The 57,671-nt window shown below is 56.9% G+C and carries 50 protein-coding genes and 1 pseudogene; 37 read left to right on the top strand and 14 right to left on the bottom strand.

From position 1 onward, the window contains the following. Window positions 1–114 precede the first annotated feature (114 nt). The 3 genes from IM314_RS12340 to IM314_RS12330 all read left to right on the top strand — a co-directional run bounded on the left by IM314_RS12340 (window position 115) and on the right by IM314_RS12330 (window position 1,631). On the top strand, window positions 115–390 hold the full coding sequence (locus tag IM314_RS12340; RefSeq protein WP_193358918.1) for a YcgL domain-containing protein: 276 nt from the start codon (window positions 115–117) through the stop codon (window positions 388–390). A 47-nt stretch (window positions 391–437) separates the two neighbouring features. Beyond that, window positions 438–1,097: a fumarylacetoacetate hydrolase family protein gene (locus IM314_RS12335; RefSeq protein ID WP_028013519.1), complete on the top strand. Its 660-nt coding sequence runs from the start codon at window positions 438–440 to the stop codon at window positions 1,095–1,097. Window positions 1,098–1,190: 93 nt separating this feature from the next. Continuing rightward, the gene (locus IM314_RS12330; RefSeq protein WP_041909501.1) at window positions 1,191–1,631 is read left to right on the top strand and encodes a YcgN family cysteine cluster protein; all 441 of its coding nucleotides are present in this window, start codon (window positions 1,191–1,193) and stop codon (window positions 1,629–1,631) included. A gap of 33 nt (window positions 1,632–1,664) precedes the next feature. Here the strand turns inward: IM314_RS12330 and dsbB are convergent, their stop codons facing one another. Both dsbB and nhaB read right to left on the bottom strand, forming a co-directional pair. Beyond that, on the bottom strand, window positions 1,665–2,195 hold the full coding sequence (dsbB, locus tag IM314_RS12325; RefSeq protein WP_028013517.1) for a disulfide bond formation protein DsbB: 531 nt from the start codon (window positions 2,193–2,195) through the stop codon (window positions 1,665–1,667). A gap of 46 nt (window positions 2,196–2,241) precedes the next feature. Continuing rightward, window positions 2,242–3,780: a sodium/proton antiporter NhaB gene (gene nhaB / locus IM314_RS12320; protein WP_028013516.1), complete on the bottom strand. Its 1,539-nt coding sequence runs from the start codon at window positions 3,778–3,780 to the stop codon at window positions 2,242–2,244. Between the two features lie 201 nt (window positions 3,781–3,981). Between nhaB and fadR the strand changes: the two genes are divergently transcribed. Next, the gene (gene fadR / locus IM314_RS12315) at window positions 3,982–4,701 is read left to right on the top strand and encodes a fatty acid metabolism transcriptional regulator FadR (RefSeq protein WP_028013515.1); all 720 of its coding nucleotides are present in this window, start codon (window positions 3,982–3,984) and stop codon (window positions 4,699–4,701) included. 115 nt (window positions 4,702–4,816) lie between these two features. Here fadR and IM314_RS12310 read toward each other — a convergent pair whose 3' ends face one another. Further along, the gene (locus tag IM314_RS12310; RefSeq protein WP_023293929.1) at window positions 4,817–6,349 is read right to left on the bottom strand and encodes a SpoVR family protein; all 1,533 of its coding nucleotides are present in this window, start codon (window positions 6,347–6,349) and stop codon (window positions 4,817–4,819) included. A gap of 320 nt (window positions 6,350–6,669) precedes the next feature. Here IM314_RS12310 and IM314_RS12305 point away from each other — a divergent pair, with 320 nt between their 5' ends. Together IM314_RS12305 and dadX are read left to right on the top strand one after the other, a co-directional pair. Continuing rightward, window positions 6,670–7,968, top strand: coding sequence for a D-amino acid dehydrogenase (locus IM314_RS12305; protein WP_049138818.1), 1,299 nt, complete (start codon window positions 6,670–6,672; stop codon window positions 7,966–7,968). A 9-nt stretch (window positions 7,969–7,977) separates the two neighbouring features. After that, a complete protein-coding gene (gene dadX / locus IM314_RS12300) occupies window positions 7,978–9,048 on the top strand; it encodes a catabolic alanine racemase DadX (protein ID WP_028013513.1) in 1,071 nt (356 codons plus the stop codon). A gap of 46 nt (window positions 9,049–9,094) precedes the next feature. On the opposite strand, the gene IM314_RS12295 is transcribed toward dadX, so the two are convergent. Beyond that, entirely contained in the window at window positions 9,095–10,828 is a 1,734-nt protein-coding gene (locus tag IM314_RS12295; protein ID WP_193358919.1) for a potassium/proton antiporter, read from the bottom strand. 88 nt (window positions 10,829–10,916) lie between these two features. After that, entirely contained in the window at window positions 10,917–11,831 is a 915-nt protein-coding gene (ldcA, locus tag IM314_RS12290; protein WP_028013511.1) for a muramoyltetrapeptide carboxypeptidase, read from the bottom strand. A 106-nt stretch (window positions 11,832–11,937) separates the two neighbouring features. Here ldcA and emtA point away from each other — a divergent pair, with 106 nt between their 5' ends. After that, on the top strand, window positions 11,938–12,549 hold the full coding sequence (gene emtA / locus IM314_RS12285) for a membrane-bound lytic murein transglycosylase EmtA (RefSeq protein WP_041909508.1): 612 nt from the start codon (window positions 11,938–11,940) through the stop codon (window positions 12,547–12,549). A 36-nt stretch (window positions 12,550–12,585) separates the two neighbouring features. Here the strand turns inward: emtA and IM314_RS12280 are convergent, their stop codons facing one another. Next, window positions 12,586–13,317 (bottom strand): flagellar brake protein, encoded by a 732-nt coding sequence (locus tag IM314_RS12280; protein ID WP_045630797.1) that lies wholly within the window; start codon window positions 13,315–13,317, stop codon window positions 12,586–12,588. A gap of 207 nt (window positions 13,318–13,524) precedes the next feature. On the opposite strand from IM314_RS12280, the gene IM314_RS12275 reads away from it, so the two are divergent. Both IM314_RS12275 and IM314_RS12270 read left to right on the top strand, forming a co-directional pair. Beyond that, a complete protein-coding gene (locus IM314_RS12275; RefSeq protein WP_028013508.1) occupies window positions 13,525–13,779 on the top strand; it encodes a GlsB/YeaQ/YmgE family stress response membrane protein in 255 nt (84 codons plus the stop codon). 112 nt (window positions 13,780–13,891) lie between these two features. Beyond that, a complete protein-coding gene (locus IM314_RS12270; protein ID WP_193358920.1) occupies window positions 13,892–15,994 on the top strand; it encodes a TonB-dependent siderophore receptor in 2,103 nt (700 codons plus the stop codon). 60 nt (window positions 15,995–16,054) lie between these two features. On the opposite strand, the gene IM314_RS12265 is transcribed toward IM314_RS12270, so the two are convergent. Together IM314_RS12265 and IM314_RS12260 are read right to left on the bottom strand one after the other, a co-directional pair. Beyond that, window positions 16,055–17,740, bottom strand: coding sequence for an alpha,alpha-trehalase (locus IM314_RS12265; protein ID WP_045630799.1), 1,686 nt, complete (start codon window positions 17,738–17,740; stop codon window positions 16,055–16,057). A gap of 102 nt (window positions 17,741–17,842) precedes the next feature. Continuing rightward, a complete protein-coding gene (locus IM314_RS12260) occupies window positions 17,843–18,799 on the bottom strand; it encodes an AraC family transcriptional regulator (RefSeq protein ID WP_047364871.1) in 957 nt (318 codons plus the stop codon). A 115-nt stretch (window positions 18,800–18,914) separates the two neighbouring features. Between IM314_RS12260 and IM314_RS12255 the strand changes: the two genes are divergently transcribed. After that, window positions 18,915–20,102 (top strand): MFS transporter, encoded by a 1,188-nt coding sequence (locus tag IM314_RS12255; RefSeq protein ID WP_193358921.1) that lies wholly within the window; start codon window positions 18,915–18,917, stop codon window positions 20,100–20,102. Between the two features lie 93 nt (window positions 20,103–20,195). Here IM314_RS12255 and IM314_RS12250 read toward each other — a convergent pair whose 3' ends face one another. The 4 genes from IM314_RS12250 to IM314_RS12235 form a co-directional block, all read right to left on the bottom strand. Next, a complete protein-coding gene (locus tag IM314_RS12250; protein ID WP_193358922.1) occupies window positions 20,196–20,711 on the bottom strand; it encodes a YrhA family protein in 516 nt (171 codons plus the stop codon). A gap of 10 nt (window positions 20,712–20,721) precedes the next feature. After that, window positions 20,722–21,867, bottom strand: coding sequence for an HNH endonuclease signature motif containing protein (locus IM314_RS12245; RefSeq protein ID WP_193358923.1), 1,146 nt, complete (start codon window positions 21,865–21,867; stop codon window positions 20,722–20,724). 480 nt (window positions 21,868–22,347) lie between these two features. After that, entirely contained in the window at window positions 22,348–23,358 is a 1,011-nt protein-coding gene (gene gap, locus IM314_RS12240) for a type I glyceraldehyde-3-phosphate dehydrogenase (RefSeq protein WP_193358924.1), read from the bottom strand. Window positions 23,359–23,436: 78 nt separating this feature from the next. Continuing rightward, window positions 23,437–24,417 (bottom strand): GlxA family transcriptional regulator, encoded by a 981-nt coding sequence (locus tag IM314_RS12235; protein ID WP_193358925.1) that lies wholly within the window; start codon window positions 24,415–24,417, stop codon window positions 23,437–23,439. Between the two features lie 148 nt (window positions 24,418–24,565). Here IM314_RS12235 and IM314_RS12230 point away from each other — a divergent pair, with 148 nt between their 5' ends. Continuing rightward, window positions 24,566–25,537 carry a fatty acid desaturase gene (locus tag IM314_RS12230; protein ID WP_193358926.1) on the top strand — a complete coding sequence of 324 codons (972 nt, stop codon included), beginning with the start codon at window positions 24,566–24,568 and terminating at the stop codon, window positions 25,535–25,537. Next, on the top strand, window positions 25,530–26,288 hold the full coding sequence (locus IM314_RS12225; protein WP_045630804.1) for a phosphate/phosphite/phosphonate ABC transporter substrate-binding protein: 759 nt from the start codon (window positions 25,530–25,532) through the stop codon (window positions 26,286–26,288). Before IM314_RS12230 ends, IM314_RS12225 begins: the two co-directional genes overlap by 8 nt. On the opposite strand, the gene IM314_RS12220 is transcribed toward IM314_RS12225, so the two are convergent. Together IM314_RS12220 and IM314_RS12215 are read right to left on the bottom strand one after the other, a co-directional pair. Continuing rightward, complete coding sequence (locus IM314_RS12220) at window positions 26,267–27,163, bottom strand: LysR family transcriptional regulator (RefSeq protein ID WP_045630805.1); 897 nt, start codon at window positions 27,161–27,163, stop codon at window positions 26,267–26,269. The genes IM314_RS12225 and IM314_RS12220 overlap by 22 nt on opposite strands. A 23-nt stretch (window positions 27,164–27,186) precedes the next feature. Then, on the bottom strand, window positions 27,187–29,475 hold the full coding sequence (locus tag IM314_RS12215; protein WP_193358927.1) for an FdhF/YdeP family oxidoreductase: 2,289 nt from the start codon (window positions 29,473–29,475) through the stop codon (window positions 27,187–27,189). A 1,004-nt stretch (window positions 29,476–30,479) separates the two neighbouring features. Between IM314_RS12215 and IM314_RS12210 the strand changes: the two genes are divergently transcribed. The 25 genes and pseudogenes from IM314_RS12210 to IM314_RS12090 all read left to right on the top strand — a co-directional run. After that, entirely contained in the window at window positions 30,480–30,974 is a 495-nt protein-coding gene (locus IM314_RS12210; RefSeq protein WP_045630807.1) for a hypothetical protein, read from the top strand. Window positions 30,975–30,997: 23 nt separating this feature from the next. Continuing rightward, entirely contained in the window at window positions 30,998–31,501 is a 504-nt protein-coding gene (gene tssJ, locus IM314_RS12205) for a type VI secretion system lipoprotein TssJ (protein ID WP_193358928.1), read from the top strand. A gap of 28 nt (window positions 31,502–31,529) precedes the next feature. Next, entirely contained in the window at window positions 31,530–32,873 is a 1,344-nt protein-coding gene (tssK, locus tag IM314_RS12200) for a type VI secretion system baseplate subunit TssK (protein WP_193358929.1), read from the top strand. A 17-nt stretch (window positions 32,874–32,890) separates the two neighbouring features. Next, the gene (locus IM314_RS12195) at window positions 32,891–34,129 is read left to right on the top strand and encodes a DotU family type VI secretion system protein (protein WP_028013493.1); all 1,239 of its coding nucleotides are present in this window, start codon (window positions 32,891–32,893) and stop codon (window positions 34,127–34,129) included. A gap of 2 nt (window positions 34,130–34,131) precedes the next feature. Continuing rightward, the gene (gene tssM, locus IM314_RS12190; protein ID WP_193358930.1) at window positions 34,132–37,752 is read left to right on the top strand and encodes a type VI secretion system membrane subunit TssM; all 3,621 of its coding nucleotides are present in this window, start codon (window positions 34,132–34,134) and stop codon (window positions 37,750–37,752) included. A gap of 16 nt (window positions 37,753–37,768) precedes the next feature. Continuing rightward, complete coding sequence (gene tagF, locus IM314_RS12185; protein ID WP_028013492.1) at window positions 37,769–38,485, top strand: type VI secretion system-associated protein TagF; 717 nt, start codon at window positions 37,769–37,771, stop codon at window positions 38,483–38,485. A gap of 11 nt (window positions 38,486–38,496) precedes the next feature. Continuing rightward, the gene (gene tssA, locus IM314_RS12180) at window positions 38,497–39,513 is read left to right on the top strand and encodes a type VI secretion system protein TssA (protein ID WP_193358931.1); all 1,017 of its coding nucleotides are present in this window, start codon (window positions 38,497–38,499) and stop codon (window positions 39,511–39,513) included. 75 nt (window positions 39,514–39,588) lie between these two features. Beyond that, a complete protein-coding gene (gene tssB / locus IM314_RS12175) occupies window positions 39,589–40,113 on the top strand; it encodes a type VI secretion system contractile sheath small subunit (protein ID WP_022648413.1) in 525 nt (174 codons plus the stop codon). Between the two features lie 3 nt (window positions 40,114–40,116). After that, window positions 40,117–41,616, top strand: coding sequence for a type VI secretion system contractile sheath large subunit (gene tssC / locus IM314_RS12170; protein ID WP_006810956.1), 1,500 nt, complete (start codon window positions 40,117–40,119; stop codon window positions 41,614–41,616). Between the two features lie 225 nt (window positions 41,617–41,841). Further along, window positions 41,842–42,324: a type VI secretion system tube protein Hcp gene (locus tag IM314_RS12165; RefSeq protein ID WP_008502640.1), complete on the top strand. Its 483-nt coding sequence runs from the start codon at window positions 41,842–41,844 to the stop codon at window positions 42,322–42,324. 58 nt (window positions 42,325–42,382) lie between these two features. Next, window positions 42,383–42,874, top strand: coding sequence for a type VI secretion system amidase effector protein Tae4 (locus IM314_RS12160; RefSeq protein ID WP_193358932.1), 492 nt, complete (start codon window positions 42,383–42,385; stop codon window positions 42,872–42,874). Further along, window positions 42,871–43,224 (top strand): T6SS amidase immunity protein Tai4 family protein, encoded by a 354-nt coding sequence (locus IM314_RS12155; RefSeq protein WP_193358933.1) that lies wholly within the window; start codon window positions 42,871–42,873, stop codon window positions 43,222–43,224. The genes IM314_RS12160 and IM314_RS12155 overlap by 4 nt, the downstream gene beginning before the upstream one ends. A 48-nt stretch (window positions 43,225–43,272) precedes the next feature. Continuing rightward, a pseudogene (locus tag IM314_RS12150) lies at window positions 43,273–44,261 on the top strand (hypothetical protein). Then, window positions 44,255–44,671 carry a hypothetical protein gene (locus IM314_RS12145; protein WP_041909541.1) on the top strand — a complete coding sequence of 139 codons (417 nt, stop codon included), beginning with the start codon at window positions 44,255–44,257 and terminating at the stop codon, window positions 44,669–44,671. Before IM314_RS12150 ends, IM314_RS12145 begins: the two are co-directional and overlap by 7 nt. A gap of 87 nt (window positions 44,672–44,758) precedes the next feature. Beyond that, entirely contained in the window at window positions 44,759–46,519 is a 1,761-nt protein-coding gene (gene tagH, locus IM314_RS12140; protein ID WP_193358934.1) for a type VI secretion system-associated FHA domain protein TagH, read from the top strand. After that, on the top strand, window positions 46,516–47,313 hold the full coding sequence (locus tag IM314_RS12135) for a PP2C family serine/threonine-protein phosphatase (RefSeq protein ID WP_193358935.1): 798 nt from the start codon (window positions 46,516–46,518) through the stop codon (window positions 47,311–47,313). Before tagH ends, IM314_RS12135 begins: the two co-directional genes overlap by 4 nt. 16 nt (window positions 47,314–47,329) lie before the next feature. After that, window positions 47,330–48,328, top strand: coding sequence for a hypothetical protein (locus tag IM314_RS12130; protein ID WP_063437358.1), 999 nt, complete (start codon window positions 47,330–47,332; stop codon window positions 48,326–48,328). A gap of 9 nt (window positions 48,329–48,337) precedes the next feature. Beyond that, window positions 48,338–49,150, top strand: coding sequence for a type VI secretion system accessory protein TagJ (locus IM314_RS12125; protein ID WP_048956574.1), 813 nt, complete (start codon window positions 48,338–48,340; stop codon window positions 49,148–49,150). Beyond that, the gene (tssE, locus tag IM314_RS12120) at window positions 49,143–49,706 is read left to right on the top strand and encodes a type VI secretion system baseplate subunit TssE (protein ID WP_028013485.1); all 564 of its coding nucleotides are present in this window, start codon (window positions 49,143–49,145) and stop codon (window positions 49,704–49,706) included. The genes IM314_RS12125 and tssE overlap by 8 nt, the downstream gene beginning before the upstream one ends. A 2-nt stretch (window positions 49,707–49,708) precedes the next feature. Further along, entirely contained in the window at window positions 49,709–51,580 is a 1,872-nt protein-coding gene (gene tssF, locus IM314_RS12115; RefSeq protein ID WP_193358936.1) for a type VI secretion system baseplate subunit TssF, read from the top strand. Continuing rightward, entirely contained in the window at window positions 51,577–52,617 is a 1,041-nt protein-coding gene (gene tssG, locus IM314_RS12110; RefSeq protein ID WP_193358937.1) for a type VI secretion system baseplate subunit TssG, read from the top strand. Before tssF ends, tssG begins: the two co-directional genes overlap by 4 nt. 35 nt (window positions 52,618–52,652) lie before the next feature. Further along, on the top strand, window positions 52,653–55,268 hold the full coding sequence (tssH, locus tag IM314_RS12105) for a type VI secretion system ATPase TssH (protein WP_193358938.1): 2,616 nt from the start codon (window positions 52,653–52,655) through the stop codon (window positions 55,266–55,268). Window positions 55,269–55,292: 24 nt separating this feature from the next. Further along, window positions 55,293–56,711, top strand: coding sequence for a serine/threonine-protein kinase (locus IM314_RS12100; protein ID WP_041909558.1), 1,419 nt, complete (start codon window positions 55,293–55,295; stop codon window positions 56,709–56,711). A 297-nt stretch (window positions 56,712–57,008) separates the two neighbouring features. Then, entirely contained in the window at window positions 57,009–57,419 is a 411-nt protein-coding gene (locus tag IM314_RS12095; protein WP_227008604.1) for a hypothetical protein, read from the top strand. 64 nt (window positions 57,420–57,483) lie between these two features. Continuing rightward, a partial coding sequence (locus IM314_RS12090) for a hypothetical protein (protein WP_193358939.1) occupies window positions 57,484–57,671 on the top strand: 188 nt, incomplete at its 3' end.

Genomic DNA, 57,671 nt, shown 5'->3' with positions numbered 1-57,671 from the left:
ACTCAATTTGCTATTAACCGCAACCATTCGCTGCGATATTCCGAAGAGTATCAGGCATGTTATAGTCAGGAGTATATTGAGGCAAGCAACCACCCATTAATTCAGAGTAAAAACATGTTTTGTGTGATCTACAGAAGTACAAGCCGTGACCAGACCTATCTTTATGTCGAAAAGAAAGACGATTTTTCACGCGTGCCGGAAGAATTAATGAAGAACTTTGGCCGACCACAGCTGGCGATGCTGCTGCCGCTGGACGGCCGTAAGAAACTGGTGAATGCCGATCTGGAAAAAGTGAAAACGGTATTAGCCGAGCAGGGCTATTATTTACAGCTTCCACCGCCGCCTGAGAATTTATTAAAACAGCACCTCGAGGCGTCCGGGAAAAAATAGCCTCAGCTGTTTTCGGGCATAACACATCAACCGATTAGGGGTCGAGCATGTATCAACATCATAACTGGCAAGGTGCATTACTGGATTATCCCGTCAGCAAAGTGGTCTGCGTGGGCAGCAACTATGCGAAGCATATTCAGGAGATGGGCAGCGCAACCCCAGAAGAGCCGGTCCTGTTTATTAAGCCCGAGACGGCGCTATGCGACATCCGCCAGCCGCTGGCGCTGCCGCAGGGGCTGGGGTCGGTGCATCACGAAGTAGAGCTTGCCGTGCTGATCGGCGCCACGCTGCGCCAGGCTTCCGAAGAGCATGTCGAGAAAGCGATTGCTGGCTACGGCGTGGCGCTGGATCTGACCCTGCGCGACGTGCAGGGCAAAATGAAGAAGGCAGGGCAGCCGTGGGAAAAAGCCAAAGGCTTTGATAACGCATGTCCGATTTCAGGGTTTGTTCCGGTGAATGAATTTACCAACGATCCGCAGGACACTCCGCTCAGCCTGAAGGTTAACGGCGAGATCCGCCAGCAGGGCACCACGGCAGATATGATCCACAAGATCGTGCCGCTGATCGCCTACATGAGCCGTTTCTTCACCCTGAAGCCGGGCGATGTGATCCTCACCGGCACGCCGGAAGGCGTGGGCCCGCTCGCCAGCGGCGATGAGCTTGAGGTCGGTTTTAACGGCCTGTCGCTAAAAACCCGCGTGCTGTAACCGCATCTTGCCGCCTGCAAAGGGCGGCAAAACTTGCAACCACGTGCCAGACTCGTTATAAGGTGCGCTTTCTTTTGACGTGTGGACATCCTGATGAACGACATTCCTTTCTGGCAAAGCAAAACTCTTGACCAAATGACCGACGCGGAGTGGGAATCGTTGTGCGACGGCTGCGGGCAGTGCTGCCTGCACAAGCTGATGGATGAAGACTCCGATGAGATCTATTTCACCAACGTCGCCTGCAGGCAACTGAACATTAAAACCTGCCAGTGCCGCAACTACGAACGCCGCTTCGAGTTCGAGCCGGACTGCATCAAGCTCACCCGTGAAAATCTGCCGACTTTTGAGTGGCTGCCGCACACCTGCGCGTATCGCCTGCTGGCGGAAGGGAAAGAACTGCCGAACTGGCATCCGCTGCTGACGGGCTCAAAAGCGGCGATGCACGGCGAGCGTATCTCGGTACGCCACATTGCGGTGAAGGAGTCCGAGGTACGGGACTGGGAAGATCACATCATGAATCACCCTAATCGGTGATAATAAAAAACCCGCCGTGGCGGGTTTTTGCTTTTACCTTCCAAACAAATCGCGTTTCTTCGGTTTGAATGGCTGAGCAATCAGCACCAGCAGCGCCACGACGAAGTAGGCCACAAAAATGCCCACCAGCCACTGCGGCATCTCCAGCGTCAGGAATTCCCACTGACGTACGGAGCAGTCACCGGATGCGACAAACACCTGCGGAAGCCACTTATCCAGCGGCAGCCAGCTCGGGAAGCGGGCGGCGAAATCACAGGTCATAAACGGTGACGGATGCAGCTGCATCATGGTGTGCTGCCAGGAAAGCTCAATCCCTTTCCAGGCGCTGTACAGCCAGATGGCAATACCCACATAGCGCAACGGCGTTTTTGGGGCAATTGCGCCCACCAGGCCTGCACCCATAATGCCGAACAGCGCGCAGCGCTCGTAGATGCACAGCACGCAGGGCTTGAGTCCCATCACGTGCTGGAACCACAGCGCAACCATTTCCAGCGCAAAGGCGGTCAGGGCCATCAACAACCACGCTCCGCGACCGCGGGAGCACTGGTTTAAAAATCTCAACATAATCATTTCCCTGGAACATGCTTAGAAAGCGCAGTGTAAACGAATTTTAATGCGCCGCAAGTATACCCGCTTGTAGCAGCCATTGCGTACAGGGAACGAGAGTAATTTTGATGCACAGCAAACCAACAACGGTGAGCACCAGCGTGTACGGCAGCGCCATCCAGACCATTCTTCCATAAGAAAGCCGTATGAGCGGTGCCAGCGCCGAGGTCAGCAGGAAGAGAAATGCCGCCTGGCCGTTAGGTGTTGCAACGGAGGGCAGGTTTGTTCCGGTGTTGATGGCCACCGCCAGCAGGTCGAACTGCCCGGTGCTGACGATCCCTTGCTCCATCGCCGCTTTGGCCTCATTGATATACACCGTCCCGACAAAGACGTTATCGGAAATAGAGGACAACAGACCGTTAAAGAGATAGAACAGCGTAAGCTGCGAGTCCGGCGAGGCCTGAAGCACAAACGCGATAATCGGTGCGAAAAGGTGTTGGTCAATAATCACCGCCACGACCGCAAAAAAGACCGCCAGCAGCGCGGTAAACGGCAGGGCTTCGGTAAAGGCTTTACCAATAGCATGTTCGTCCGTTACCCCGCTAAAGGTGGTGGCAAGAATAATGACGGAGAGGCCAATCAACCCGACTTCGGCAAGATGCAACGCCAGCGCGGCGATAAGCCAGATGCCGATGATCCCCTGCGCAATCAGACGCAGCGTCTCCTGGCGCGTACGCTGTTTGCGGCTCTGCTCGTCAAATTTATGCAGTTCTTTGCGGACCGGTTCAGGCAGCTGTGCGCCGTAGCCGAACAGCCTGAATTTTTCGACCAGAATGCAGGTCGCTAACCCGCAGACCAGCACAGGCACGCTGACGGGGGCCATGCGCAGGAAAAACTCGCCAAAATGCCATTCAGCCGCTTTCGCGATGATCAGGTTTTGCGGCTCGCCCACCATGGTCATCACGCCGCCCAGCGCCGTACCGACCCCTGCGTGCATCATCAGGCTGCGCAGAAACGCGCGGAACTGTTCCAGCACGTCGCGGTTATGCGCCTCGACGTGGCTATCGTCCTGTAAATCCTCACTTGGGCGAGAGGAGGCCACGCGGTGATAAATGCCGTAAAATCCGACGGCGACGCTGATCACCACCGCGACAACGGTGAGCGCATCCAGGAAGGCCGACAGAAAGGCGGCGGCAAGGCAAAACGCCAGCGAGAGGATCGTTTTTGACGTAATGCTCAGCAGCAGGCGGGTAAAGATAAACAGCAGCAGCTGTTTCATAAAGTAGATACCGGCCACCATAAAAATGAGCAGCAGGAGCACTTCCAGATTGGAGGCCAGCTCTGCTTTTACATGCTCTGCGGACGTCATGCCGATGACAACGGCTTCAAATGCCAGCAAACCGCCGGGCAGCAGGGGATAACACTTCAGCGCCATGGCCAGGGTGAAAATAAATTCCGCCACCAGCAGCCACCCGGCGATAAACGGATCCACGCTAAAAATGATGGGATTAACGACCAGGAAAACCAGCAGTATCAGTTTGTACCAGTCAGGAGAATGACCTAAAAAATTGCGCCACAGCGCGCGCCCAAAAGAAATTTCCACAACAGACGTCCTTCCCGTTAAGTAATACAAAACATCAGTATACGCAAAAATCGCGGCCCGGAGGCGGATAAGACCGCATTGTAAATTTCACAAAAATGAAACGGCGATCCCTCTTTTCTCACTTTGCCGCGCTACCTGCCGTTGCACGCCTCTGGTATGATGAGTCCAATTTGCAAAAAGCTGTGTAATGGAAATCTCACTATGGTCATTAAGGCGCAGAGCCCGGCGGGTTTCGCGGAAGAGTACATCATTGAAAGCATCTGGAATAATCGTTTCCCTGCGGGGTCCATTCTTCCGGCTGAACGCGAACTCTCTGAACTGATTGGCGTCACTCGCACCACGCTGCGTGAAGTGCTTCAGCGACTGGCGCGTGATGGATGGTTGACGATCCAGCACGGCAAGCCAACAAAGGTAAACAACTTCTGGGAAACCTCGGGGCTAAACATTCTTGAAACGCTGGCGCGCCTCGACCACGAAAGCGTGCCGCAGCTGATTGATAATCTGCTCTCCGTGCGCACCAACATCGCGACTATTTTTATTCGTACCGCTTTCCGTCAGCATCCTGAAGATGCGCTTGCGGTGCTGGCCAGCGCGAATGAAGTTGAAGATCACGCCGACGCCTTTGCCACCCTCGATTACAACGTGTTTCGCGGCCTGGCGTTTGCCTCCGGCAACCCGGTTTACGGCCTGATCCTCAACGGTATGAAAGGGCTCTATACCCGCATTGGTCGTCACTACTTCGCTAACCCTGAAGCCCGCAGTCTGGCGCTGGGCTTCTACCATAAGCTGAGCAAGCTGTGCACCGAAGGCCTGCACGACCAGGTTTATGAAACCGTACGCCGCTACGGCCACGACTCCGGTGAAATCTGGCACCGTATGCAGAAAACGCTGCCGGGCGATTTAGCGATTCAGAGCCGCTGAAATAAAAAACCTCTCGTGTGAGAGGTTTTTTTCGTCGGGTGGCGGCTACGCATTACCCGACCTACGGGTCTTGTAGGCCCGGTAAGCGTAGCGCCACCGGGCAAAAAAGGCTGCACTACAGCGTATTCAACCGCGCCGGGCAGCGTTCCAGCAGCTCCACGCTGCCGTCCTCATTCTGCTGCTCCAGCTGCACGTCAAAGCCCCACAGGCGGTGCACGTGCTTCAGCACCTCTTTACGTCCTTTATCCAGCGGCGCGCGGTTGTGCGGGATATAGCGCAGCGTCAGGGAGCGGTCGCCGCGCAGATCCACGTTCCACACCTGAATATTGGGTTCAAGGTTGCTCAGGTTGTACTGGGAGGAGAGGCGGGAGCGGATCTCCCGGTATCCTTCCTCGTTGTGGATCGCGGAGATCTCCAGATAGTTGTTGCGGTCATCGTCCAGTACGGTGAAGAAGCGGAAATCGCGCATGATCTTCGGCGACATGAACTGGCTGATAAAGCTCTCATCCTTAAAGTCGCGCATCGCAAAATGCAGCGTTTCCAGCCAGTCAGAACCGGCGATATCCGGGAACCAGTACTTGTCCTCTTCCGTTGGCGACTGGCAGATGCGCTTAATATCCTGGAACATCGCAAAGCCCAGCGCATACGGGTTAATCCCGCTGTACCACGGGCTGTTGTAGGGCGGCTGGAACACCACGTTAGTATGGCTGTGGAGGAATTCCATCATGAACCGCTCGGTGACTTTCCCCTCGTCATACAGATGGTTGAGAATGGTGTAGTGCCAGAATGTTGCCCAGCCTTCATTCATCACCTGGGTCTGTTTCTGCGGATAGAAATACTGGCTCACCTTACGCACGATACGCAAAATCTCGCGCTGCCACGGCTCCAGCAGCGGGGCGTTCTTCTCCATAAAATAGAGCAGGTTTTCCTGCGGCTCGGACGGGTAACGACGCGCTTCGGCAATCGTTTTTTCCTCCTCACGCTTCGGCAGGGTGCGCCACAGCATGTTCACCTGGCTCTGCAGATACTCCTCGCGGCTTTTCTGCCGGGCTTTCTCCTCCTGCAGTGAGATTTTCTGCGGGCGTTTATAGCGGTCCACGCCGTAGTTCATCAGCGCATGGCAGGAGTCGAGCAGCTTCTCTACCTCGTCCACGCCGTAGCGCTCTTCGCAGTCGGTAATGTATTTACGCGCGAAGATCAGGTAATCAACGATGGAGCTGGCGTCCGTCCAGCTGCGGAACAGATAGTTATTTTTAAAGAAGGAGTTATGGCCGTAGCAGGCGTGCGCCATCACCAGCGCCTGCATGGTAATGGTGTTCTCTTCCATCAGATAGGCGATACACGGGTTGGAGTTAATGACGATCTCATACGCCAGCCCCTGCTGGCCGTGCTTGTACAGCCGCTCCGTTTCAATGAATTTTTTACCAAACGACCAGTGCGGATAGTTGATCGGCATCCCGACGCTGGAGTAAGCATCCATCATCTGTTCGGAGGTAATCACCTCAATCTGATGGGGATAGGTATCCAGGCGATACAGTTTTGCCACCCGGTCGATTTCGGCGAGGTAGACATCCAGCAGCTCGAAGGTCCAGTCGGGTCCATCGCTCAGACGTGTGTTGTCCTTGTTCAGGGAATCAATAGTAGCCATTAGCGCGCCCTCGTTGTGGGTGCTCTCTCTGTCTGGAGAGCCTCCTTTCAAGCATAGATCAACGTGTTAAAAAGCGTGCTGGCGCAGAAATTTTTTCTTTGCGATTTCCCGTTTTTGATACGGCAAAAAAACGCACCCATCAGAATTTTATGCTGGTTAAAAATAAAGCTCAGCAGGAGATCCCAAATTATCCCTGTCCCCTGATGCTGGGGGATGTGTGAGGTAAGTCACCATAAAAAAGTCGTATGTTGAATAATATTTTCAACTAGGTTATCAATCTGTAATTAGATGATTGTTCTTTTGCTCATAATGGAGTGGCTATGCGTGTTGTCATACTGGGAAGTGGTGTCGTTGGCGTAACCAGCGCCTGGTATTTAAGTCAGGCGGGACATGAGGTTACCGTTATCGATCGTGAATCCGGCCCGGCGCTTGAAACCAGTGCGGCAAATGCCGGTCAAATCTCTCCTGGCTATGCGGCCCCGTGGGCGGCGCCCGGCGTGCCGCTGAAGGCAATCAAATGGATGTTCCAGCGCCACGCGCCGCTGGCCATCAGCCTTGACGGCACGCAGTTCCAGCTGAAGTGGATGTGGCAGATGCTGCGCAATTGCGACACCCGGCACTACATGGAAAACAAAGGGCGCATGGTGCGTCTGGCGGAATACAGCCGTGACTGCCTCAAAGCCCTGCGCGCGTCGACGGGTATCGAGTACGAAGGCCGTCAGGGCGGCACGCTGCAGCTGTTCCGCACCGAGCAACAGTATGAAAACGCCACCCGCGATATCGCCGTGCTGGAAGATGCCGGTGTACCGTATCAACTGCTGGAAGCCAGCCAGCTGGGGCAGGTGGAACCCGCGCTGGCCGAAGTGGCCCACAAGCTGACCGGCGGTCTGCGTCTGCCGAATGACGAAACCGGCGACTGTCAGCTTTTTACCCAGCGGCTGGCGCACATGTGCGAGCAGGCTGGGGTGAAATTCCGCTTTAATACCTCCGTCGACAAGCTGCTGTCGGAAGGCGAAAAAATTTATGGCGTGAAGTGCGGCGACGAGGTGATAAAGGCGGATGCCTACGTGATGGCGTTTGGTTCCTACTCCACCGCCATGCTGAAAGGCATCCTCGATATTCCGGTCTACCCGCTCAAGGGCTACTCATTGACTATCCCGGTGAAAGAGGAGAGCGGGGCGCCCGTATCAACCATCCTGGATGAAACCTACAAAATCGCCATTACCCGCTTCGATAACCGTATTCGCGTCGGCGGTATGGCGGAGATTGTCGGCTTCAACACCGAGCTGCTGCAGCCGCGTCGTGAAACGCTGGAGATGGTGGTGGGCGATCTCTTCCCGCGCGGCGGGTTTGTGGAACAGGCGACGTTCTGGACCGGCCTGCGTCCGATGACCCCGGACGGCACGCCGATCGTGGGCCGCACGCCATACAAAAACCTGTGGACCAATACCGGACACGGCACGCTCGGCTGGACGATGGCCTGCGGCTCGGGCCAGCTGCTGAGCGACCTGATTTCCGGGCGCACGCCGGCAATTCCGTTTGACGATTTAAGTGCTGCACGCTATCAATCAGGATTTACGCCATCGCGTCCTCAGCACCTGCACGGCGCGCATAATTAAGGAGTAGTCATGTCCCGTCCTGTTCTGGCTCAGCTGGATCTGCAGGCCCTGAAGGAAAACCTGCAAATTGTTCGCCGGGCAGCACCTGGTTCGCGCGTCTGGTCAGTCGTCAAGGCAAACGCCTACGGCCACGGTATTGACCGTATATGGAGCGCGCTCGGCGCGACCGACGGTTTTGCGTTACTGAATCTCGAAGAGGCCATCCTGCTGCGCGAGCGCGGCTGGAAAGGGCCTATTCTGCTGCTGGAGGGGTTCTTCCACGCGGACGATCTGCCGCTGCTGGATAAGTATCGCCTGACCACCAGCGTTCACAGCAACTGGCAGATTAAAGCCATTCAGGATGCGAAGCTCCACGCTCCGCTGGATATTTATCTCAAGGTGAACAGCGGCATGAACCGCCTGGGCTTCCAGCCCGAGCGGGTGCATACGGTCTGGCAGCAGCTGCGCGGCCTGAAAAACGTCGGCGAAATGACGCTGATGGCGCACTTTGCCGATGCGGAAAAACCGGACGGCATTGCTGATGCGATGGTCCGCATTGAGCAGGCGGCTGAAGGGCTCGATTGTCCGCGCTCCCTGTCGAACTCGGCGGCGACGCTTTGGCATCCTGAAGCCCACTATAACTGGGTGCGTCCGGGGATCGTTCTGTACGGTGCATCACCCTCAGGCCAGTGGCAGGATATTGCCAACAGCGGCCTGAGGCCGGTCATGACCCTGCGCAGCGAGATCATCGGCGTGCAGACGCTGAAGGCGGGCGACACGGTAGGCTACGGCAGCCGCTTCCGGGCGAAGGGCGAGCAGCGGATTGGCATCGTCGCGGGCGGTTATGCCGACGGCTATCCGCGTATCGCGCCGACCGGCACGCCGGTTTGGGTGGATGGGGTGCGCACGGGCACGGTGGGGACCGTCTCAATGGATATGCTGGCCGTTGACCTGACGCCATGCCCGCAGGCGGGCATCGGTTCACCGGTCGAGCTGTGGGGCAACGAAATCAAAATTGATGACGTGGCGGCCGCGGCGGGAACGGTAGGGTATGAACTGATGTGTGCCCTGGCACCAAGAGTGCCGGTTGTGACGGTGTAACTTGTATCTTTGCCGGGTGACGCGAAGCCGCCACCCGGCAAAAAAACTACTCCGCGTCCTCTTCCATCGGCCTCAAACCGACCTTCCGCACCGCGTTATCTTCTTTTTCTGCCACCGTCCAGATCATCCCGGCAAACTCCACCTGGTCACCCACAACCGGCGCAGCGCCAAGCCGCTGCTGAATGATTTCGCCCAGCGTTTGCGGGTTATCACCGTCTTCTGCACCTTCATCCAGGCCATAAATGCGCGCCACATCCGCAAATTTGGCGCTGGCTTCCAGAATAAAATCGCCGAAGAAACGCTGGTCCAGCGCCACGGGAGGCGACTGGCTGAACAGCTTGCCCAGCGCGGGCAGGTCTCGCTCGCGGCCAATGACGCACAGAATATCCCCTTCGCGCAGGCGGGTGCTGCCGGTCGGGTGCAGCAGGACATTATCGCGGAACAGGGCGGCAATGCGCGTTTCAGTCGGCATGTGCAAATCGCGCAGCGAGGCCCCCACGCACCATTTATCGGCGCTCAGCTGATAGACGAACTGCTCCCACGGGTTTTCCGGGTGAATATCCAGCCCAACGCGGGAGACCGGCCAGCCTACGGGCGGCACCACCACTTTGGCCTTTTTCGCCGCCCACCCGAGCGACGTGCCCTGGAACAGCAGGGAAATCAGCACTACGAAGAACGCCACGTTGAAGAACAGCCGCGCGTTGTCAAGGCCGGCCATCATCGGGAACACCGCAAGGATAATCGGCACCGCGCCGCGCAGGCCGACCCAGCTGATAAAGACGCGCTCGCGCAGGTTAAAGCCGCGAAACGGCAGCAGGCCTGCAAATACGGAGAGCGGACGGGCGAAGAAGATCATCCACGCCGACAGCAGCAGCGCCGGAACGGCGATCGGCAGCAGGTCCGACGGGGTCACCAGCAGGCCCAGCACCAGGAACATGCCGATTTGCGCCAGCCACGCCAGGCCGTCAAAGTTCTGCAAAATAGCATGACGGTTGCGAATAGGGCGGTTGCCCATCAGGAACCCGCAGAGGTAGACGGCGAGAATACCGCTGCCGTCCAGCGCGGTGGTGACGGCAAAAATGAGAATGCCGCCGCTCAGCGCCAGCAGAGGGTAAAGCCCAGAGGGCAGAGAAATGCGGTTGATCGTCTGCTGTAACAGGTATCCCCCCGCCAGGCCGATGACAATCCCCAGCCCGAACTGCTGCAGAATATGCAGGGCAAACATCCAGCTCAGGCCCGTCTCGTGCTGCTGGATCATCTCTATCAGCGTGATGGTCAGGAACACAGCCATCGGATCGTTACTGCCGGATTCAATCTCAAGCGTTGAGCCAACGCGTTCGTTAAGCCCTTTACCCCCAAGCAGGGAAAAGACCGCCGCCGCATCGGTAGAGCCAACGATTGCGCCAATCAGCAAGCCTTCCATCAGATTGAGATTGAAAAGCCATGCGGCCATCATCCCGGTGAGGCCGGAGGTGATCAACACGCCGACGGTCGCCAGCGACAGCGCAGGCCCTAAGGCCACGCGGAAGGAGCTCGCCTGAGTGCGCATCCCGCCGTCGAGCAGGATCACCGCCAGCGCGAGGTTACTCACCATGTAGGCGAAGGGATAGTTATCGAAGGGGATACCGCCGATGCCGTCAACGCCGGCCAGCATGCCGATGGCAAGGAAAATAACAAGAATGGGTATGCCAAGACGCGATGAAAATGAACTTAATAAAATACTGCTGGTTACAAGTACAGAACCCAAAATGAAAAGGCTGATTATCGCTGCGGCATCCAATGTTCTCTTACTCCCACCTCAATGTTAACGCTGTTACTAAAACCCTAACATATTAACAACGGCAACAGCGTTTTATTAAGGGGGTTTTTTATGCTTTTATGACCGGATGACCGCCGATCGTTAACCGACTGCCCGAAACATCATGTGTAAGCGTCGCCTGCGCGCCCAGCGCAAGGGTAACGGTCTGCTGTTCATGGCCAAAATCCAGACCGGTGATAACCGGAATATCCAGCCGCGAGCGGATGAAATCGACCATCGTTTCCAGGGAGTAGCCTGCATCATAGTCATTCGGGGCAGAGCCGCTGAAGCTGCCCAGCACGATCGCGGACTGGCGATCGAGAATACCGGCATGATAAAGCTGCAATAACATACGCTCGACGCGGAACGGATGTTCGTTAATATCCTCCAGCACCAGAATGCCGTCCTTGATTTGCGGCATCCACGGCGTGCCGATGAGCGAGACCAGCATCGCCAGGTTACCGCCCCAGAGCTGGCCCTCACACTCCCAGTGCGGTCCATTGCCCTGCCATTCCACGCTGTAGGTGGGATTGCGCAGCGCGCGCCAGAAATGCTCCACGGTGAACGCGTCCAGTTCCGGCGCGCCGAAGTTACCGGCCAGCATCGGGCCGCTAAACGTGATGACGTTATGCAGCGCCAGAAGACCAAGCTGGATGGCGGTAAAATCGCTGTGGCCGCATATCAGCAGCGGATCCTGCTGCTGGCGCTGTGCCAGGCCCTGCCAGTCAATGCTCTCAAGCAGCCTGCTCGCACCATAGCCGCCGCGCACCGCAAGGACTATTCGGTTTTCGCCCTTCAGGTTCACCAGGCTATTGATATCATTTAACCTCTGCGCTTCTGTTCCGGCAAAACGCTGCTGGCGGCGGGGGATAATTGTCTGATTTTCTACCTGATGGCCGGATTCCAGTAAGCGCTGAACGCCCCGCTGCGCCGCGTCCTGGTTAATACAGTAGCCCGATGGCGCGATGAGATGAAACTGAGACATGGCAATTCCTTGCTGAATGAGAAACTAATTGTCTATATCATGCCGCGTATACTCCGCCTGCTTCAAGGGCGGCGCACCGCGATGACCGGCTATAAGGATAGATGACGTGAAATTGAGATGGTTTGCTTTTTTGATTGTTTTGCTGGCTGGCTGTAGTTCAAAACATGATTATCAAAACCCGCCCTGGAACCCGGAAGTGCCGGTGAAACGGGCCATGCAGTGGATGCCGATCAGTGAACAAGCCGGGAAGGCATGGGGCGTCAGCCCGCGGTTGATCACCGCCATTATTGCGGTGGAGTCCGGTGGCAATCCTACGCTTGTCAGCAAATCCAACGCGGTGGGGCTGATGCAGCTGAAAGCCTCTACGGCGGGGAGAGAGGTCTACCGCTATATGGGCTGGAGCGGCCAGCCGTCGACCAGCGAGCTGAAGAACCCGGAACGCAACATTTCTATGGGGACCGCTTACCTGAGCATTCTGGAACACGGCGTGCTGAAGGGCATTGAGGATCCGGAAGTGATGCAATACGCGCTGGTGGTCTCGTACGTGAACGGCGCCGGGGCGCTGCTCAGAACCTTCTCCTCTGACCGCAAAGAGGCGATTGAGGAGATCAACGACATGGACAAAGATGAGTTCGTCGAGCATGTGGCGAAAAATCATCCGGCACCGCAGGCGCCTCGCTATATCTGGAAAGTACAGAAAGCGATGGATGCCATGTAATGCCGCAAACGGGCGGCGCTCGCTGCCCGACTTTTCCTACAGAACCTTATTCGCACGTTCCCGTGCTTCACGCTCCAGCGAGTAGATAATGCGCTGCAGCTCGCGCTCAGCGCCCGGTCCGACGTTCAGAAAACGGAAGCTCAGACGCGGCGTGGTAATCGTTTCATTTTTGCTGTCCACCACCGTGCGCTCGCTGATGGCAATCAGCTGTGCATCGAAATAAAAGCGGCCCCAGCCCGCCATATCCAGTTCAATTTGCGTGAACCGCATGCCTTCTACCAGACCCTCCGGCTTCGGGGTATCCATCAGCGCGCCCATTCCACCCAGCGACAGGTCAAAGAGACGGAAGCGGATCTCTTTTTTGTCCGGCATTTTAGCCTTACAAAAATAGGCAGGATGAAGCGGGGCGCTGATGCGAAAATATTCACGACGCTGGACAAACCAGAGGTTGCCAGGAAGGGGGGTAACAAAAGCAGGAAGGCCCTGGTACTCGCTCAATTCCAGTCGCGGCAGGACAAATTCCACTTTGGCCCCATGGGTTTCGGCCATGACCACGATATTCTCTGCTTTCAGTGCCGCGCGGTTTTCATACTCCTGGCTGCCCAGGTCAATAACCAGCCTCTCCTGCGAGACGTCAAGGATCTTGCTGATGAACTGATTATTCGACCAGCTGATGCGCAGCGGCACTTCGCCTTTTTGCAGGTCGCGTAATACCCCTAATACAGCCAGCGGATTTTGCTTGAGGAACTGCTCACTGTAATGACTCACGCCGGATGGCTCCTTGATTGATGACAGACTGTCTTAGCGTTATCGGCAATCCACCCTCAAACTTAATACAAACCGGTGAGATTTTTTTACCGTTGTCCGCAGGATAAGTCGGTGAGACGAAACTGGTTTTCCGGTGATGACCTATACTTAAGTTAGCTGTGCAGAAGGTTTTCTGCACATGCGTTTAATCTGCAAGAGGGCATTGCTATGGGTATCATCGCCTGGATTATCTTTGGCCTTATTGCCGGCGCTATCGCAAAACTGATCATGCCGGGAAACGATGGCGGCGGCTTTATTCTGACCTGCGTACTCGGGGTCGTTGGTGCGGTTGTAGGCGGCTGGCTGGCGACGATGTTTGGTTTTGGTGGTGACATCAGTGGTTTCGACATGCACAGTTTCCTGGTCGCTGTCGTGGGAGCCATTGTCGTGCTGGGCATATTCAGATTACTGCGACGAGCATAAAATGACAGAACGGCTCTCTGCGGAGGGCCGTTTTTTTTGCCGCTATATTGATTTGCTAATCTAAATGATAATAATTGTCGTTCCGTATTGCATGTAATCACAAGACGACATTATGAACTCCTCACGTTTTACGTTATGCACCCTGGCGGGTGCCGTCACGCTGGCATTGCAGGTCCAGGCTTTCGCCGAAGAATCAACCATTGTCGTCACGGGCTCAGAGCAGGGCAGCGCGCTGCCGGCCTGGACCAACAGCGCCACCAAATCGGCCGTTGCCGAAAGTAAAACGCCGCAGGTTATCAACACGCTCTCTGCGCCGGAGATCGAAAAGCGTCACGCGAACTCCGTGAATGAAATCCTGCGCTATGCCCCAGGCGTCTCAACCGAGGTGCGGGGGAATACCTCCTATATGAGCGAATACAAAATTCGTGGCTTTACCGTTGATCAGGAGTTTTACAACGGACTGCAGCTACCCTATAACGTCACCGGCAACACCAAGGCGCGCATCGATCCGCTGTTAATAGAGAGCGTCGATATCCTGAAAGGGCCTTCATCGGTGCTTTACGGCGGCGGTTCGCCGGGCGGGCTGGTAAATATTCAAAGCAAAAAGCCGCAGCGGGAAGCCCGAACCGAGGTCGGTTTTAACACCGGGAACCGTAATCTGAAAGAAGGCTACCTCGATTCGACCGGACAAATTGCCGACAGCGACTGGAATTACCGCCTGCTGGGTAAGGCGACGGAGAATGACGATCAGCCGCACACCAGCCGCTATGAAAATTATCTGGTCGCCCCGTCCGTTACATGGCAACCCGACAGTAAAACCCGCCTCACCCTGGATGCGCTGGCGCAAAACTCCCCGAGCCTGACGCCGTCTAACCCGCTGCCGCTCGCTTATCTGCGGTCCAAATATGCCGATCGCCGGGATTACGCCGGAGATGAGTGGAGCGGGTTTAAGCAGCGGCAGTGGATGCTGGGCTACAGCTTCGAACACGAGTTTGACAGCGGCTGGGGCTTTAATCAGAAAGCGCGCTATTTCGACGTCGATACCCACCAGAACAGCGTCTACGCGACGGGAACGGGAAGTGAGGTCTATCAGCTTAACCGCTTTGCCTATACCACCGATGAAGATCTTAAGAGCTTCAACATCGACAACCAGGTGACTAAAACCGTTGCGCTGGGCGAATGGAAACACCATCTGCTGGCCGGGTTTGACTATCAGAGGCTGAACTCCCATTTCCACTACCGCTACGCGTCGACTACGCCGGGCATGGATATGCGTAATCCGGATTATTCGCAAATCCACGAAAGCGCGCTGGGGCTCTACACCGCCCAGAAAAACCGCCTCAGCTATCAGCAGAACGGGTATTACCTGCAGGATCAGGTGGAATTTGGCGGCTTAAATCTGTTGGGCAGCCTGCGCTACGACGATTACCGCTCCGTCACCACCGATTACCTGCAAAATGGCGATAAGGCCTGGGTATCGCAGGATCGCGTTACCAAACGCCTGGGGGCGCTTTACGCCTTCGATAACGGTATTTCGCCGTTTATCAGCTATTCAGAGGGTTTTGCACCGGTCTCGCCGCAGGGGACGCTCACGGCGAAAGACGTCAAGCCAACCACCAGCAAGCAGGTGGAAGGCGGGGTAAAATATCTGCTGGCAGAGTACGCCACGACGTTTACCGCCTCGGTGTTTAACATCCGGCAGAAAAACGTCGTCACCTCCGACCCGGGCTTCCTGAACTACCGTCAGACTGGTGAAGTGGAATCCAAAGGCGCGGAGCTCTCCGCCATCAGCCGCCCGACGGACAACCTGACGCTGATTGCCAACTATGCCTATACCCACGTAATTAATACCGAAGATGATAAATACCAGGGCAAGCGTCCCACTCAGGTGCCGGAAAATGCGTTCAACCTGTGGGGGGACTACACCTTCGAGAGCACGCCGCTGAAGGGGCTGATGCTGGGCGCCGGGGCGCGCTATACCGGGCCGATGGAGATTTCACCGTCTAACGATGCGGGTAAGCTGGGGGGCACTACGCAGTACGATCTGGCGGCGTCGTACCGGATGGGCGAAATTCTGCCTTCGCTGGCGGGGCTGACGCTTAAAGCGAGTATGCAGAACATCACCAATAAAGAGACGCTGACCTGCTACGATGCGACTAACTGCTGGATTGGGCGTGACAGGACGTATCAGCTAGGGGCGAGTTACAGCTTCTAAATCCCTGTGAGTTCAAAATGAAGGCCGGGTAAGGCGTAGCCATCACCCGGCAATACTCCCTTACTGCGCCGAAGCTTTCACCGGCGCAGCCTCATCATTCGCCGCAGGCTGATTTTCCGGCACGCTGTCGCACGGTTTCTCTTTCGGACAAACCAGATCCAGCATTTTCAGCGTCACGCCGTTACTCCAGCCGAACCCATCCTGGAGCGGATATTCACCGCCGCCACCGCCGGTTCCGGTAGAAGAGACATCATACTTCTCCACCAGCTTCTTCTCGCGGTCGTAAGTGTGCTGAACGTTCTTCAGGAAGCGCCAGGTCACGTCCATTGCAACCTTATCCTGCCCATAGTTCTGCAACCCTTCCGTTGCCACCCACTGCAGCGGTGCCCAGCCGTTTGGCGCATCCCACTGCTGACCGCTGTTGATGGTGGTGGTGGTAATACCACCCGGCTTCAACAAGCGCGCGGAAGTGGCCGCGGCCACTTTATCGGCGCGATCCTGTGCCGCCGCCTTCACGTAGAGCGGGAAGAGGGCCGCCGCCGTGAGCTGGTTACGCACCTTCTTACTCTTGAGATCGTAATCGGCGTACCAGCCCTCTTTATCGTTCCACAGGTGGCGCTCAATGGCTTTTTGACGCGCGGTTGCTAATGCCTCGTATTTACTCGCCGCCGCGCTGTCGCCCGCCTCCTGGCCTGCTCGCGCGAGCAGTTTTTCCATTTTAAACATCAGGGCGTTCAGATCGACGGGCACAATGCTGGTGGTGCGGATGGTGCCGAGCTTTTGCGGGTCGTCCATCCAGCGGGAGCTAAAGTCCCAGCCCGAGGCCGCCGCGGAGCGCAAATCGCGGTAGATCTCCGTCGCAGGCCGGTTAGGGTTGCTCTTCGCCGTGGTGATATCGTCAAGCCAGGACTCCGGGCGCGGGGTATCGCGATCGTCCCAGTAGCGGTTGAGTACGGAACCGTCATCGAGCTTCACCACGCGCTGGTTAGCCTGCCCTGGCTGAAGGCTTTCTACACCCTCCATCCAGTAGGTGTACTCTTTTTCCATTTGTGGACGGTATTTTTTCAGCGCGTCTTTGTCATGCGTCGCCAGCAACTCAACCATCAGTGAGAAGAACGGCGGCTGGGAGCGGCTCAGGTAGTAGCTGCGGTTACCGTTGGGGATATGGCCGAAGGTATCAATCTCATACGCAAAGTTATCCACCATATCGCTGATTTTGTCCCAGTGATCGCTCTCCGCCAGGCCCAGCATGGTGAAATAGCTATCCCAGTAGTAGACCTCGCGGAAGCGCCCGCCGGGCACAACGTAAGGTTTCGGTAACGGCAGCAGGGAATCCCATTTGTTACTGGCTTTATCCGTGGTGCGCGTCAGCACAGGCCAGAGGTCGTCAATGTGCTCACGTAAGCTTTGTCCCGCAGGCGGCACATATTTTTCACCTTCCGCAGGCAGCGTGAAGTTCATCTCCACAAAGTGGCGCAGGTCAAAGCTTGTCTGGGTGTGCTGCATCCGGTAATCCGCCAGAATCATCAGCGGGTCGCTTTTGGGAACGGCATCGGCAAAGGTTTTCTGATCGGGAAACAGTTTGGCACTCTGCACGTCGTTAAACAGAGGGCCCAGTAAAATATCGGGTGAAGTTGTCTGGGCGGTGGGGCTATCGTCGGCATATCCCAATGTCGTTACGCCGAGCAGCGCGCCACCTAACGCAAGGGGCAAAAAGGCGGGGCGTAGTGTACGAGGTCTTATCATGAGTTCGTCTCCTGTATTCACTAAACAGCGTGACCGCTGTTGTCAATCACCTGAAAACCTTAGACGAATATTGCCCGCTTCGCGTTAAATATTGCCGCGCTATCAGACCTCTTCCGGCGTCTGACCGGCTTCCCGCAGCGTGCCCGGCGCATGGCCAATGATGCGCTTAAAGGCCCGGCTAAACGCCGCCAGCGATCCGTAACCCAGCCTAAGTGCGACCGTTTCAATCGGCTGATTTTCGTGACGAATGTACTGAATCGCCAGCCGCATTCTCAGTTCGCTGAGATACTTTGCCGGGGTCGTCCCCGTCGCGGCCAGAAACCGTTCGGCAAACACGGAGCGTGAGGTGCCCGCTTCTTTCGCCAGATCCGCCACGCTCCAGTTCAGGCCAGGCTGCTGGTGCATGGCGTAAATGGCCCGGCTCAGGCGCGGGTCGCGTAAAACCTGCACCCAGCCGGTGGCTTTACCGCAGCCGCCCTCAACCCAGCCGCGCACAATTAACGCCGCCACCACGTCAGCCAGCCGGGCAAGGATCCCGGCGAACCCGGCCTGACGGGTCATGGATTCTCGCTCCATCGCCGCCAGTAGCGGATGAATTTCCGGCCAGGTGGACATCAGCCGGCTGACCATCATCACTTCCGGCATTGCTTTGATCAGCGGCTGCATCCCGCCGAGCTCAAAATCCATACACCCGCTAAAGATGATGGTGTTCTCGCTCTCCGGACAGGGCTCGCAGGTAATGGCGCACACCGAGCCGCAGATAGGTTCGCTCGGAAAAGCGTTCACCGGGGTAATGGCTGCCTGCGCGTCAGAGAGCAGGGCGTGGGCATTCCCGCCAGGAATAAACAGCGCGTCGCCGCCGCTCAGTTCGAAGGTCGCACCGCTCTCCATACGCAGCAGGGCGCTACCGTGGCTCACAAAATGGAACTGCGCCTTACCGGGCGCCTGGTGGAACGCCACGCCAAACGGCGCGCTGGCTTCAATCCGTCGGTATTTCACGCCCGACAGGCGCATGCCGCGTAAGAGTTCGCTGATCAAATCGGGGGACTGAACGGTCATGGCGCAACTCCGGACGAATAATCAATAAGTGGAGATTATATGTCATAGATCGTCCACGGTGAACCCTCTATGCTTTTGCGACAGTTGTCACATTTTTATAACGGGAGAACAACAGATGAATTCATGTGTCGTGGCGAGAGAGGCCGTGGCGCCTGCCAGACCCGCCTGGCGGGCCGTCTATTCACTGGGGCTGGGCGTGTTTGGGTTGATAACGGCTGAGTTCCTGCCAGCCAGTTTGCTGACGCCGATGGCCGCGAGCCTGGGCGTCAGCGAGGGCATGGCCGGGCAGGCCGTCACCGCCACCGCGCTGGTGGCGCTGATCACCGGGCTTCTGATTACGCCGGCGACCAAAAGTATCGACCGTCGCTGGGTACTGATGTTTTTCTCCGTGCTGCAAATCATCTCAAGCCTGCTGGTGGCCTTCGCGCCTACGCTGCACGTCCTGCTGATGGGGCGCCTGCTGTTAGGAGTCGCCATCGGTGGCTTCTGGGCGATGTCGACGGCCACCACGATGCGCCTGGTTCCGACGGATAAAGTACCGAAGGCGCTGGCGGTGATTTTCTCCAGCGTGTCGATTGCCACCGTGGTTGCTGCCCCGCTGGGGAGCTATCTGGGTAGCCTGATCGGCTGGCGCAACGTCTTTGTGCTCTGCATACTGCCGAGCGTACTGGCGCTGCTGTGGCAGATCTGGGTACTGCCGTCCATGAAGCCCGAGAGCAGCGGTAGCCTCAGCACGCTGTTCCGCGTGCTGCGTCGACCGGGCATGATCGGCGGCATGCTGGCCACTATTCTGATCTTCAGCGGCCATTTCGCCTTCTTTACCTACCTGCGCCCGTTCCTTGAAACGGTGGGGCAGGCGAACGTTAAGACCATTTCACTGATCCTGCTGGGCTTTGGGCTGGCGAACTTTGTCGGTACTTCCGTTGCAGAACATCTGCTGGCACGTAATCTGCGCCTGACGCTGGCGCTGGTGCCGTTCGCCATGGGCATACTGGCGCTGACGATGGTGGCGTTTGGCCATCTGGCAATGCTGGACGGGTTCCTGGTGGCGCTGTGGGGCTTTGCGTTTGGTCTGGTTCCGGTGGGCTGGTCAACCTGGCTTGCCACCACCGTTCCGGATGAAGCCGAAAGTGCAGGGGGGCTGCTGGTGGCCTCAATCCAGCTGGCGATAAGCGCCGGTGCGGCCGGGGGCGGGGCGGTATTTGACCTTAACGGTGCCAGCGGCGTATTCGCCGGAAGCGGATTCCTGCTGGTGACGGCGATGGTGATTGTGTTGATGGGCGTGAAAGTGAAAGCGGAATGATTTTTTGCCGGGTGAGCGTTCGCGCCACCCGGCTCCAGGCTTACAGCCCTTTCTTATCCATTAGCACCGCCAGATCCACCAGGCGGTGACAGGCTATGCTACAGTATCAAGGATCTCCCTTAAGAAATCAGAGAAGTTATCAAACGAACCAAATATTTTTTCTGTACCTACATTGTCTCTAATTTGATACACATTTTCCTTGAGATCGTATGTGAAAAAAGAAATACTATCCTGACCAATAACAACGCGTTCAGATAAATCAGTATTAACAAATATGTCATTATTTCTAAAGTTATCGTTGTAAAGGAAAATATTATTGATAGGTACATTATTCTCTTCAAGCTGAAGGGCAAAACTATAAAGTATTACTCCATCGAACTCAAAGCCATCCATTTTTGTCAAAAAATAAACATAATCCGGTTGCTTTTTCAAAAAAAACAAAATGTCATTATTTATATCCTTAAGAACGGGCGGTAAATCAGTGTTTGAAGAATTAGCTTTGGTCATTGATTCCAAAAAATTAGTACTAACTGGCGGATAGATTCTGTATCCATAATCTTCCATGAGTTTAGAAAGCTCATTCACCATCATGTCTATAACTTTTTCCATAATATCACCCTCACTTTGGATAAATTGTACCTTGAGGTTTAACCCACGGGACTATTCTACTTTCACCGACAATCATGTCTCTTGTCATATTAAATTGATAATTAGTCAATGCCTGGTGATATGGATCATTTTTCATTAGTGTTAAGTTATTAAAAGTATTTGTGCCGCTATCATCTAAAGGTAGCTTATGATGTACTTGCCATCCATCTGGATTTCTACCGATGCTCATCCGTTCAAGCATTTCGGGGGAGAATTTATTCATTGCCTCAGGGGTATTAGATAGACCTTTAAGAAAAGATTTCTTTACCGTACTATTGAATTCCTTTCTTAATATTGCAGTTTCTTCTGCCGTTCTTTTAACATAATTAATTTGGGTTACTTCAACATTCTGTAGTAATACAGAATCCCCGCGAACTTTTCCTACAAATTTAGTTATATCTTGAACATCACCAAGCTCAATAGATCGTTTCGATAACAGAATTGATGCCACTGCAATAGCTGTACCTGCTGTTTGTTCATTCAATACTTGATCATAACCCTGTACCGCTTCACCACCTAATTGCTCTGCTGTTTTCCTGAATCCTTCAATGTTTCCATTATAAACCCCTCCAGCGGCTAATAAACGTCCTGCTGCTTTGCTATTGATGGTTTTAGCTGATTGAGCATGTTGTATAGGGACGTCTGAAAAATAAATTTTTTTTGTAGGTGCTGGTTTCCTGCCCGGATGATCATTTAAACACTTTTTGTATGCTTCCCTAACTTTCATTTCAAACCATGAATGCCAATGTTCCATAAAACAATGATAAACAAGATCACCGTTTTCATCAAAATAAAATGGATGCTTAAAATAATCCCATTTTTCAGATTCATCTATTCCAATAAACCAGCCAATATCTATATTATGCTGCGTATGATCATAAGCACCGTCGTACATACCATTACATTTACGATCATACTTAGCTGAAAAGGGGTTGATAAATCCATTCTTCCTATTTGGCATTTGTTGGAGGCTAAAATAAGAATAGTTGTCAGAATCAAGATCGTAGTAAATTCTTGCTCTTTCAAAAGCGACTTCCGGCCTCAGTATGTATTGAAAATCTTCGGGGTTAAGCACTCTTGCTGCATCCCATATCATGATCAATCTGAAATTTTGCATGTAGATCCCTCACGATGTAAAAGGGTTATGTTACCACCAAATATTAAATAATTAATAATTCATGCAGTGAATAGTTCTTAAAAATTCATTTATTATATTGATGTGAAACGCAAGCTATAAGTAATGATAAAAGAATTTAATATAAGGGAAGGGCATTAGAGAACAACAAAGGAAAAGATGGTTATCTACTTCTAAATTTCTCAGAGCATGGAACTGCAAAAGTGTAGCGCTAATCGGCACAGTTATTAAAATATTCTATGACACCATCCTTTACCCCCGCGACGGCGCGATCAAGCCTCAACGCGAGTTCTTTATTGGAACCTGTTTTTTCTATAATTGATATGATGAATTTGAAAACATTGAATAAACGTAAGATTATCTTGAATTATCTATTCTGCGAGGGTTGAGGTTATATTACTGAATGATGTTTTAATTTATAGGCCGGGTAAGCGCAAGCGCCACCCGGCATCAAGGTAAGGCTTACAGCCCTTTCTTATCCATTAGCACCGCCAGATCCACCAGGCGGTTAGAGAAGCCCCACTCGTTGTCATACCACGCCAGGATCTTCACCATGTTCCCGCCAATCACCAGCGTGGAAAGCCCGTCGATAATGGAGGAGCGCGGGTCGCCCTGGTAGTCGCTGGAGACCAGCGGTTCATCGCTATAGCCCAGGATCCCTTTCAGAGGCCCGCTGGCGGCCGCGTTGCGGAACGCCTCATTCACCTCTTCGGCGGTTACGCTACGGCTGAGCGTTACCGTTAAATCCACAATCGACACCACCGGCACCGGCACGCGCAGGGAGTACCCGGTCAGCTTGCCGTCCAGGGAGGGGATCACTTTGCCCAGCGCTTTCGCCGCGCCGCTGGAGTAAGGCACAATCGACAGCGCCGCCGCGCGCGCGCCGCGCAGATCTTTTTCCGGCTGGTCGTGCAGCGCCTGGCTGTTGGTGTACGCGTGCGTCGTGTTCATCAGACCATGCTCGATCCCGAACTGCTGATGCAGCACCTGAGCCGCCGGCGCCAGACCGTTAGTGGTACAGCTCCCGTTACTGACGACCACGTGCTGAGCCGGGTCGTAGCGATCGTGGTTCACTCCCATCACAACCGTCAGATCGTCATTCTTGCCGGGCGCGGAGATGATGACGCGCTTTGCGCCACCCTGCGCGACGTGCACCGCCGCTTTTTCCCGATCGGTAAAGAAGCCGGTGGCCTCAATTACCACGTCAACACCAACATCGCGCCACGGAATATTTGCCGGGTCGCGTTCGCTAAACACCACAATCCGCTGACCGTCCACCTGCAGCGCGCCGTCAGCCGCTTCAACGGGCGCGGGCAGTTTGCCCAGAAGGGAATCATGTTTCAGCAGGTGGGCGAGGGTTTTACTGTCCGTCAGATCGTTAATGGCCACAATCTGAAGATCCGGGTTACCCAGCGCCGCGCGCAGGAAATTACGTCCGATACGGCCGAAACCGTTAATACCGACCTTAACCATGGTGCACTCCTTATCTCTGTTGTCTGGAGTCACTGTAGGCGCGGGGCCGGTTGGCGTAAACGACAAAAAAGGATCAGATTACGCCATCTTGCGGCAGTGGAAGCGCTGGCGATACTCGCCTGGCGTGAGGTGGAGCTGTTTCTCAAACACGCGGCGCAGGTTAATGCTGGTGCCAAACCCGCTTTGCTCGGCAACCCGCTCAAGGGGATCATGGGTCTGCTCAAGCAGCTGTCGGGCGGCGGCCAGGCGCGCTTCCGTCACGTAACGGGCAGGCGAGACGCCCGCGTCGCGGGTAAAAACCCGGGTGAAATTGCGCGGGCTCATCGCCACCTTTTCGGCCAAATTTTCCACGCACAGGTCGGCGGTGAGGTTCTGCAGGATCCAGGTTTGCAGTTCGCTTATGGGCCCCGATGCGCCAGGCTGCTGCAGGCTATAGCGGCTGAACTGCAGCTGTCCGCCGGGGCGACGCAGATACATCACCATATCCTGCGCCACGTCGCGGGCGAGGGTAAATCCGTAGTCGTCTTCCACCAGCGCCAGGGTCAGATCGAACCCGGAACTCACGCCGCCGGAGGTCCAGATGGGGCCATCCTGAATATACAGCGGGCCGCCTTCGACGTGGATAGCCGGGTACTGGGCTTGCATTGTCTCCAGCAGCCGCCAGTGGGTGGTTGCGCGGCGGCCGTCCAGCAAGCCGGTCTGGGCAAGCAGCATCGCGCCCCCGCAAATGGAGGCGACCCGCCGGGCGTGCGGGGCAGCGAGGTGCAGCCAGTCCACCACCGCCGTGCTCTCCTGCTCGTTGATCCCGCGTCCGGTGATGATAATGGTGTCCAGCGGTTCGCGCGGATCCAGCTCCGGCAGGCGATAGTCCGCCAGCAGGTTCAGGCCAGACTGGCCGTGGATCACCTGGTGGGGCTGCGTGGTGGCAATGATGATACGGTAGCGGGGCTGGGTAAGCCCTTCCGGATACAGCCGGTTGGCCTGCATCAGAATGTCGGCGATACCGGCGGCTTCAAACAGCATGCCGCCGTCGGGAACGATAATCAGGATCTTCTTCATGTCCTGAAAAGTACCTTTAATACAGAATAAGTCAAGAGTGCCCACACTTCACGTTTCTGGCAAAGCAAAGCGATTTAAGTTGTTTGTGATTTCAGGCGTAATCCCCGATCGTCAGGGCTCTGTCTCTGGCGAAACGGCGTCTTAAGGAATGGGTAAACGAAGCTCCCTCTATTTACATCCGCAACAACGCAATCAAATTCACCGCCTCGCGTCGGGTTTCTTTTGGCGAAGCGAACTGCCCACCTGGCTGTTAATGTTCACGATTTATGCGGGCTGGTTTGCCACGCTGGCGTTCTGGCAAACGCTCGGCCTGCTTCCCGCCACGCTGCTGCTTATCTGGTTTACCGCCTGGTACATGTCCCTGCAGCACGAGCTGATCCACGGGCATCCCACCCGTTTTGCCTGGCTTAACCAGCTGTTCGGCACGCTCCCGCTGGCGGTCTGGTATCCGTATGGCCTGTACCGGGATTCCCATCTGGCCCATCACCGTCACGATAGCCTGACCTTTCCGGCGGATGACCCAGAGTCGTATTATTTCACCGAGGCGAGCTGGGCGCGCTTTTCCCCGTGGCAGAAGCGCCTGATTCGGGCCCGGAATACCTTTGCCGGGCGGCTTCTGCTGGCGCCGCTGCTGGATATCGTCCAGACGCTGGGCAGCGCCGGGGCGGCGTTTCGTCATTTTCACCTGCGGGCGATGACGATGTGGCTGGTTCACATCACGTTGCTGGTGGCACTTTTCGCGTGGATGGTGCATCACGGCTTTTCACCCGTCTGGTTTGTGCTGGCGGTGAGCTATCCGGCGCTGGCGCTGACCAAGGTCCGCTCGTTCTACGAACATCGGGCGGCGGACGATCCGCTCGCGCGCTCGGTCATTAACGAGGCCGGGCTAGTCTGGCGGGTGCTGTTTTTGAATCTCAATTACCATTCTATTCACCACGATTTACCGGGCGTTCCCTGGTACGGGTTGCCGACGATCTACCGGCAAAACCGGGAGGCGTACCGGCAGCGTAACCACGGCTTTGTGGTCCGGGGCTACGGTGAATGGCTACGCCAGTTCTGGACCCGGCCAGTGGAGGTCACCGTCCATCCCGGAAAACAACAGGAGGAGAGGTATGAGTAACCTGCTGGCGTTTCCCATGTACGCCGTGGATCGCGGCGATACCCGCGCGCTCTGGCTGGCGGTGCAGCATCTGCTGGCCGCGCGTGGCGTGCCCGTCGATCGTGCTCCCGGCTGGCCGGAGTCTGACCTGCTGGCCCACTGGCACCAGCCTGAGCTTATCCTCAGCCAGACATGCGGCTACCCGCTGGTGACGCAGCTCCCGGAGGTACAGGTGGTGGGCTGTTTTCACTACACCGCCGCGGGCTGCGAAGGGAGCCAGTACCGCAGTTTTCTGGTAGCGCGCGCGGAGGAAAGGCATCTCACGCTGGCGGATTTTCGCGGACGTCGGGCGGTTTGTAATTCGGAAGACTCGCAGTCCGGCTATAACGCGCTGCGAAAAAAGGTGGCACCCCTGATTGTCGACGGGCCATTTTTTTCACAAACGTCCTTCAGCGGCAGCCACCGTCAGTCGCTGATTGACGTGCAGCGCGGGAAGAGCGATATCGCCGCCATCGACTGCGTGACCTGGGCGCTGCTGGAGCGTCATGAGCCGGAACGGCTTGCGGGGCTGGCGGCGTTCGATCAAACGCCGCTGACGCCAGGGCTGCCATTAATCACGTCGCGACGCACGTCCCCCGAAACGCTAAGCGCCATTCGCGATGCGCTGCGCGAGCTGGTGAGTGCGCCGGAATACCGGGAGGTCTGCGCCGCAGTGCTGATCGGCGGTTTTAGCGTGGTGTCGCGGCAGGCTTACGCCTCCTTGTCCGCGTGATAAATCGCCTGCGCGTCGGTAAAGCAGCGCAGCGCCAGCGAAGAGACGGGTTTCTGCCTGCGCATAATCAGGCCGATGGGAGCCTCAATGTTCGCGTCGGCGATGGGGATAATCCTGAATGTGCCGTTCAGGGCTTCCAGCCCGTTATTCAGCGGCATCACGGCGCAGCATACGCCGCTCTGAACCGCCTGAATGATCTGGAACGTGGAGTCGCTCTCAAAAACGGCCGTCGGTTCGATGCCAGCAGCTTTAAAGCTGGCCTCCATATGCGCCCGGTAGTGCATCCCTTTGGTCAGGAACCCCAGCGGAAAATCCGTCAGATCGTGCCAGGTCAGCGTCTCCGGGGTAAGCTGGAAATGACGGGTGTCGTGGAGCAGCCCCATCTTCGTTTTAGGAAGCTGAATAATGTCAAACAGGCTGGTATCGATGCTGTTCAGGTAGCAAATCCCCAGCTCAAGCTGATTGCGGCTGACGCCGTCGGCAATCTGCGCCGAAGACATAGAATAGAGGCTGTAGGTCAGCTCCGGGTACTTTTGCGTAAGCAGGCGGATAAAGATCATCGGATCCACGCTCGCCAGCGGCACCATCCCCAGACGTAATTCTCCCACCACCTGGCCTTTACACAGCGCGGCTTCCGCCTGCAATCCGTCGTGTGCGGCAAGAAGCGCGCGCGCCCATGCGAGGATGCGCTCTCCCTCCGGGGTAAACCCTTCAAAGCGCTGCCCGCGCACGATCAGCACCAGCCCCAGCTCCTCTTCCAGACTGCGGATGCGCATGGAGAGGGTCGGCTGGGTGATGTTGCACCGCAATGCCGCTTTACCAAAGTGGCGGGTCTCGTCGAGCGCGAGTAAATATTTTAACTGTTTTATGTCCATCACTCTTCTCTGCGCGTAAAGCCTTACAGCATGCGGATCTCTTTCGAGCGCAGGGTAATGCGAACCGGAACAGATTTATACGACGGCGTACCGCTGTCCTTGTCGAGATAATCGAGCGGCACCAGCACGTTGGCCTCCGGGTAATACGCGCCGACGGAGCCCGGGGCGATGTTGTACGCCACCACCGTAATATCTTCCAGACGCTGCGCGCTGCCGGGGAGGGCGGTTTCGATATCCACGCGATCGCCGTGTTCCAGCCCTGACTGCGCCATATCTTCTTCGTTCATAAACAGCACGTCGCGGCGGCCAAATACGCCACGGTAGCGATCGTCCAGGGCGTAAATGGTGGTGTTGTACTGGTCGTGGCTGCGCAGCGTGATCAGGCGCAGCACATGCTCGCCTTCACCGCTGGCGTTTTCCTGTACGCCGTCAAATACCGAGAACATCGCTTTGCCCGTTGCGGTCGGCCAGGTACGCTGTGTCGGAGGCAGCGGCATGCGGAAGCCGCCGGGAACACGGATCCGCGCATTGTAGTTCTCAAAGCCCGGAATGGTCTGCTCGATCAAATCGCGGATGCGGTCGTAATCCTCAACCAGCGTCAGCCAGTCCACGCGTGTTTCCGGCAGGGTAGCCTTTGCGAGGCCAGCGACGATGGCAGGCTCCGAACGGAGCAACGGCGAGGCGGGTTTCAGCTTGCCGGAGGAAGCATGCACCATCGACATGGAGTCTTCGACGGTGATGGACTGGAGGCCGGTGGCCTGCATATCCAGCTCCGTGCGCCCGAGGCACGGGAAAATAAAGGTCTCTTTGCCCACCAGCAGATGGGTACGGTTCAGCTTGGTCCCGACGTGCACGCTCAGATCCAGGTTATCCATCGCCGGGAAACCGTTCTCGTGGTCGGGCATCGCGACGGCAAAGTTACCGCCGAGGCAAATGAGCGCTTTTGCGCGACCGTCGATCATGGCCCGCGTCGCCTGCACCGCATCGTGTCCGTGACGGGAAGGGGGCTCAAAGCCAAACACCTCTTTCAGGCGGTTCAGGAAGGCCGGGGCAGGCTTCTCGCTAATCCCGACGGTCCGGTTCCCCTGAACGTTAGAGTGGCCGCGCAGGGGGCAGATCCCCGCGCCGGGCTTGCCGATGTTCCCGCGCAGAAGCAGCAGGTCAGCAATCAGGCGGACGTTCGCCGTGCCTTTATTGTGCTGGGTAATCCCCATTCCGTAAGTAATGATGGTGGCGTTTGATTTGGCATAGGCCTCGGCCACCTTTTTGAGCGCCGCCTGGCTGAGCCCCGACTCGCGCTCAATGTCGTCCCAGCGGGTCTGCGCGATATCGGCGGCAAAATCTTCAATACCCCGGGTGTGTTCTGCAATAAACGCGCGGTCAAGCACGTCACCGCGTTCGGCCTCCATCTCCAGAAGGTGTTTAGCTATGCCTTTCAGCGCGGCGGCATCGCCCCCGGCCTTCACCTGGAAGTAGGTTGAGGCGATGTCCGTAGAGCTATAGGTTGCCATTTCAATCACGCTTTGCGGGTCGGCAAAACGTTCGAGGGCGCGCTCGCGCAGCGGGTTGAAAACGATAATCGGCACATTGCGACGCGCCAGCTCGTGCAGGGTACCCATCATTCGCGGATGGTTGGTGCCGGGGTTGTGACCGATGGAGATCACCAGCTCAGTCTTGTCGAAATCGTCCAGCGAGACGGTGCCTTTCCCAATTCCGATGGAGCGCGGCAAGCCGACGCTGGTGGCCTCGTGACACATATTCGAGCAGTCCGGGAAATTATTGGTGCCGTACTCGCGAGCGAACAGCTGGAACAGATACGCCGCTTCGTTGGAGGCGCGCCCGGAAGTATAGAACTCGACCTGGTCCGGTTCGAGCCCGCGCAATAGTTCCCCGATGCGTTGAAACGCCGCGTCCCAGTCGACGGGCCGGAAGGTATCGCTGGCCCGATCATAGCGCAGGGGATGCGTCAGACGACCGTAACCTTCCAGCTCAAAGTCTAATTTAGCCAGCAGCGAGGAGACGCTGTTTTCCGCCAGAAAATCGGGCGTCACGCGCTTACTGGTCGCTTCCCAGGTCACCGCTTTCGCGCCGTTCTCGCAGAACTGGAATGTCGACTTGTGCTCTTTATCGGGCCACGCGCAGCCGGGGCAGTCAAAACCGTCCGGCTGGTTGGTACGCAGCAGCGTCGCGGGAGCGTCCAGGGTATCCATTTGGGTACGTACTGCAATGGCCGTCGCCTTCAACGCGCCCCAGCCGCCGGCAGGGCCGTCATAGTGTCTGATGCCTGGCACCGAGCGTCTTTTCTTGTTCATACCCACTCCTGATTTGTTCGATCACACAACGCCTGAGCTCAAAAAATCACTGACGAGAGCAATAGGTGAAAGCAATGACGACCGAATGGCGAAGCACATACGGAACGGAAAAGCGACTTAACTAAAACTCTTTTTATTACAGTGATTTATATGATCTTGTGTTTAAATATTTAAAGAAATTATAACGAAATTTTATCATTTTAATAATATATTTTATCTATCAATCGGTAGGCGAGATAGATGGCGGTGAGCAGGAAAGTATGTAGCGCCAGTTAAACTTCGAATGAAGCTGATGCGCTGGAGATATCGCCGCGGTTCGCGTCTGATGGACTACTGGAGGCATTTTTCAATTGAGAGAATGGCAGAAAGGTTTACTCATGCTTAATGAATAATAGATATAAGGTATACCTGACAGTGGAATTATTACGGCCTAAAATATACGCTTTTTTTGCGGCATGAAATTAACATCTTGCTGCATAAGTGAAATACTCTCACCCAGACGATGAAGCGTCTTCAATATTAAACATACCCTGTTAGTGCAACAAATAATTCATCAGAGATATATTCCTTTGACATCAAAAAACCGCGAATTCTACTAATTATGGTAGTGGCGGTAATAGCGTGACTGCGTTAATGAAAGTAGTTATCCTTTGTATTTTTTAATAGATAAAACATAAGGTTATGTCATATTGTGGTGGGGGAATAAGAAAGCGTGGGCCATATCGTTTTTTATCATAGGATTAATCCTATAATTTTCCGACTGCTTCATTTACCAACAGTTACGATGCGGTAAATATTGAATTGAAGCAAAGCTCATGTAAACTTGTTTACCGTTTGTCAAAATATGTCAGGAAGACGCTGGGCCTTATTCTGAAGGGCTCGTGCGGTAGCTATGTCTTTAAATTAGTAACATCCCGAAATTATCCTGACTATTTTAACAATAGCACCTAAGTCAAATTTCATCCCCTTATCTCCATCATCAAAATATCGCTACGGAAAAGCATATGAAAATGCGCGTACTGTTTTCACTTCTGTTTGTAATGGCGGTGGCGGGCTGTAAAGCGCCACAGAAACCGGCAATCACCGACGACACGATCGTGACCAGCCAGGTCAACGGTGTCACCCTGACCCACCGTCACGCCGTGGTGCCGCCAACGGAATTCACCCAGCTCAACGAGCCTTATCGTGCCATGTACCCGGCCTCCCTGATGAGCCGTCCTGATTTTGGCGGAAAGGTTATCCGTACGCTGGAAACCGGAAAAACCTATGTAGTGCTGGGGCAGGTTGAACACTACTGGATGGCGCTCGCCGATGAGGGGAACGAGCAGCTGATTGGCTACGTCCCGATGCGTGCCGTTATCAAAGCCGACCAGTACGAAGCCACCGTCCGCAAACAGGCCATTCGTCCTAAGGTGCGTAAAAAAGCGACCTGTGTCGATGTGGATGGCAACAGCAAAGCCTGCAAAGACAGCGCTAACGGTACCTGGATCCTGAACTAAACGGCTTTCGTGGGCGTATTTTTATGAATAATAAAAAGTTTCATCGGCTGTGGTTAGTCTTTTACGCGGCGATTTTCGCCCTTGTCAGTGGTTGTACGTCGTCTTCACACAGCGACCCTTCCCGCTACAATCTGCAGTTTCAGGCTCATCCACAAATCAATGATTCTGCGCCACTTAAAGTCCGGGTGCTGTTGTTGAAATCCGATGCGGATTTCATGTCCAGCGACTTCTATTCCCTGCAGAACAACGCGTCAGCAACGCTTGGCGCGAATCTGCTGAACAGCGACGTTTTCTTCCTGATGCCGGTACAGCTGTCCAAAACCCTCAGCGGTCAGAGCGATCCTGAGGCGCGTTATATCGGCGTGATGGCGGAATATCAGAAGCTGGACGGTAAAAAATGGCGCGTTTCACTCCCGCTGCCTGTGCCAGGCGAAAATCATATCTACCAGTTCTGGAAATGGTCCGCGGATGAACTCCAGGCCAACGTTTTTCTCGACGTAAACGGCATTCGGGTCATCAGCCAGTAACGCGCTTCACAACAGGAAACACATCATCATGACCAAAGCAGAAAAGGTCGTCTGGACCGAAGGCATGTTCCTGCGTCCACACCATTTTCAGCGGACTGAAAGTTATCTGCTCAACCATGTTCGTGAGTGGGGTGCGCTGCAGCGTTCCTATCTCTGGGGCTTTCTCGACGTAGAACTGGACGAAGCGATGCTTCGCCAGGGCTGCATTGCCCTGAGCTACTGCAGCGGGTTACTGCCGGACGGCACCTTTTTCCAGGTTCGCAACGGACGCAATGGTCCCGCGCCGCTAAAAATTCCTGACAATCTCACCAACGAAAAGGTGGTGCTCGCGCTGCCGGTTCGTCGTGGCGAGCGGGAAGAGGTGATTTTCAGCGAAGAGCCCGCCTCACTGGCCCGCTTCGTCGCGTTTGAGCAGGAGGTGGAGGACGATAACGCCATGTCGGTGGGGGATGCTACCGTCCAGTTTGGCCGCCTGCGCCTGACGCTGATGCTGGAAAAAGACCTCACGGCAGAATGGACATCCATCGGCGTGGCGTTTGTGACTGAAAAACGCAACGACAACCACGTGCGGCTGGATAACAGCTACATCCCGCCGATGCTGAACGCCAATAACAGCCCGCAGATCTACAGCATGATCAACGATCTGCACGGTTTGCTGGTGCAGCGCAGCCAGCAGATTGGCGGCCGCCTGCGTCAGCCTGGCCGCTTTAACACCTCTGAATTGATTGAATTTACGCTGCTTTCGCTCGTGAACCGTCATCTGGGCGAGGTTTCACATTTAAAATCGCTGCCGCTGCTGCACCCGGAAACGCTCTGGCGCAGCTGGCTGCCGTTTGCCACCGAGCTCACGACCTGGACGTCGCAGCGCACCACCGAGAGCGTGCTGCCGATCTACGATCACGACGATCTGGCGAACTGCTTCAGCAAGCTGATGCTGATGCTGCGCCAGGGGCTGTCGCTGGTGATGGAAGACCACGCCATTCAGCTGCCGCTTAACGAGCGCTCGCATGGCCTGAACATCGCCACCGTTCCTGAAACCAGCATGGTGCGCGAATTTGGCTTCGTGCTGGCGGTGAAAGCCAACGTGCCGGGCGAACACCTGCAAACCCATTTCCCGGCGCAGATGAAAATTGCCCCGGTCTCGAAAATTCGCGATCTGGTTCAGCTGCAGCTGCCGGGCATTATGCTGCGCGCCATGCCGGTCGCGCCGCCGCAGATCCCGTGGCATGCCGGCTACAGCTACTTCGAGCTGGAGAAGGGCAGCGAGCTGTGGCACGAGATGGATAAGTCCGGCGCATTCGCCCTGCACCTTGCAGGGGAGTTCCCGGGGCTGGATATGGAGTTTTGGGCCATCCGTAGCCCGACAGAATAATAAAGCGAGCGCTTAATATGCAGGAACGACAGGATAGCGGCAGTGATGCCGCGTTTACCGGAGCCAGTAGCAACAATCAGCTGGTGGCGGCCGCCAATCCGCTGCTCAACGCGATTCCGCAGATCCGTCATTCGGTATCACATGACGATCAGGTGGCGTTACGCCAGCGCCTGATCGATGAGATTCGCCGTTTTGAAGTCCGCTGTCAGCAGGCGGGGCTGCCCTACGAAGTGATCGTCGGGGCGCGCTACTGCCTGTGCACGGCGCTGGACGAGGCCGCCGCGCTGACTCCCTGGGGCAGCAGCGGCGTCTGGTCCAGCAATGGCCTGCTGGTGACGTTCCATAACGAAACCTGGGGCGGCGAAAAGTTCTTCCAGCTGCTGGCGCGCCTGTCGCAGAACCCGCGCGAGCATATCCTGCTGCTGGAGATGATCAACTACTGCCTGCTGCTCGGCTTCGAGGGGCGCTATCGGGTGCTGGACAATGGCCGCACCCAGCTTGAAACTATCAAGCAGCGGCTGTGGCAGATGATCCGCGGCGTGCGCGGCAGCTATCCGCCGCCGCTTTCTCCTCATCCGGAAGATCGTCCGGTGCTGCGCAAGCTCTGGCGGCCGATGGTTCCCCTGTGGGCCTGCGTGGCGCTGGCCGGGTTTATCGCCTGCCTGTTTTACATCGTGCTTAACTGGCGCCTTGGCGACAACACCAACCCGGTGCTGGCGAAGATTTATCAGTCCCAACTGCCGGAAACCACCATCCAGCAGCCAGCGCGTCAGCTGCCCGCAGTGCTTAACCTGCGCGGCTTCCTGAAGCCTGAAATTGAGGCGGGCCTGGTGGCGGTAAAAGACCAGGCAGATCGCAGCGTCGTGATCCTGAAGGGCGACGGGCTGTTTGCCTCCGCCTCGACCGTCGTGCGCGACCGCTATGAACCGGTCATCAACCGCATTGCGCAGGCGATGAACAACGTCAGCGGCAAAATTCTGGTGGTGGGCTACAGCGATAACGTGCCGATCCGCAGCGCGCGCTTTGCCTCTAACTACGAGCTCTCACTGGAACGCGCGCGCTCCGTACAGAAAATGCTGCAGGGAAGCCTCTCTCAGCCTGGCCGCGTGAAGGCGGAAGGGCGGGGCGAGATTAACCCGGTGGCGCCGAACACGACGCCGGAAAACCGCGCCCGTAACCGCCGTGTGGAAATTACTCTGCTGGTGTCGCCTGAAAACACCCAGGCCGAGCTGAACGGATTGCCGCAAGGAAACTAAGGATGCTGACTACACTTCTTTCCATTCTGACCAACCGCATTCTGTGGAGCTTCCTCGGCGTAACGGCGCTGGCGGCGGTGATCTGGATGATTGGCCCTCTGCTGTCCATCGTGGACACCCGACCGCTCGAATCCGAACAGAACCGCATCATCAGTATCGCCGTGGTCTACCTGCTTTGGGCGCAGGGCCATATTCTGCCGCGCCTTTATAACGCCTGGCTGAACCGCAAGCTGATGGACAAGCTCAACGAGAACACCACCAGCCCGGAGGCGGCGGATCCGCAGCAGCGCCTGAACAGCGAGGAGCAGATCCTCGCCAGCCGTTTTGATGAAGCCGCGCAGATGCTTAAAAAAGCGCACTTCAGTAAAGCGGGCCAGGGCGCTCAGTGGACCCAGCGCTTCAGCACGCAATATCTCTATCAGCTGCCGTGGTACGTCATTATCGGCGCGCCGGGCTCCGGTAAAACTACGGCGCTGGTGAACTCCGGGCTGCAGTTCCCGCTGGCCGACCGTTTCGGTAAGACCGCGCTGCGCGGTATTGGCGGCACGCGCAACTGCGACTGGTGGTTCACCAACGAGGCCGTGCTGCTGGACACCGCGGGTCGCTATACCACCCAGGAGAGCGAGCAGGCGCAGGATGCCGGTGAGTGGCTGCAGTTCATGGGGCTACTGCGCAAGTACCGTCGCCGCCAGCCGATCAACGGCGTCATTGTCACGATCAGCATTTCGGACCTGCTGACCCAGTCTGCCGAGGCGTCCCGCCAGCAGGCGGTGAACCTGCGCCAGCGCCTGTCCGAGCTGCATGAACAGCTGGGTATCCGCTTCCCGGTGTACGTGATGGTGACCAAGGCCGACCTTCTCAAAGGCTTCCGCGCCTGGTTTGCCGACTACGATAAAGCGCAGCGCGACCAGATCTGGGGCTTCACGCTGCCGTGGGAGCAGACTAAACACGCCGATTACGACCTGATGGGCAACTTCCAGCAGGAATTTTCTCTGTTACAGCAGCGTCTTGATGCCGGGCTGCCGGAAACCATGCTCAAGGAGCATGACGCGAAAACCCGCGCCGAAGCGTATCTCTTCCCGCAGGAGTTCGCTGCACTGCGTCCGCTGCTGGCGGACTACCTGAGCACGGTCTTTGCGCGCTCCAACTTCGAAACTGAGTTCTCCCCGCGCGGGATCTACTTCGCCAGCGGGACGCAGGAAGGCATGCCGTTTGACCGCGTAATGGGCGAACTGAACCGCGCGCTCTCCCTGCCGGAAGGGGCAGAGCGCGATAACTGGGATTCGGTCAGTAAAGAAGCCCCAATCCCGGGCGCGAAGGGCCAGAGTTTCTTCATCAAGAACCTGCTGCAAAACGTTATTTTCCAGGAAGCCGGGATCGCCGGGGAAAACCGCTGGTGGGAACTGCGCAACCGGGCGGTGATCTGGTCCGGCTACGCGGCGCTGCTGGCCCTGCTGGCGATCCTCGGCGGGCTGTGGCTGACCAGCTATGCTAAAAATAAGGCCTATCTGGAAGAGGTGGATGCGAAGGTGCCGCTACTGGACCAGCAGAGCAAAGCGTTGCAGAACCAGCCGCAGCGTGACCTGTTCGATCTGCTGCCGTTGCTGAATGGCCTGGTGGACCTGCCGAAAAGCGACGCGTTTGATGTCAACGATCCGCCGGTCTCCCGCCGCATGGGGCTTTACCGTGGGGATGACGTCAGCGATGCTTCGCAGTCCCTGTACCAGAAGGCGCTGGATCAGCTGCTGTTGCCCGCCGTTGCTATGCACATCACCACCTGGCTGCGCAACGATAACGGCAGCGACGTGGAGTACAGCTACGAGGCGCTGAAAGCCTATCAGATGCTCTATCAGCCGAAGCACTACGACGGCAAATTCCTGCACTCCTGGGTGATGCTCAACCTGCAGCGCAACCTGCCGCAAAACGTCACGAAGGCGCAGCTGCAGCAGCTCGAATGGCATCTCACCCAGCTGCTGGAGCCGAAAATTCAGGCCTCGCCGTACGCGCAGGACGAATCCCTGGTGGCGCGTGAAAGAGCGCTGATCAACCAGCAGCCGCTTTCAACCCGCGTCTACGGTCGCCTGAAGCGCCTGCTGGAACATGACGACAACCTCAAACCGGTCTCCCTTTCCGACCTGGGCGGGCCACAGAGCGAACTGGTTTTTTCCCGCAAAAGCGGTAAGCCGGTTAGCGAAGGGGTGCCGGGTCTTTATACGCCGGACGGTTACTGGAAAAGCTTTAACAGCCAGATTGACAGCGTAACGACCGCTCTGCATGAAGACGACGCCTGGGTGCTGGGCGCCGCGACCGCGCAGGAAGATAAACAGCAGATCGATAACGCCGTACGCCAGCTCTACATGCGCGACTTTATCGCGAACTGGGATCGCTTTCTCGCCGACATCCAGCTTAACAACAGCGCCGATCTCTCCCAGCGCATCAACACTGCGCGCCTGCTCTCTGGCGCAAACTCGCCCCTGCGCCGTCTGGTGCAGAACCTGAGCCAGGTGCTGACGCTCTCCCGGGATACCCCGGCACCGGAAGATGCCGATAAAGCGCAGGCGCAGAGCAACCGCGCCACCCGCACGCTGGAAGCGCTGTTCAGCAATAATGACAATGCCCCGACGCAGGCCGCCGCGATTACTCAGGCGCCGGAGCAGCTGGTGACGGACCACTACGCGCCGATGATTGAGCTGGCCCAGCCGCTGGAAAAGGGTGGCAAGACCATCGTCTTTGATGATTTGCTTAAGCAGGTGGACGAGCTTTATCGTTACCTGACCGCCGTGCAGGATGCCGCCAACAGCGGTATGCCGGCACCGGGCGGCGAGGCGATCAGCCGTCTGCAGGCCAGCGCCGGTCGACTGCCGGGCGGATTGCAAACCATGTTCAGCAACATGGCGGTGGGGGCCAGCAGCGATACCCAGCGCCGCGATCTGGAAAACGTGCGTAAGCGGATCAACGTTGAAGTCGGCGGTTTCTGCCGTCAGGCGATCGCCGGTCGCTACCCGCTGGTGCGCAGCGCCAGCACTGAGGTCACTCCGGACGATCTCGCCCGCATGTTTGCGCCGGGCACCGGGCTGATGGATACCTTCTTTCGCGACAACCTGACCAGCAAAGTGGATACGACGCAGGCAAACTGGCGCTTTATGCCGGGCATCGACGGTAAAACCCTGCCGGGCAGCGAAGGGCTGCTGAGACCGTTCCAGCAGGCCCAGTCGATTCGCGACGCCTTCTTTGCTAACGGCGCAACCACGCCGTCTTTCAAGGTGACGGTTCGCACCGTGCGAATGGATAATACCATTCTGAACCTGACGCTGGATGTCGACGGCCAGCTGCTGCGTTACAGCCACGGTCCGCAGGCGGTGCAGATCATGAACTGGCCGGGGCCGGGCGGCACCAACCAGGTCCGTATGCAGCTGGGTCTGGCTAACGGCAGCACCGCGACGCTTGTGACCAACGGCTCCTGGGCGCTCAACCGCTTTTTTGACAAAGCGAGCACCAGCCCGGGCGCGGGAAGCCTGAGCCGTCAGGCCACCTTCAACGTCGACGGACATCAGGTCACGCTGGAGTTTGCGCCGAACAGCATCCGCAACCCGTTCCAGCTTCCCCGTTTTTCATGCCCATAACCGCAAGGACAGCCGTATGACGAATACCCCTGCGATGAACCGCTACAGCTGGTATGGCAAATTACCCAGCGCCGGAGATTTCCTGCAGCGTCGCTTTCCTGACACCTTACAGCGCCAGTGGTCGCACTGGTTTCAGGTTGGCCTGCTTGCCTGGCAGCAGGAAGAGCAGCGCAGCGGCGAGCGCCAGTTCACCAAAGCTCCGGTCTGGAATTTCGTCGTCCCGCCGATGCTGGGCAGCCAGATGATCCAGATGGGCTGCCTGCTGCCCGGCCGCGACAGCGTTGGCCGACAGTACCCGGTCTGCATTCAGTTGAGCTTCGCCCCGTCAGAGTGGTCGACCAGCCTGCTCAGTCAGGCGGAGAGCTGGTATCAGCAAATTGGTCGTCTGGGGCTGCACGCGGTGCGTAACAGCTTTTCCGCCTCGCAGCTGGATGAGATGCTGATGTCCATTCCGGCGCCGCAGCCCGTCGAGCCGCAGAAGCGCTCTGACATCCTCGACGTCATTGGCTACGACGAGGACGGGCAAAGCACGCTGGGCTGGCCGCAGGCGGCAGAGTGTTTTGACCCGCTGCGTCAGACCAGCTACTGGTGGACCAACCGCTGCGACGGGTACCCGCTGTACACCCACGTTCACAGCGGCAACTTCACCGGGCAGCTTTTTACCCTGCTGTTCGACCCGGCAGGGGGCGCCCGCCCGGGGCGTCACGGTCTCTATCCGCCTATGTTTGAATAAGCAGGGATCTCATGAATATCGAAGAATTTCTCGCGCCAATAAGTCCCGACAAGCCCTGTGGCGACAATCTGGAATATGACGCTGATTTCCAGGCGATGAACCAGGCCAGTCAGGGCAAAGCGGAACAGCAGTTTGGCGACACCATCATCCCGGAAGAGCCTGCGGACTGGAACACGGTAGAAAAATTCGCTACCAGCCTGCTGAGCCGCACCAAAGATCTTCGCGTGATGCTGGCTTTAACCCACGCCTGGACCCGCCGTCGCGGTCTTGCGGGCTACGCCGACGGGCTGTTGCTGGTGCAGGAGGCTATCGCGCGCTACTGGGAGCCGCTCTATCCGCTGCTGGAAGAGTATGGCGAAACCGACCCATTCTATCGCATTAACGCTCTGGCAGGGCTGAGCGATAAATCCGAGCTCACCGTCGCGGTACGTAACGCCTCGCTGCTGCGTTCAAACGGCGATGAAATTTCGCTGCGTGACGCCCAGGCGCTGCTGGACGGCAGTAAAACCGAGTGTCCGGACTATCCCGGCGGTCGCCCGAGGCTGATTGACGAACTGGCCCGCGGCGACCAGCCGGGGACCGCAGCGGTCATTGTGATTAACGAACGGCTGCTGGCCATCCGCGAGCTGCTCACCGGGCATCTCGGTGAAAGCGGCGTACCGGAAATGGAACAGCTGCTGAAAACAGTGGGGCTGGTCGCCAGCGCGTGTCAGGTGACCGACATCAGTAAGCTGCTGCCGAACCGTGAAGCGCAGGCTGAACAGCACGCTGAGCCGCAGCCTGCGGCAGCGCAGCCCGTTCAGTCGGTCACCGACTGGCGCAGCGTGCAGGTTACCAGCCGCGCCGACGCGCAGCTAATGCTGGAAAAAGCGAAGCAGTATTTCGCGCAGTACGAACCGAGCCACCCCGCGCCGCTGATGATTGAACGGGTGCAGCGGCTGTCAGAACTTAACTTTATGGACATTATTCGCGACCTGGCGCCAGACGGCGTTAACCAACTGGAAAACATCTTTGGACGCCGCGAATGACGCGTCCTGGCATTATGACGACAGGCATGGAGTCTGCCGTTTCACCTTCACCGCGCATCTTTGATGGAGAACATCATGGCAATGAGTAACAGTGGACAGAAATTCATCGCACGCAACCGTGCTCCCCGCGTGCAGATCGAATACGACGTAGAGATCTACGGTGCAGAACGCAAAATTCAGCTGCCGTTTGTGATGGGCGTTATGGCCGATCTGGTTGGCAAGCCGGTGGAAAACCTGCCAGCCGTCGACGAGCGAAAATTCCTGGAAATCGACATCGATAACTTCGATGAACGCATGAAGGCGCTGAAGCCGCGCGTGGCGTTCCAGGTAGATAACACCCTGACCGGCGAAGGTAAGCTCAACGTCGATCTGACCTTCGACAGCATGGACGACTTCCTGCCGGACGCGGTGGCCCGCAAAGTTGAGCCGCTGAACAAGCTGCTGGAGGCGCGCACGCAGCTCTCTAACCTGCTGACCTACATGGACGGCAAAAACGGTGCGGAAGAGCTGATCGCAAAAATCCTTCAGGATCCGACGCTGCTCAAATCCCTGAGCCAGATGCCAAAAAATGACGAAAGCGCGAAAGGTAGCGAGGAATAATCGATGAGCAACCAGACTCAACAACACGATCAGCAGGCGGGTCAGGCGTTCAGCCAGGATGAGTTCAGCGCGCTGCTGAACAAAGAGTTCCGCCCGAAAACCGATCAGGCGCGTTCCGCCGTGGAGAGTGCGGTCAAGACTCTGGCGCAGCAGGCGCTGGAAAATACCGTTACCTTCTCGAACGACACCTACCGCACCATTCAGAACCTGATTGCCGGTATCGACGAGCAGCTCTCGCAGCAGGTGAACCAGATCATTCACCACGAAGAGTTTCAGAAGCTGGAGAGCGCCTGGCGCGGCCTGAGCTACCTGGTCAACAATACCGAAACTGACGAGATGCTGAAGATCCGCTTTATGAGTATCTCCAAGCAGGAGCTGGGCCGCACCCTGAAGCGCTACAAGGGCGTGGGCTGGGACCAGAGCCCGATCTTCAAGAAAATCTACGAGCAGGAGTACGGTCAGTTCGGCGGCGAGCCGTTTGGCTGCATCGTCGGCGACTATTACTTCGACCACAGCCCGCAGGACGTTGAGCTGCTGGGGGAAATGGCGCGCATTGGCTCTGCGGCGCACTGTCCGTTCATCACCGGCACCGCGCCGGGCGTGATGCAGATGGAGTCCTGGCAGGAGCTGGCCAACCCGCGCGATCTGACCAAGATCTTCCAGAACACCGAATACGCCGCCTGGCGTTCCCTGCGTGAATCCGAAGACGCCCGCTATCTGGGGCTGGTGATGCCGCGCTTCCTGTCGCGCCTGCCGTACGGCATTCGCACCAACCCGGTGGACAGCTTCGATTTTGAAGAGCAGACCGACGGCGCAAACCACAACAGCTACTCGTGGGCGAACGCCGCGTACGCCATGGCCGCCAACATCAACCGCTCCTTTAAAGAGTACGGCTGGTGCACCTCGATTCGCGGCGTGGAGTCCGGCGGTGCGGTGGAAAACCTGCCGTGCCACACCTTCCCGAGCGATGACGGCGGCGTGGACATGAAGTGCCCGACCGAGATCGCCATCAGCGACCGTCGCGAAGCCGAGCTGGCGAAAAACGGGTTTATGCCGCTGGTTCACCGTAAAAACTCCGACTTTGCCGCCTTCATCGGCGCACAGTCTCTGCAAAAACCGGCCGAGTACCACGACCCGGATGCCACCGCCAACGCGCGCCTGGCGTCTCGTCTGCCGTACCTGTTCGCCTGCTGCCGCTTTGCCCACTACCTGAAGTGCATCGTGCGCGACAAAATCGGCTCCTTCCGCGAGCGCGAAGAGATGGAGCGCTGGCTGAACGACTGGGTGATGAACTACGTCGACGGTGACCCGGCGAACTCCTCTCAGGAGACCAAGTCCCGCAAACCGCTGGCGGCTGCGGAAGTGCAGGTGCAGGAGATTGAGGACAACCCGGGCTACTATGCCGCGAAGTTCTTCCTGCGTCCGCACTACCAGCTGGAAGGTCTGACCGTTTCTCTGCGTCTGGTATCTAAGTTGCCGTCGCTGAAGACGAAAGACGCGTAAGAGCAACATCTTGCACGGGCCGGCAAGAAAGACGGCTGGAACGGTAATAATGACTTCACATTCATTCCGTTATTTCGGAGGAATGTAAGACTGTCAAATGACACGGGTCATTTGATATGAGGCAGAGGTAAAATATGGACGGTTTTATTCAGCCCCATGCTTTCCTGTTTGCCATATAAGTGCTTTTTCGAAAGCAATATTGTTCATCCACGAAGAGTAGATATTATGGCTATTGATATGTTTCTGAAGGTCGAGGGTGTTACGGGCGAATCTAAAGATTCTAACCACACCGGCTGGACTGATATTACCTCCTTCTCCTGGGGCGCTTCCCAGCCAGGTAATATGAGCGTTGGCGGTGGCGGCGGTGCCGGTAAAGTTAACTTTAACGACCTGCACGTTAACGCACTGATCGACAAATCCACCACCGCTATCCTGAAACACTGCGCCAGCGGTAAACACCTGACTAAGGTTGAGCTGTCCGTCTGTAAAGCGGGCGGTCAGCAGGTGGAATACTCCCGCATTACGCTGGAAGATGTGCTGGTGACCTCTGTTCAGTACACCGGTGCAGACAACGGCGATACCGTTGGTGTGACCTACGCGTTCCAGGCTGCGAAAGTGAAACAGCAGTACTGGGAGCAGACCACGTCGGGTGGTAAAGGTGCTGAAAGCAGCGCTGGCTGGAATATCAAAGAAAACAAAGAAGCATAATAATAGTGGGCCCGAAAGGGCTCACTTTACCCTGAGCTTCTTATCAAGGAGAAACGAGATGTCTCATATGCGTCCTGCTTTTGGTGCCGCCTGGAACAGATTCAGAGAAGTGAACGTAAACGTAGAACAGGTTGGCAAATTATTGGGTGGAAAAGTTCAGCATAATATCGACGCCGGTATTTTTAAAAATGCCTGCCCAATTCGTATGAGTTACGTTTTAAATTACTGTGGCATTCCGATTCCTTCTAACAGTAAATATGCGACAGTGACCGGGAACGACAAAAAGCGCTATATGTTCCGCGTTAAAGATATGATTGCATTTCTCCCCTCGGTACTGGGCAATGCAGATATGTCGGTCTCTTCCCCAACGCCTGCGCAATTTGCAGGCAAGCAAGGCATTATCATCTTTACCGGGCATGGCTGGAGCGACGCAACCGGTCATGTCACACTCTGGAATGGAAATATTTGCTCTGATGATTGCCATTTCCTCGGCTCACCGGGTAATGGTTCGTTTATTCCGACCAACGCCACCTTCTGGAGCCTGAAATGAAACGTTTATTACTGCTGGTATTGGCTATCAATGCTTCTGCTGTTTATGCCCAAAATCTGCCTGCCGTCAGCGCTTTTACTCAGCAACAAATCTTTGAAAATTGGGTGCAAAACCGTTGCATCAGTAAGATCGCGGACAGTAAAAGTCTGAAAGATGATGCAGAGGCCAGCGCGGCCGCATGGCTCGAAGCAAGCGATCTCCCTCCGGAGAATTTTGAAAAAGCTGACAAGATCATTGATACCCTACTAAAAGAGAAAGTAGGCGGTACAGAACAGGGTGATTATCAGGTATTGAAGTGCAGCTTAATCGTCAATAGCGACGCAATTCGTCCTCTCAATAACCCAAAATAGTTTTTCCCCATTTAATTATGCGTTTTGGACGAGATACAGGGAGTTTTCATGGCAAATCAATCAAACGTTTCTCCGGGTTACTGCATAGTGCAGCAACCGGGCACTCTGGATTTCCAGGCTAGACTCTTATTCAACAATCCAAATAGTGATGCTGCACGTTATTTCATGCAGATTAATAGTGATGCGCAGTGGTCAAAACCTGGGCAGATGTTGATTCTTGATGCGCCGGGAAGTAATAATGCTGTGCAACTTAAGCAATTACAGCTTGCAAAAAATAAAGTCAACGGTGCTCTGGCCGAACTTAACTCTGGAGAAGCGAATTTTTTTAATCACCATTTTAGTACCATAGCCGCAGTCACTAATTTTATGGATAAGTCCCTTGGAGTTGTTGCTGACGCAGGTGAAAAATATTTCAGTGAAATAGAAAAAAAACTTAAATCCATTGAGTTGGCATACCAGAATCAGTTCAGGGCACAAGGGACATTGATAAGCCAGCAGTTTTTTGTTGAGCGTCAGCGCCTCTTTTCTGAGTTGGATGGTTTATTAAATAAATTGTCCAGGCTGACGTTAAAGATGAAACCTTATAACGAACTGAAGCATGCATTAGGGTTGTCAAGCAGATCAATTGTACATGAATGGAGCACAGCGGGTGTCGCTTCTATTCGTGGTTATTCAACTTATGTCGATAATGCCTCTAAAGCCGCTCGTTTTCTTAAAGCCGGGGGATGGCTTGAATAGGTTTTGCCGGTGCAAATACAACCAATGAAGTTTACAATGCATGCACCACGGGACGAGAGCAAAGTTGTACTAAAGTCGCTGTAAAAAAATACAGCAGCTTTGGTGCAAGTCTTGCAGGAGGGATTTACGGTGGCAAATACGGGGCCATGGCAGGTGCCGGTGTATGCGTTGCGCTTGGTGTCGCGACGGGTGGTGTAGGTTTGCTCGCCTGTTCCATTGTCGGGGCGGCTGCAGGTGGATACGTTGGTGGCGAGATAGCGGGCGGAGCGACTGAGTATATGATGGATAAAATATGGTGAATATTGAAAATTTACTATTATTCCTTATCGTGGCTTTATTGCTGATTGTGATAGTTATGGATCTATTCAGTTCTCGTTACTTCAAAAAACACGAGGCTGATTATAATCAGTTACTTTCTGAGTACCGGCGAAAAGGATATGACCTGGATCTTGTTACCGACTACGCTTCTTTTTTTGGTTCGTTGGCAAATTATCAAAAAATAATCTGGTTTGTTCGCCTTTATAAAGGCGTTAAAATGAAATTTACGCGTGAACGGCTTGTTCAGGAAGATGCTTATAAATATGTACAGTCGTTACCTGAAGAAAAAATTGGCTGGATACTAAAGTTACATCGCCGTTATAAGTTACAGGCGTTAATATTCACTCTATGGCTCATTGTTGGATTATATTTTATCATCTTCATTAAATAGTTTTTGATATTCAATTTCTCAAACGCCGCCGTTCTCGCCCCGAGAGCGGCAGCGTTTGAGCGCTAATCATACCAGCAGGAATACGCCATGCGATTCACGATTATTTCTACGAAACCCGGTCATCAGCCGCCGCAAAGCAGCTGTGATTTTTACGCCCCGGGCGGCACCATTGGGCGCGGTACGGATAACAATCTGGTATTACCGGACAATGACCGCACCATCTCGCGTCTGCAGGCCATTGTCCACGTTGACGCTCAGGGCGAATGCCGTGTCACCAACCGTGGCAGCGTCACCCGCGTGGTATTGAATGATATTCCGCTGGAGCGTGGGCGTCAGGTTGAACTGCAGGATGGCGACATTCTCGGTATTGATGACTACCGTATCGAAGTGACCGAACTGATCCACGACACACAGCCGGTGAGCCGCATGGCGGCCAGCATGCAGCAGCAGGCGCGTCCGACAGCCGCACCCGCTGCGCCCGCAGCGCAAGCGAAGCCTGCTAACCCCGCGCCACGCGGGAAGGCGGAACCGACCGCCGTGCCTTCCGAAATCTGGGACAGCCTGATGCAGGAGTTCTCCATCTCCGACAGCATCTCCAGCAACCGCGCTAAACCGCAGCCTGCGGCCTCACAGGATCCCTTCTCCCAGCCCGCCGCGCCGGAGCGTAATGCCGAAGATCCGTTGGCGATGTTCAACGACAGCGATCCAACGCTTGAGCGCAAAAACGTCGACCCGGACACGCTGTTCAGCGACGAAGCGCTGTTCAAAAAAGAGAGCATTTTTGACGACGTGACGCCTTCCACGCTGGTGCCGCCGGTTGAGGGGCAACCCGCCCCTAAAGAAGACGCGGCGGACGAGCTTGACCCGCTGGCGCTGTTCGGTGGAAAGGCCAGCGCGCCAGCCGCGCGCAATGATGACCCGCTCGGGCTGATGGGCGGAGCACCGTTAACCCACCCGGATGATATTGCAGACGAAAAGCCAGCACCAACGCCTGAACCGGAGCAGGAAGAGGACGTGCTTGCCGATTCTCCGTTGTTCGCCCCAGAGCCGCAGGATACGCCGCGTGAAGAAGAGCCTGCACGGCCGGATTACGCAGGCTTCACCATGCCTACGCCGCAGGCCGTTGCGCGCAGCAGCGCTCAGGCACCGAAGGGGCGCCTGCGCATCGACCCGGTCAATAACGCGGCATCCCCAACCGCCAGCCCGAATAATGGCGAGAAGGGTGAAGTGCTGCAGGGCGAGCTGCTGCAGGCGCTGCTTGAAGGTATGGGCCTGAGCGAAATGCAGCCTGTTCCGCAGTTTGACCGGGAAAATATGCGTCAGTTGGGGCAGATTCTCGGCATGTTCTCGCAGGGCACCGTGGCGCTGCTCTCGTCGCGCTCCATCCTGAAACGCGGCGTAAAAGCCGATATGACCATGGTGCTGGACGATGCCAACAACCCGTTCAAGCTGTTGCCGACCGGGAAAACCGTCTTAATTCAGATGTTCGGCACCCCGATGCCGGGCTTTATGCCGCCGACCAAATCGGTGCGCGACGCGCTGATCGACCTGCAGGCGCACCAGCTGGGGATGATCTCCGGTATCCGCGCCATCATCGCCGCGATGCTGCAGTCCTTTAACCCGGAACAGCTGGAGGAGCAGGCGAAGCAGAACGGCATGACCTCGCGTCTGGCGCTGCCGGGCAGCCGCAAAGCCGCCCTGTGGGACTATTTTGTTCGCAGCTATGGCGAGACGGCGGGCGAGATTGAGGATGACTTCCACACCCTGTTCGGCGAAGCCTTCCTTCATGCGTATGACATGGAGGTGAATCAGTACAAAGACTCACAGAGCGGATCGGAAGACAAATGAATATCGCAACCGCTTCTCTCTCCCGCCAGGGGACGCGCGCCAGCAACCAGGATCAGACGGGAGAAACCATAGGGGAACGCTCGGCCTGCTTTGTCGTCTGCGACGGCATCGCGGGTCTGCCCGGTGGTGAAGTCGCCGCGGAACTGGCCCGTAACAGCATTATCTCCCGCTTCGATGGCGACAAGCACCTCAACGCGCAGCATATCCGCGACTACGTGCAGACGGCGAATCGCACCATTCTGAGCGAACAGCAGGCCGTTCAGGACTATCGCCGGATGGGCACGACGCTGGTCAGCCTGTTCATTGACCGGGACTACGGGCTGGCGTACTGGGCGCATGCCGGCGACAGCCGCCTGTACCTGTTTCGCCGGGGGTGGCTGTGGCACGTCACCACGGACCACAGTCTGGTGCAGCAGATGAAGGATGCCGGGCATCAGACGGACGATCTCAACAGCAACCTGCTTTATCTGGCGCTAGGAATTGAAAACGGCGGACCGGAAGCGAGCTACAGCGACGTGGTGCAGGTAGAAGACGGCGATGCCTTTTTACTCTGCACCGACGGGTTCTGGCACGGCGTCAGCGAAGAGCAAATGAAGCAGTCGCTGCACATGGTCAATACGCCGCAGGAGTGGCTGACCTTAATGAACCAAATCATTCAAAAGAATGGCGAGCAGGAGGGGAATGCGCAGGATAACTATACCGCCCTGGCGGTATGGATGGGCAACCCTCAGGACACCACTTTGCTGCACTCCCTCTCTGATGCAGCACAATTTCTTCCCTGCGGAACTGATTAGACACACAAGGAACGATATGAAACTTTGGCTATCGGGTTTGGCACTTCTGGCGGCGACCTCCACCGCGCAGGCTGAAAATTTCCGCATCGTGCAGTCTCCTGCGCAGAAGCTGGATATCTGGATCGACAACATCAAAGACAACACACCGCAGAGCTGGTGTAAGCCAGAAGTGGCGCTGCGCATTGTGGCGAACGGCAAGAAAGACGTCTCCGTGCTGGAAAACTTTGTGCCGCGCCTTGGCTCGCTGCTGGAACACCAGTGCAGCAAAGTGAATAAACTCAGCTGGACGCTCAACGATCCCGAGGGGACGACGCTGGCGCAGGGCACGGCAGCTAAAGCGCAGGACTGGGCGCTGGTGGTGAAACAGCAGCAGGCCGCGCCTGCCGAGACCGTCACCGCAACCCCAGCCAGCGGCGCGTTACTGCCACCCGATCAGAACGTGGCTTCCCGCACCGTTGCCGCGGACCGCACGCCGTGGCAGGAGTTTACCCTGCAGGATGGCTGCCACCTGCGCACCTTCTGGGAGGGCGGCGCGTCCGCTCCGGCGCTCTTTATTCCGGATTCTGACACCACCCGCTGTGGTAACGGCAGTTGGCTGAGCGGTCACACCGTTATCTCTCAGTCCCGCAACGGCGGGCAGAAAGAGATGGCAGTGACCTACATTCACGGCTTCCCGGTGATGGGGCTGAATCAGAGCGCCGATCCGGAAAACGCGTTGATCACCTCCGTCAATAAAGAGCGCATGGTATTCAGCACGCCAGACAGCGATCAGAGCTGGATGATCCTGCCTTACGACAGCACCCTGAACAGCTGGAAGAGTAACGGCACGGTAGCGGTAGAAATTTCCCGCGAGACCGCCAGCGACGATGCAAAACTGCAGGCGCGTATTGCGGCGGTGAAGAAAACCTGGAGCGCCTGGGTTGCCCCAGGCACCCCGCTGAATATCGTTCTGATTGATACCCTGCGTCCTCAGCTGCGCGATCCGGCAGTGGGCGCCTGGCGCGCGGCGAATTAAGGAATGGCTATGAATACGCTCTATCAACACCTGGCGGGTGAAACGCTCAACGACGCGCTGGCGCGTCTTGAAGCGGAGATCAAAGCCCGTCCGGCAGATGCAGACCTCCGCGCCGCGTTCGTGCAGTTTTTAATCCTCAGCGGCAACGGGACGCGCGCGCTGACCCAGCTGAAAAGCTGGCTGGCGCTGAAGCCGCAGGCGAAACCCACCGTCACGCTGCTGGAGCAGTCCATTCAGGGCGAGCTGCAGCGCGCACAGGTGATGGCGGGGCAGGCGCGTCCGGCCATGCCTGAAACTCAGTGGCCGTGGCTGACCACCCTGGCCGCGGCGCTCCGCGAGGAGGGCGAGCGTGCCCGGTCGCTGCGCCTGGAAGCGCTTGACCAGGCGCAGGCCACTCCCGGCCACATCACCCTCGAAAACGATGAGGCTCAGGCGTTTGACTGGCTGATGGACGGCGATGCCCGTCTCGGCCCGGTGTGCGAAACCATCGTGAACGGCCGCTATTTCTGGCTGCCGTTTAACGCTATCGCCGAGATCCGTTTCCAGGCGCCTTCCAGCGTAACCGATCTGGTCTGGCGTCACGCGCTGGTGCGCCTGACTGACGGTACGGAGCAGGTATGTCAGATCCCGGCGCGTTACCCGTTTGCTGCCGATGCGTCAGATGCGATCAAACTGGGCCGCACTACCGAGTGGCAGCCGCTCGACGAGGACGGCACCCTGTACGAAGGGATGGGCCAGAAAGCCTGGCTCAGCGAGCAAAGCGAAAGCCCGTTGCTGTCGTTAAGCCTCGTGTCGTTTGCGACGGATGGAGCCGATGAGTAATCCCGCTGGCGAAGGCGATCTGCTGCGCAGCGGCTGGCAAGCCCGCAGCAGGCAGGAGAAGGTGGGGGCGCGCGACAAAATGCAGCCTTCGCTGCTCGATCGCCTCACCGATAACGACCCGGAAAAAAAACGCGAGCCGGCCAACAGCAACCTGATCACCCACGCCGCGCTGCGTCGTAACGTGCTGCGGGATCTGCAGTGGCTGTTTAACACCATTAACCACGATGCCTCCGGCGATTTAAGTGCGCTACCGCACGTGAGCCGCTCGGTGGTTAACTTCGGCGTCGCGCCGCTCGCCGGGAAGAGAATGTCGGATATCGAATGGCACGATATTCAGCGCAAGCTCACCGAGGCCATCATCAATTTTGAACCGCGCATTTTGCCGCAGGGGCTGCAGGTCCGCTGCGTGTCGGATACCTCCTCGCTGGATCTGCACAACGTGCTCTCCATCGAGATTAAAGGGCGCTTATGGTGTGTGCCGTACCCGCTGGAGTTTCTGTTTCGCACCGATGTCGATCTGGAAAACGGCCATTTTGAACTGAAAGATGCGGGGTAATCATGGAAAGTAAACTACTCGAATATTACAACCGTGAGCTGGCCTACCTGCGCGAAATGGGGGCCGAGTTTGCCGAACGCTATCCGAAGGTCGCCGGGCGGTTGGGCATGCGCGGCATCGAAGTGGCGGACCCGTACACCGAACGCCTGATGGAAGGTTTCGCGTTTCTGACCTCCCGCGTGCAGATGAAAATGGACGCGGAGTTTCCGCGTTTCTCCCAGCGTCTGCTGGAGATGATTGCGCCGAACTACCTCGCGCCAACCCCTTCCATGGCGATTGCGGAAATTGAGCCCGACAGCAGCCGCGGCGATCTGAGCAACGGCTTTATTGTGCCGCGCGGCACCATGATGGACAGCCTGGCGCTGAAAAAGACCGGCGTAACCTGCAGCTATACCACCGCGCACGAGGTTAATCTGCTGCCGCTGAAAATCGACAAAGTGGAGCTCGGCGGCGTGCCCGCTGACCTGCCGCTGGCGCAGCTCGGCTTAAGCCAGCGGGGGATCAACAGCGCCTTGCGGATCCGCATTGCCTGTGACGGCCCACAAAACCTCGGGCACCTGAATTTTGACCGGCTGGAGTTTTTCCTCAGCGGCCCGGACATTGAGGCGCTGAAGCTGCTGGAGCTGGTGATGGAGCACCACGCCGGGATCGTCTGCCAGACGGTCAGCCCGCAGCCGCAGCGACAGCTGCTGGCAACGGATGCGCTGCGTCAGGAGGGCTTTGCGCCGGACCAGGCGCTCCTCCCGGACGATCTGCGCAACTTTGACGGCTACCGTCTGCTGCAGGAGTATTTTGCGTTTCCGGCCCGCTTCCGCTTTATCAGCCTGAGCGGTCTGAACACGCTTATCCAGCGCTGCGAAAACGAAAAAGCCTTCGACATCTTCATTCTGCTGGATAAGTCGGATCAACAACTGGAGCGGGTGGTCGATGCCAGCCATCTGGCGCTGCACTGTACGCCGGTCATCAACCTGTTCCCTAAGGTCGCGGCGCGTCAGAAGCTGAATGAAGGCCAGCATGAATACCATCTGGTGGTCGATAACATTCGTCCGCTGGATTATGAAATTTACGCGGTCAAAAAAATCCATGGCAGCGCGGACGGCCAGCGTGATGACCAGACGTTTCGTCCATTCTGGAGCACCTGGAGCGGCGATGCGGGCAACTATGGGGCCTATTTTTCCCTGCGTCGCGAACAGCGCGTGCTGTCCGAGCACGCCCTGCGCTACGGCACCCGCACCGGCTATATTGGCTCGGAGGTTTTCGTCTCGCTGGTGGACGAGCAGCATGCCCCATGGCAGGAAAACCTGCGCTACATCTCTGCCGAGGTGCTCTGCACCAGCCGCGATCTGCCGCTGATGCTGCAGCAGGAGCTCGGGCAGTTCATTATGGCCGACTCCATGCCGGTGAAATCCCTCACCCTGCGTAAAGGGCCGACACCGCCGCGTCCGGCGCTGGCAGAAGGGTTCAGCACCTGGCGGCTCATCAGCCAACTGCAGATGAACTACCTCAGCCTGATGGACAGCGAAAACGAAGAGGGGGCAGCCGCGCTACGCCAGCTGTTAGGGCTGTACGCCAACCTGGCCGAAACGCCCGTTGCGCGTCAGGTGGAGGGGGTACGCCACTGCGTGCTGGAGCCGGTTCACCGCCGCGTGCCTGAACCCGGCCCGGTCGTTTTCGCCCGCGGAATTGGCATCACCCTGACGGTGGACGAGCGGGCGTTTTCCGGCGCCAGCCCGTGGCTTTTCGGCAGCGTGATGGAACGTCTCTTTGCCCGCCTGGTGTCCATCAACAGCTTTACCGAGTTCACCCTGAAAAGTCAGCAGCGCGGCGAGATTGGCTACTGGGCGCCGCGCATGGGTAAAAGGGCGCTGATATGAGTGACACTGCTGCACCGCTGCGCGTACATCGTCTGACCAGGCTGCCAGATGCGTTCTGGAGCGGGGTCCGTGAGACGCCCTGGCGCTACGATCTGTTTCAGCTGTTAAGGCGCATTGATGCCCAGGGCGGCGAGCGTTACCCGCTGGGACGCGCGCCGCTGCCGAAATTTGAGCCGCTGCGTATCGGCCAGCAGCCGTCGATGAGTTTTGCACCCTCGACGCTGGCCCAGGTACGTCAGCGGGAGGAAAGCGGGCTGCATGAGGTGTCTATCCTCAGCTTTGGCCTGTTTGGCCCGAACGGCCCGCTGCCGGTCCACATGACCGAGTACGCCCGCGAGCGTATTTATCATCATCAGGACACCAGCCTCAGCGCGTTTGCCGATCTGTTCCACCACCGTCTGGCGCTGCTGTTTTACCGCGCCTGGGCGGATGCGCAACCGGCGGTCTCTCTGGATCGCGCCGATAACAGGCGCTTTGAAGGATACATGGCGTCGCTGATTGGCATGGGGCAGCCGGGTCAGATGAGCAAAGGCAGCCTGAGCGCGCATGCTCGCTTTACCCACGCCGGACACCTGACCCGTCACGGGCGGGATCCGGAGGGGCTGGAGAAGATCCTGCGCAACTATTTTAAAGCGCCGGTCAAACTGGTGAGCAACGTGCCGCAGTGGATGCCGCTCTCCACCCGCGAGCAGGCGCAACTGGGAGCAGGACGGCGCATGCCGCGCATGGGTGAGTCCGCATTTCTCGGCGTCGCCGTCCGCGACGTGCAGCATAAGTTTCGCATCGAAATTGGCCCGCTGAGCGCGGAGGAGTACAACCGCTTTCTGCCGGGCGAAGCGTGGGTCACTGAGCTGCGCGACTGGGTGCGCCAGTACGCGGGAATTGAGTTTGAATGGGAAACACGGGTGATCCTGCGTGAAGACGCGGTGCAGGGCACCACGCTCGGCAGCGATGGGCGATTAGGCTATAACACCTGGCTGGGGCATCAGCCGCAGCCTGTCCCGCGTGGCGATCTGGTGTATCGCGCAGAGCGATAAATTTTTCTAACGCATTGTTATCAACGGAACCGAACATGTCAGAAATTAGCCGTGCCGTGCTTTTCGGCAAACTGGATACGCTGTTATTTACCTCTCTGGAAAGCGCGACTGCCTTCTGCAAGCTGCGCGGCAACCCCTACGTTGAGCTGGTGCACTGGCTGCATCAGCTCATGCAGCAGCAGGATGGCGATCTGCAGCAGGTTATCCGCCACTTTGCCCTTGATGAACAGCAGCTGACGCGCGATATCGTTGCGGCGCTGGATGTGCTTCCGCGCGGGGCGAGTTCCGTTTCCGATCTCTCCGAGCATATCGACAGTGCCGTGGAGCGCGCCTGGGTCTTTGGCTCACTGAAGTTTGGCGTCAGCCGCATTCGCGGCGGCCATTTGCTGATCGGCATGCTTAAAACCTGGAATCTGGCCAACGTGCTGAAAAGCATCTCGGCGCAGTTCACCCGCCTTAACGTCGAGGTGCTGATTGAGCAGTTCGACGCTATCTGCGCCAACAGCAAAGAGACGCAGCAGGCCGCTGCCGCCGTCGATGCACCGGCGGGTGCGGTACCGGCGGCGCAGGGGACGCTGGCCCAGTACGGTCAGGACCTGACCGCCCGCGCCCGGGAAGGGAAGATTGACCCGGTTGTCGGGCGCGACGAGGAGATCCGCCAGATGGTGGATATTCTGATGCGCCGCCGCCAGAACAACCCGCTGCTGACCGGGGAAGCCGGGGTCGGCAAAACTGCAGTGGTGGAAGGGCTGGCGCTGCGTATCGCCGACGGCGACGTCCCGGAGCCGCTGCAAAATATTCAGCTGTGGCTGCTGGATATCGGCATGCTTCAGGCCGGAGCAGGCATGAAGGGCGAGTTTGAAGCCCGTCTGCAGGCGCTCATTAACGAAGTCCAGTCCAGCGCCACGCCGATTATCCTGTTTATCGATGAGATCCACACCCTGATTGGCGCAGGCGGCCAGCAGGGGACTGGCGATGCGGCGAACCTGCTGAAGCCAGCCCTGGCGCGCGGCCAGCTGCGCACCATCGGCGCCACCACCTGGGCGGAATACAAAAAGTACATTGAGAAAGACCCGGCGCTGACCCGTCGTTTCCAGACGGTGCAGGTTCACGAGCCGGATGAAGCGAAAGCCATTCTGATGCTGCGCAGCACCGTGTCGCCGCTGGAGACGCATCACCAGGTGCTGCTGCTCGACGAAGCGGTCAGCGCGGCGGTGAAGCTGTCCCATCGCTACATTCCGGCGCGTCAGCTGCCGGACAAAGCCGTAGCCCTGCTCGATACCGCCTGTGCCCGCGTGGCGGTCAGCCAGAGCGCGCCGCCGGCGCAGCTGGAAGACTGCCTGCGCCATCTTGCCGCGCTGGACGTGGAAATTGAAATTGCTGAACGCGAAGCGCGCGTCGGCGCCGGTGACGCAGAGCGCGTAACGGCATTAATCACAGAGCGCGACGCGTATGAAACAAAACGCGAAGCCCTGGCCCGGCGCTGGGAAGACGAGCGCGGCCTGGTGCAGGAGATTATCCGCCTGCGCGCCGCGCTGTTTGCGGCGGGCGAGGAAGAGACCGCCGAGCTGCGCAGCCAGCTGGCGGAGCAGCAGCAGGCGCTGAACGCCTTACAGGGTGACGAGCCGCTGCTGTTTGCGGCGGTAGATGAAAACGTGGTCGCCGCAGTCGTCTCTGACTGGACCGGGATCCCGCTGGGCCGGATGGTGAAAAACGAGATCGACGCGGTGCTGAACCTTGCCGATACGCTGAACCAGCGCGTTATCGGCCAGCGTCACGGGCTGGATCTCATTGCCCGCCGCGTGAAAACCTCGCGGGCGAAGCTCGACGATCCGAACAAACCGGTGGGCGTCTTTATGCTGTGCGGCCCGTCCGGCGTCGGGAAAACCGAAACCGCGCTGGCGCTGGCGGAATCCCTGTACGGCGGCGAGCAGAACGTCATTACCATCAACATGAGCGAGTTCCAGGAAGCGCACACCGTTTCCACCTTAAAAGGTGCGCCTCCGGGATACGTAGGGTATGGTGAAGGCGGCGTGTTAACCGAGGCCGTGCGCCGTCGCCCCTACAGCGTGGTGCTGCTGGACGAAATTGAAAAAGCGCACCCGGACGTCCATGAGATCTTCTTCCAGGTCTTCGACAAAGGCTGGATGGAGGACGGCGAGGGGCGCCACATTGATTTCCGTAACACCATTATCATTCTGACGTCCAACGTGGGTACCGAGCTGATAAGCGCCATGTGCGCCGATCCGGAGCTGATGCCGGAGCCTGACGCGTTAAGCGGCGCGCTGCGCCAGCCGCTGCTGGAAGTATTCCCGCCGGCGCTGCTGGGCCGCCTGCTGGTGGTGCCGTACTACCCGCTCAGCGACGAGATGCTCGGGCAGATTGTGCGCCTGCAGCTCAAGCGCATTCAGCGTCGTCTGGAAGAGAATCACAGCATTATTTCTGAGTTTGACGACAGCGTGGTGGAACAGATTGTTCAGCGCTGCACCGAGGTGGAGTCCGGTGGCCGCATGGTGGATGCTATCCTGACTAACACCCTGCTGCCTCAGATGAGCCAGATCTTACTTACCGCCAGCCGCAGCGACGAGCAGTTCCGACGCCTGCATGTCACCTGCGAGCAGGGCGAGTTTCACTGTCAGTTTGCCGCGTAATAATCATCAAGAGAACTGTAAAAGATGACGGATAATGATAACAATCGGACTGTCCCAAACGCGCTCCCGGTCGGGTACCGCTTCAACGAGTTTGAAATCAAAGAGGTGATCGGCGGCGGCGGTTTTGGCATTGTCTATCGCGCGTGGGATCACCAGCTCGAACGCACTATCGCTATCAAAGAATTTATGCCTTCCTCGCTCGCCGTGCGCGGCGACGACATGACCCTGGTGCTGCGCAGCGAGCGCTTTGGCAAAGCATTTTCCGCGGGCCTGAACAGCTTTATTCAGGAAGCGCGTCTGCTGGCGCGTTTTAACCACCCGAACCTGCTGCACGTGCTGCGTTTCTGGGTGCAAAACGACACGGCTTACATGGGGACGCTGTTTTATAGCGGCACCACGCTTTCACGCCTGCGCGAAGAAAAACCGGAGCTGATCAACGAGGCCTGGATCCGCCGCACGCTGCCGATGCTGTTCGGGGCGATCAAGACCATCCACGACGAAGGCTATCTGCACCGTGATATCTCTCTGGATAATATTCAGATCCAGGATAACGGCCTGCCGGTGCTGCTCGATTTCGGCTCCGCGCGCCGCACCATCGGCAACCTTTCCGACGAAACGGAAACCATGCTGCGCCCCGGCTTTGCGCCGATTGAGCAGTACACCGACGACAACGAGAGCGAGCAGGGGCCGTGGACGGATATTTACGCCCTCGGCGCGGTGCTGCGTACCCTGATTGTGGGTTCTCCGCCGCCGGTCAGCGTGGTGCGTTCCATCCAGGACACCTGTAAGCCGCTGGTGGAAATCATGCCGCAGGGCTACTCCATCCCGCTGCTGCAGGCCATCGACCGCGCGCTGGCGCTGCACATGGAGGATCGTCCGCAGTCTATCGACGAATTCGCGGCGCTGATTGAGATGCCGGTCGCCGGGATCAACGACGTGCTCACCGCCAAAAAGACCGGCACCATGCTGGTTCCTGTTGAGGAAGAGAAGCCAGCTTCGGTGCTCGACTGGCGTCGCTATAAGATCCCGGGCATGGTTGCCGCGGGCGTGCTGGTGGGCGTTGTCGCCGGGGCGATGCTGTTCAGCGGTGGGAATGATGCGCCTGAGCAGGCTGCCCAGGCTCCGTCAGAGACGCGTCCGACAGAAACTGCCGCGAACGCGCCAGAGGTGAAGCCAGAAACGGCGACGGTGAGCGAGCCGGCGACGGCACAGCAGACGCCACCGCCTGCCGCGAGCCCGATTGCGCTGGTCTATATCCGGATCCTCGACGGCGAAACGCTGAAAGTTAACGGTGAGCCAAAAGCGCTGCGCCCGGGAGCTAACGGCTATGCATCGCTCAAGCTGCCGGCCGGTGAGGCGAAGATTGAGCTGCAGGGCAACGGAAGAACGCGTGGCCAGACGCTGGAGATTGCCAAGCCGGGCACCTGGCTGGTGAATCCTTAGTAATGCACGATCTTCAAGGCCAGAGACTTATTCCAAAGGTGTTCGAAGATCGTCTCTTCTCTTTATGTACAAAATCGCTTTAGGATTGAAAGCTCAGTTGGCTCAGTTGGCTCAGTTGGCTCAGTAGCGGTGGTCTTAATTGACCACCGTCAGTGAAAAACGACAGGCCCATTTGTCTCCGACCCCGGGGAGTTAGCTGAAGCGAAGATGCGGAATTCCATTTTTGTCAGTGTTAATTACGTGCATAAACAAAATGTTGCTCATTTAAAGAGTAAATCAGGGTATTTCTGGGGAAGTATGGATCTTCTCGCAATTTTACTTTATTGCGCGAATTCAGTACGCCACAACAGAATCCCATTTCTTTCTGACGCAAAAGCATTTAGTGCTTCGTTGAATTATTTTGCAGGTGATGGTTTCAGCATTTTGGTCATGCTTTTTTTTGTGCTTGACTTACTTTTACTACTCTCTTTGTTTGCTTCGGCCTGGTTATTCTTCAAACGAAAGAACGGTGCAGTCAAATTTGCTCTTGCTCAGGAATTATTTCGTTTGATTTCATTCAGATGTTCAGTCTCATTTTTCCCTCTTTTAGTAAGCGTGTTTGGAATTTCAAACGTCTGGTTGAATGTAGGGTTATTTATCACATCAGAGTCACTGAAAATCTACTCTCTTGTTTTTTGGATGAACGAGCGGGAAAAGCCCCTTTCTTGAATGATGCTTTATCAGAGATGCGACCCGCTTTTTTGCATCGCATAAGCTAAATGGAATAAAGATTATGCTCAACCGAATTACCGTTCAGCTCCCGGTGGAGGGGCTTCTGTTCTGGAAACTGACGGGCCGCGAGGCGATGTCCGAGTCGTTCGCGCTGACGCTGACCGTGCTTGGCATGGACGCGCGCATTGACCGCAGTAAGCTGCTGGGCCAGCCGGTCACGGTGACCATCCCGACGCAGAGCCTGCTGAC

The organism is Enterobacter cloacae complex sp. P42RS (assembly GCF_014930595.1).
In the GTDB taxonomy this organism is placed as follows: domain Bacteria; phylum Pseudomonadota; class Gammaproteobacteria; order Enterobacterales; family Enterobacteriaceae; genus Enterobacter; species Enterobacter bugandensis.
The sequence above is the reverse complement of the archived record's forward strand: the minus strand, read 5'-3'. Positions and strand labels throughout refer to the sequence as shown.

Coding starts and splice junctions, on each gene's coding strand:
- IM314_RS12340 (WP_193358918.1), top strand. CDS start 115: ATGTTTTGTGTGATCTACAGAAGTACAAGCCGTGACCAGACCTATCTT.
- IM314_RS12335 (WP_028013519.1), top strand. CDS start 438: ATGTATCAACATCATAACTGGCAAGGTGCATTACTGGATTATCCCGTC.
- IM314_RS12330 (WP_041909501.1), top strand. CDS start 1,191: ATGAACGACATTCCTTTCTGGCAAAGCAAAACTCTTGACCAAATGACC.
- dsbB (WP_028013517.1), bottom strand. CDS start 2,195: ATGTTGAGATTTTTAAACCAGTGCTCCCGCGGTCGCGGAGCGTGGTTG.
- fadR (WP_028013515.1), top strand. CDS start 3,982: ATGGTCATTAAGGCGCAGAGCCCGGCGGGTTTCGCGGAAGAGTACATC.
- IM314_RS12310 (WP_023293929.1), bottom strand. CDS start 6,349: ATGGCTACTATTGATTCCCTGAACAAGGACAACACACGTCTGAGCGAT.
- IM314_RS12305 (WP_049138818.1), top strand. CDS start 6,670: ATGCGTGTTGTCATACTGGGAAGTGGTGTCGTTGGCGTAACCAGCGCC.
- dadX (WP_028013513.1), top strand. CDS start 7,978: ATGTCCCGTCCTGTTCTGGCTCAGCTGGATCTGCAGGCCCTGAAGGAA.
- ldcA (WP_028013511.1), bottom strand. CDS start 11,831: ATGTCTCAGTTTCATCTCATCGCGCCATCGGGCTACTGTATTAACCAG.
- IM314_RS12275 (WP_028013508.1), top strand. CDS start 13,525: ATGGGTATCATCGCCTGGATTATCTTTGGCCTTATTGCCGGCGCTATC.
- IM314_RS12270 (WP_193358920.1), top strand. CDS start 13,892: ATGAACTCCTCACGTTTTACGTTATGCACCCTGGCGGGTGCCGTCACG.
- IM314_RS12265 (WP_045630799.1), bottom strand. CDS start 17,740: ATGATAAGACCTCGTACACTACGCCCCGCCTTTTTGCCCCTTGCGTTA.
- IM314_RS12260 (WP_047364871.1), bottom strand. CDS start 18,799: ATGACCGTTCAGTCCCCCGATTTGATCAGCGAACTCTTACGCGGCATG.
- IM314_RS12255 (WP_193358921.1), top strand. CDS start 18,915: ATGAATTCATGTGTCGTGGCGAGAGAGGCCGTGGCGCCTGCCAGACCC.
- IM314_RS12250 (WP_193358922.1), bottom strand. CDS start 20,711: ATGGAAAAAGTTATAGACATGATGGTGAATGAGCTTTCTAAACTCATG.
- IM314_RS12245 (WP_193358923.1), bottom strand. CDS start 21,867: ATGCAAAATTTCAGATTGATCATGATATGGGATGCAGCAAGAGTGCTT.
- gap (WP_193358924.1), bottom strand. CDS start 23,358: ATGGTTAAGGTCGGTATTAACGGTTTCGGCCGTATCGGACGTAATTTC.
- IM314_RS12235 (WP_193358925.1), bottom strand. CDS start 24,417: ATGAAGAAGATCCTGATTATCGTTCCCGACGGCGGCATGCTGTTTGAA.
- IM314_RS12230 (WP_193358926.1), top strand. CDS start 24,566: ATGGGTAAACGAAGCTCCCTCTATTTACATCCGCAACAACGCAATCAA.
- IM314_RS12225 (WP_045630804.1), top strand. CDS start 25,530: ATGAGTAACCTGCTGGCGTTTCCCATGTACGCCGTGGATCGCGGCGAT.
- IM314_RS12220 (WP_045630805.1), bottom strand. CDS start 27,163: ATGGACATAAAACAGTTAAAATATTTACTCGCGCTCGACGAGACCCGC.
- IM314_RS12215 (WP_193358927.1), bottom strand. CDS start 29,475: ATGAACAAGAAAAGACGCTCGGTGCCAGGCATCAGACACTATGACGGC.
- IM314_RS12210 (WP_045630807.1), top strand. CDS start 30,480: ATGAAAATGCGCGTACTGTTTTCACTTCTGTTTGTAATGGCGGTGGCG.
- tssJ (WP_193358928.1), top strand. CDS start 30,998: ATGAATAATAAAAAGTTTCATCGGCTGTGGTTAGTCTTTTACGCGGCG.
- tssK (WP_193358929.1), top strand. CDS start 31,530: ATGACCAAAGCAGAAAAGGTCGTCTGGACCGAAGGCATGTTCCTGCGT.
- IM314_RS12195 (WP_028013493.1), top strand. CDS start 32,891: ATGCAGGAACGACAGGATAGCGGCAGTGATGCCGCGTTTACCGGAGCC.
- tssM (WP_193358930.1), top strand. CDS start 34,132: ATGCTGACTACACTTCTTTCCATTCTGACCAACCGCATTCTGTGGAGC.
- tagF (WP_028013492.1), top strand. CDS start 37,769: ATGACGAATACCCCTGCGATGAACCGCTACAGCTGGTATGGCAAATTA.
- tssA (WP_193358931.1), top strand. CDS start 38,497: ATGAATATCGAAGAATTTCTCGCGCCAATAAGTCCCGACAAGCCCTGT.
- tssB (WP_022648413.1), top strand. CDS start 39,589: ATGGCAATGAGTAACAGTGGACAGAAATTCATCGCACGCAACCGTGCT.
- tssC (WP_006810956.1), top strand. CDS start 40,117: ATGAGCAACCAGACTCAACAACACGATCAGCAGGCGGGTCAGGCGTTC.
- IM314_RS12165 (WP_008502640.1), top strand. CDS start 41,842: ATGGCTATTGATATGTTTCTGAAGGTCGAGGGTGTTACGGGCGAATCT.
- IM314_RS12160 (WP_193358932.1), top strand. CDS start 42,383: ATGTCTCATATGCGTCCTGCTTTTGGTGCCGCCTGGAACAGATTCAGA.
- IM314_RS12155 (WP_193358933.1), top strand. CDS start 42,871: ATGAAACGTTTATTACTGCTGGTATTGGCTATCAATGCTTCTGCTGTT.
- IM314_RS12145 (WP_041909541.1), top strand. CDS start 44,255: ATGGTGAATATTGAAAATTTACTATTATTCCTTATCGTGGCTTTATTG.
- tagH (WP_193358934.1), top strand. CDS start 44,759: ATGCGATTCACGATTATTTCTACGAAACCCGGTCATCAGCCGCCGCAA.
- IM314_RS12135 (WP_193358935.1), top strand. CDS start 46,516: ATGAATATCGCAACCGCTTCTCTCTCCCGCCAGGGGACGCGCGCCAGC.
- IM314_RS12130 (WP_063437358.1), top strand. CDS start 47,330: ATGAAACTTTGGCTATCGGGTTTGGCACTTCTGGCGGCGACCTCCACC.
- IM314_RS12125 (WP_048956574.1), top strand. CDS start 48,338: ATGAATACGCTCTATCAACACCTGGCGGGTGAAACGCTCAACGACGCG.
- tssE (WP_028013485.1), top strand. CDS start 49,143: ATGAGTAATCCCGCTGGCGAAGGCGATCTGCTGCGCAGCGGCTGGCAA.
- tssF (WP_193358936.1), top strand. CDS start 49,709: ATGGAAAGTAAACTACTCGAATATTACAACCGTGAGCTGGCCTACCTG.
- tssG (WP_193358937.1), top strand. CDS start 51,577: ATGAGTGACACTGCTGCACCGCTGCGCGTACATCGTCTGACCAGGCTG.
- tssH (WP_193358938.1), top strand. CDS start 52,653: ATGTCAGAAATTAGCCGTGCCGTGCTTTTCGGCAAACTGGATACGCTG.
- IM314_RS12100 (WP_041909558.1), top strand. CDS start 55,293: ATGACGGATAATGATAACAATCGGACTGTCCCAAACGCGCTCCCGGTC.
- IM314_RS12095 (WP_227008604.1), top strand. CDS start 57,009: ATGGATCTTCTCGCAATTTTACTTTATTGCGCGAATTCAGTACGCCAC.